At 71.5% G+C, this 57,671-nt stretch carries 52 protein-coding genes and 1 tRNA gene; 24 read left to right on the top strand and 29 right to left on the bottom strand.

Going from position 1 to position 57,671, the window contains the following annotated elements; translation table 11 throughout:
- Positions 1–59 precede the first annotated feature (59 nt).
- Positions 60–416, bottom strand: coding sequence for an SsgA family sporulation/cell division regulator (locus OG440_RS21710; protein WP_406008455.1), 357 nt, complete (start codon positions 414–416; stop codon positions 60–62).
- A 243-nt stretch (positions 417–659) separates the two neighbouring features.
- Between OG440_RS21710 and OG440_RS21705 the strand changes: the two genes are divergently transcribed.
- From OG440_RS21705 to OG440_RS21680, 6 genes are all read left to right on the top strand, one after another.
- Positions 660–1,733, top strand: a complete 1,074-nt coding sequence (locus tag OG440_RS21705; protein WP_406008454.1) for an energy-coupling factor ABC transporter permease — start codon at positions 660–662, stop codon at positions 1,731–1,733.
- A 4-nt stretch (positions 1,734–1,737) separates the two neighbouring features.
- Positions 1,738–2,499, top strand: coding sequence for a cobalt ECF transporter T component CbiQ (gene cbiQ, locus OG440_RS21700; RefSeq protein ID WP_406008453.1), 762 nt, complete (start codon positions 1,738–1,740; stop codon positions 2,497–2,499).
- Positions 2,487–3,275 (top strand): energy-coupling factor ABC transporter ATP-binding protein, encoded by a 789-nt coding sequence (locus tag OG440_RS21695; protein ID WP_406008452.1) that lies wholly within the window; start codon positions 2,487–2,489, stop codon positions 3,273–3,275. The genes cbiQ and OG440_RS21695 overlap by 13 nt, the downstream gene beginning before the upstream one ends.
- Positions 3,272–3,739: a MarR family winged helix-turn-helix transcriptional regulator gene (locus tag OG440_RS21690; RefSeq protein WP_406008451.1), complete on the top strand. Its 468-nt coding sequence runs from the start codon at positions 3,272–3,274 to the stop codon at positions 3,737–3,739. Before OG440_RS21695 ends, OG440_RS21690 begins: the two co-directional genes overlap by 4 nt.
- A 160-nt stretch (positions 3,740–3,899) precedes the next feature.
- On the top strand, positions 3,900–4,373 hold the full coding sequence (locus tag OG440_RS21685; protein WP_406008450.1) for an organic hydroperoxide resistance protein: 474 nt from the start codon (positions 3,900–3,902) through the stop codon (positions 4,371–4,373).
- A 75-nt stretch (positions 4,374–4,448) separates the two neighbouring features.
- Positions 4,449–5,630, top strand: coding sequence for a serine hydrolase domain-containing protein (locus OG440_RS21680; RefSeq protein WP_406008449.1), 1,182 nt, complete (start codon positions 4,449–4,451; stop codon positions 5,628–5,630).
- Between the two features lie 3 nt (positions 5,631–5,633).
- On the opposite strand, the gene OG440_RS21675 is transcribed toward OG440_RS21680, so the two are convergent.
- The 5 genes from OG440_RS21675 to OG440_RS21655 form a co-directional block, all read right to left on the bottom strand.
- Positions 5,634–5,906, bottom strand: coding sequence for a DUF1876 domain-containing protein (locus OG440_RS21675; protein WP_406011421.1), 273 nt, complete (start codon positions 5,904–5,906; stop codon positions 5,634–5,636).
- A 124-nt stretch (positions 5,907–6,030) separates the two neighbouring features.
- Entirely contained in the window at positions 6,031–6,876 is an 846-nt protein-coding gene (locus OG440_RS21670) for an EamA family transporter (RefSeq protein ID WP_406008448.1), read from the bottom strand.
- Entirely contained in the window at positions 6,873–7,364 is a 492-nt protein-coding gene (locus OG440_RS21665; protein WP_406008447.1) for a YbaK/EbsC family protein, read from the bottom strand. Before OG440_RS21665 ends, OG440_RS21670 begins: the two co-directional genes overlap by 4 nt.
- 201 nt (positions 7,365–7,565) lie before the next feature.
- A complete protein-coding gene (locus OG440_RS21660; protein WP_406008446.1) occupies positions 7,566–9,839 on the bottom strand; it encodes an MMPL family transporter in 2,274 nt (757 codons plus the stop codon).
- 151 nt (positions 9,840–9,990) lie between these two features.
- Complete coding sequence (locus tag OG440_RS21655; protein ID WP_406008445.1) at positions 9,991–10,599, bottom strand: TetR/AcrR family transcriptional regulator; 609 nt, start codon at positions 10,597–10,599, stop codon at positions 9,991–9,993.
- A 169-nt stretch (positions 10,600–10,768) separates the two neighbouring features.
- On the opposite strand from OG440_RS21655, the gene OG440_RS21650 reads away from it, so the two are divergent.
- On the top strand, positions 10,769–14,137 hold the full coding sequence (locus OG440_RS21650; protein ID WP_406008444.1) for a S41 family peptidase: 3,369 nt from the start codon (positions 10,769–10,771) through the stop codon (positions 14,135–14,137).
- A 143-nt stretch (positions 14,138–14,280) separates the two neighbouring features.
- On the opposite strand, the gene OG440_RS21645 is transcribed toward OG440_RS21650, so the two are convergent.
- From OG440_RS21645 to OG440_RS21630, 4 genes are all read right to left on the bottom strand, one after another.
- A complete protein-coding gene (locus OG440_RS21645; RefSeq protein ID WP_406008443.1) occupies positions 14,281–14,523 on the bottom strand; it encodes a hypothetical protein in 243 nt (80 codons plus the stop codon).
- 93 nt (positions 14,524–14,616) lie between these two features.
- Positions 14,617–15,501: an SDR family oxidoreductase gene (locus OG440_RS21640; protein WP_406008442.1), complete on the bottom strand. Its 885-nt coding sequence runs from the start codon at positions 15,499–15,501 to the stop codon at positions 14,617–14,619.
- Positions 15,498–16,370 carry an alpha/beta fold hydrolase gene (locus OG440_RS21635; protein ID WP_406011420.1) on the bottom strand — a complete coding sequence of 291 codons (873 nt, stop codon included), beginning with the start codon at positions 16,368–16,370 and terminating at the stop codon, positions 15,498–15,500. The genes OG440_RS21640 and OG440_RS21635 overlap by 4 nt, the downstream gene beginning before the upstream one ends.
- A 95-nt stretch (positions 16,371–16,465) precedes the next feature.
- A complete protein-coding gene (locus OG440_RS21630; protein ID WP_406008441.1) occupies positions 16,466–17,995 on the bottom strand; it encodes a flavin-containing monooxygenase in 1,530 nt (509 codons plus the stop codon).
- Between the two features lie 140 nt (positions 17,996–18,135).
- On the opposite strand from OG440_RS21630, the gene OG440_RS21625 reads away from it, so the two are divergent.
- Positions 18,136–18,780, top strand: coding sequence for a MerR family transcriptional regulator (locus OG440_RS21625; protein WP_406008440.1), 645 nt, complete (start codon positions 18,136–18,138; stop codon positions 18,778–18,780).
- Positions 18,781–18,881: 101 nt separating this feature from the next.
- Here OG440_RS21625 and OG440_RS21620 read toward each other — a convergent pair whose 3' ends face one another.
- A complete protein-coding gene (locus tag OG440_RS21620) occupies positions 18,882–19,685 on the bottom strand; it encodes an exodeoxyribonuclease III (protein WP_406008439.1) in 804 nt (267 codons plus the stop codon).
- Between the two features lie 151 nt (positions 19,686–19,836).
- On the opposite strand from OG440_RS21620, the gene OG440_RS21615 reads away from it, so the two are divergent.
- Positions 19,837–20,319, top strand: coding sequence for a GNAT family N-acetyltransferase (locus OG440_RS21615; RefSeq protein WP_406008438.1), 483 nt, complete (start codon positions 19,837–19,839; stop codon positions 20,317–20,319).
- A 12-nt stretch (positions 20,320–20,331) separates the two neighbouring features.
- On the opposite strand, the gene OG440_RS21610 is transcribed toward OG440_RS21615, so the two are convergent.
- On the bottom strand, positions 20,332–20,943 hold the full coding sequence (locus OG440_RS21610) for a LuxR C-terminal-related transcriptional regulator (RefSeq protein ID WP_406011419.1): 612 nt from the start codon (positions 20,941–20,943) through the stop codon (positions 20,332–20,334).
- 20 nt (positions 20,944–20,963) lie between these two features.
- A complete protein-coding gene (locus OG440_RS21605; protein WP_406008437.1) occupies positions 20,964–22,355 on the bottom strand; it encodes a sensor histidine kinase in 1,392 nt (463 codons plus the stop codon).
- Positions 22,356–22,488: 133 nt separating this feature from the next.
- On the opposite strand from OG440_RS21605, the gene OG440_RS21600 reads away from it, so the two are divergent.
- The 3 genes from OG440_RS21600 to OG440_RS21590 all read left to right on the top strand — a co-directional run bounded on the left by OG440_RS21600 (position 22,489) and on the right by OG440_RS21590 (position 26,256).
- Entirely contained in the window at positions 22,489–23,301 is an 813-nt protein-coding gene (locus OG440_RS21600) for an ABC transporter ATP-binding protein (protein WP_406008436.1), read from the top strand.
- Complete coding sequence (locus OG440_RS21595; protein ID WP_406008435.1) at positions 23,295–25,823, top strand: FtsX-like permease family protein; 2,529 nt, start codon at positions 23,295–23,297, stop codon at positions 25,821–25,823. The genes OG440_RS21600 and OG440_RS21595 overlap by 7 nt, the downstream gene beginning before the upstream one ends.
- A gap of 265 nt (positions 25,824–26,088) precedes the next feature.
- Positions 26,089–26,256: a hypothetical protein gene (locus OG440_RS21590; RefSeq protein ID WP_406008434.1), complete on the top strand. Its 168-nt coding sequence runs from the start codon at positions 26,089–26,091 to the stop codon at positions 26,254–26,256.
- A gap of 182 nt (positions 26,257–26,438) precedes the next feature.
- Here OG440_RS21590 and OG440_RS21585 read toward each other — a convergent pair.
- The 7 genes from OG440_RS21585 to galU all read right to left on the bottom strand — a co-directional run bounded on the left by OG440_RS21585 (position 26,439) and on the right by galU (position 32,007).
- Positions 26,439–26,512 (bottom strand) — tRNA-Ala (locus tag OG440_RS21585).
- A gap of 82 nt (positions 26,513–26,594) precedes the next feature.
- Positions 26,595–27,935, bottom strand: coding sequence for a gephyrin-like molybdotransferase receptor GlpR (gene glpR / locus OG440_RS21580; protein WP_406008433.1), 1,341 nt, complete (start codon positions 27,933–27,935; stop codon positions 26,595–26,597).
- 137 nt (positions 27,936–28,072) lie between these two features.
- The gene (locus tag OG440_RS21575) at positions 28,073–28,669 is read right to left on the bottom strand and encodes a GNAT family N-acetyltransferase (protein ID WP_020128382.1); all 597 of its coding nucleotides are present in this window, start codon (positions 28,667–28,669) and stop codon (positions 28,073–28,075) included.
- A gap of 26 nt (positions 28,670–28,695) precedes the next feature.
- Complete coding sequence (locus tag OG440_RS21570; RefSeq protein WP_406008432.1) at positions 28,696–29,232, bottom strand: molybdenum cofactor biosynthesis protein B; 537 nt, start codon at positions 29,230–29,232, stop codon at positions 28,696–28,698.
- Positions 29,229–29,708, bottom strand: a complete 480-nt coding sequence (gene moaC, locus OG440_RS21565; protein ID WP_406008431.1) for a cyclic pyranopterin monophosphate synthase MoaC — start codon at positions 29,706–29,708, stop codon at positions 29,229–29,231. The genes OG440_RS21570 and moaC overlap by 4 nt, the downstream gene beginning before the upstream one ends.
- A 62-nt stretch (positions 29,709–29,770) precedes the next feature.
- Positions 29,771–31,099, bottom strand: a complete 1,329-nt coding sequence (glp, locus tag OG440_RS21560; protein WP_406008430.1) for a gephyrin-like molybdotransferase Glp — start codon at positions 31,097–31,099, stop codon at positions 29,771–29,773.
- 5 nt (positions 31,100–31,104) lie between these two features.
- Positions 31,105–32,007 (bottom strand): UTP--glucose-1-phosphate uridylyltransferase GalU, encoded by a 903-nt coding sequence (gene galU / locus OG440_RS21555; RefSeq protein ID WP_406008429.1) that lies wholly within the window; start codon positions 32,005–32,007, stop codon positions 31,105–31,107.
- Between the two features lie 104 nt (positions 32,008–32,111).
- Between galU and OG440_RS21550 the strand changes: the two genes are divergently transcribed.
- The gene (locus tag OG440_RS21550; RefSeq protein WP_406008428.1) at positions 32,112–32,726 is read left to right on the top strand and encodes a 5-formyltetrahydrofolate cyclo-ligase; all 615 of its coding nucleotides are present in this window, start codon (positions 32,112–32,114) and stop codon (positions 32,724–32,726) included.
- Positions 32,727–32,795: 69 nt separating this feature from the next.
- On the opposite strand, the gene OG440_RS21545 is transcribed toward OG440_RS21550, so the two are convergent.
- Entirely contained in the window at positions 32,796–35,588 is a 2,793-nt protein-coding gene (locus OG440_RS21545; RefSeq protein WP_406008427.1) for a penicillin acylase family protein, read from the bottom strand.
- A 222-nt stretch (positions 35,589–35,810) separates the two neighbouring features.
- Between OG440_RS21545 and OG440_RS21540 the strand changes: the two genes are divergently transcribed.
- The 6 genes from OG440_RS21540 (at position 35,811) to mscL (ending at position 41,660) form a co-directional block, all read left to right on the top strand.
- The gene (locus tag OG440_RS21540; protein WP_406008426.1) at positions 35,811–37,355 is read left to right on the top strand and encodes a potassium/proton antiporter; all 1,545 of its coding nucleotides are present in this window, start codon (positions 35,811–35,813) and stop codon (positions 37,353–37,355) included.
- 277 nt (positions 37,356–37,632) lie between these two features.
- On the top strand, positions 37,633–38,925 hold the full coding sequence (locus tag OG440_RS21535) for an MFS transporter (protein ID WP_406008425.1): 1,293 nt from the start codon (positions 37,633–37,635) through the stop codon (positions 38,923–38,925).
- 67 nt (positions 38,926–38,992) lie between these two features.
- Entirely contained in the window at positions 38,993–39,307 is a 315-nt protein-coding gene (locus tag OG440_RS21530) for an FmdB family zinc ribbon protein (protein ID WP_406008424.1), read from the top strand.
- Positions 39,308–39,382: 75 nt separating this feature from the next.
- Positions 39,383–40,225: an S-methyl-5'-thioadenosine phosphorylase gene (locus OG440_RS21525; protein WP_406008423.1), complete on the top strand. Its 843-nt coding sequence runs from the start codon at positions 39,383–39,385 to the stop codon at positions 40,223–40,225.
- Positions 40,226–40,388: 163 nt separating this feature from the next.
- Positions 40,389–41,087, top strand: coding sequence for a hypothetical protein (locus OG440_RS21520; protein ID WP_406008422.1), 699 nt, complete (start codon positions 40,389–40,391; stop codon positions 41,085–41,087).
- Between the two features lie 108 nt (positions 41,088–41,195).
- Positions 41,196–41,660 carry a large conductance mechanosensitive channel protein MscL gene (gene mscL, locus OG440_RS21515; RefSeq protein ID WP_406008421.1) on the top strand — a complete coding sequence of 155 codons (465 nt, stop codon included), beginning with the start codon at positions 41,196–41,198 and terminating at the stop codon, positions 41,658–41,660.
- A 160-nt stretch (positions 41,661–41,820) separates the two neighbouring features.
- On the opposite strand, the gene OG440_RS21510 is transcribed toward mscL, so the two are convergent.
- Entirely contained in the window at positions 41,821–42,003 is a 183-nt protein-coding gene (locus OG440_RS21510) for a hypothetical protein (protein WP_406008420.1), read from the bottom strand.
- Positions 42,004–42,149: 146 nt separating this feature from the next.
- On the opposite strand from OG440_RS21510, the gene OG440_RS21505 reads away from it, so the two are divergent.
- The 4 genes from OG440_RS21505 (at position 42,150) to OG440_RS21490 (ending at position 46,793) form a co-directional block, all read left to right on the top strand.
- Positions 42,150–43,418 carry a low temperature requirement protein A gene (locus tag OG440_RS21505; protein WP_406008419.1) on the top strand — a complete coding sequence of 423 codons (1,269 nt, stop codon included), beginning with the start codon at positions 42,150–42,152 and terminating at the stop codon, positions 43,416–43,418.
- 50 nt (positions 43,419–43,468) lie between these two features.
- The gene (locus OG440_RS21500) at positions 43,469–44,497 is read left to right on the top strand and encodes a P1 family peptidase (protein WP_406008418.1); all 1,029 of its coding nucleotides are present in this window, start codon (positions 43,469–43,471) and stop codon (positions 44,495–44,497) included.
- A gap of 145 nt (positions 44,498–44,642) precedes the next feature.
- A complete protein-coding gene (locus OG440_RS21495) occupies positions 44,643–45,869 on the top strand; it encodes an Ig-like domain-containing protein (RefSeq protein ID WP_406008417.1) in 1,227 nt (408 codons plus the stop codon).
- A gap of 177 nt (positions 45,870–46,046) precedes the next feature.
- The gene (locus tag OG440_RS21490; protein WP_406008416.1) at positions 46,047–46,793 is read left to right on the top strand and encodes a DUF6227 family protein; all 747 of its coding nucleotides are present in this window, start codon (positions 46,047–46,049) and stop codon (positions 46,791–46,793) included.
- Positions 46,794–46,827: 34 nt separating this feature from the next.
- Here the strand turns inward: OG440_RS21490 and OG440_RS21485 are convergent, their stop codons facing one another.
- The 5 genes from OG440_RS21485 to OG440_RS21465 form a co-directional block, all read right to left on the bottom strand.
- Positions 46,828–47,127 (bottom strand): hypothetical protein, encoded by a 300-nt coding sequence (locus tag OG440_RS21485; RefSeq protein ID WP_406008415.1) that lies wholly within the window; start codon positions 47,125–47,127, stop codon positions 46,828–46,830.
- Positions 47,128–47,362: 235 nt separating this feature from the next.
- Positions 47,363–49,483, bottom strand: a complete 2,121-nt coding sequence (locus tag OG440_RS21480; RefSeq protein ID WP_406008414.1) for a fructose-specific PTS transporter subunit EIIC — start codon at positions 49,481–49,483, stop codon at positions 47,363–47,365.
- Positions 49,484–49,937: 454 nt separating this feature from the next.
- Complete coding sequence (pfkB, locus tag OG440_RS21475; RefSeq protein WP_406008413.1) at positions 49,938–50,885, bottom strand: 1-phosphofructokinase; 948 nt, start codon at positions 50,883–50,885, stop codon at positions 49,938–49,940.
- Positions 50,882–51,643 carry a DeoR/GlpR family DNA-binding transcription regulator gene (locus OG440_RS21470; RefSeq protein WP_406008412.1) on the bottom strand — a complete coding sequence of 254 codons (762 nt, stop codon included), beginning with the start codon at positions 51,641–51,643 and terminating at the stop codon, positions 50,882–50,884. Before OG440_RS21470 ends, pfkB begins: the two co-directional genes overlap by 4 nt.
- Positions 51,644–51,906: 263 nt before the next feature.
- The gene (locus OG440_RS21465) at positions 51,907–53,490 is read right to left on the bottom strand and encodes an MFS transporter (RefSeq protein ID WP_406008411.1); all 1,584 of its coding nucleotides are present in this window, start codon (positions 53,488–53,490) and stop codon (positions 51,907–51,909) included.
- Between the two features lie 62 nt (positions 53,491–53,552).
- On the opposite strand from OG440_RS21465, the gene OG440_RS21460 reads away from it, so the two are divergent.
- On the top strand, positions 53,553–54,641 hold the full coding sequence (locus OG440_RS21460; protein WP_406008410.1) for a helix-turn-helix transcriptional regulator: 1,089 nt from the start codon (positions 53,553–53,555) through the stop codon (positions 54,639–54,641).
- A 169-nt stretch (positions 54,642–54,810) separates the two neighbouring features.
- On the opposite strand, the gene OG440_RS21455 is transcribed toward OG440_RS21460, so the two are convergent.
- Positions 54,811–55,611, bottom strand: a complete 801-nt coding sequence (locus tag OG440_RS21455; RefSeq protein ID WP_406011418.1) for a TetR/AcrR family transcriptional regulator — start codon at positions 55,609–55,611, stop codon at positions 54,811–54,813.
- Between the two features lie 882 nt (positions 55,612–56,493).
- Complete coding sequence (locus OG440_RS21450; RefSeq protein WP_406008409.1) at positions 56,494–57,492, bottom strand: RNA polymerase sigma factor RpoD/SigA; 999 nt, start codon at positions 57,490–57,492, stop codon at positions 56,494–56,496.
- Positions 57,493–57,671 lie beyond the last annotated feature (179 nt).

The raw sequence follows: 57,671 nt of genomic DNA, 5'->3' as shown, positions 1-57,671 counted from the left end.
ACCGGCCGCGACACCGCGCGCCATCGGACGGAACGCCGACCTGGCCGGTCCGTCCCCGGCTAGTGCGGGACGGGCTGTTGCGCCGTGGCCATGTAGGTGCGGCGCAGGAACCGCAGCAGCGTCTTCGACTCGAACTGCACGACGGAGACGCCGTGCGGTGAGTGGAACTCGACGACGGCCTGGACGCGCCCGCACGGCCACACCCGTACCTCGCCGGTACCGGTCGGGGCACGCAGGCCCTGTTCGAGGAGAGTGCGGGAGAACGTCCACTCGCGCCGGTCGGGCAGCCCGACACGGACCGACCGGGGGTCCTCGGGGTCGTACCGCAGGACGACGGGCACGGCGGTGCGTTCTTCCTCGGCCTGGTCGGCGTCGGTGACGATGTGGGCTCGCGCGTACTGTTCGACTACGGACATCGGCCGACCCTCTCACGCAGCGTGACCTGTGCGGAAGCTGTGCGTCCACTCCCCTTCCAATGTCGCATATTTTGCGGATTGCGCTCCTCCGCGAAGGCGTATCTCACATGTGCGATACACGGGTCCGGGCGCGAAGTCGCCGAGAATCCCCGGCCGGGTTCGCCGTCCGGGTCTGCCGCGAGCCCGGAGAGACAAGCTTCTCGCTCTTGCGAATCGTTCGCATTAAGCCACTATCATCGTCGGGTGCACGTACCCGACGGATTCATCAACGCCCCGACGTCCGCGGTGACCGGAGTCGTCGCCGCCGGCGCCATCGCCGTGAGCCTGCGCGGCGCGCGCCGCGAGCTCGACGACCGGACCGCGCCGCTGGCCGGCCTGGTGGCGGCGTTCATCTTCGCCGTGCAGATGCTGAACTTCCCCGTCGCGGCGGGGACCAGCGGCCATCTGCTCGGCGGCGCGCTCGCCGCGATACTCGTGGGCCCCTACACCGGGGTCCTGTGCGTGTCCGTGGTCCTGCTGATGCAGGGCATCCTCTTCGCCGACGGCGGTCTGACCGCGCTCGGCGTGAACATCACCGACATGGCGATCGTGACGACCGTCGTGGCGTACGCCGTCTTCCGCGGCCTGGTGAAGGTGCTGCCCCGCGGCCGCCGGTCCATCACCGCCGCGTCCTTCGTCGCCGCCGTGCTGTCCGTGCCCGCCGCCGCCGTCGCCTTCACGCTCATCTACTGGATCGGCGGCACCACCGACGTGTCGATCGGCAAGGTGGCGACCGCGATGATCGGCGTGCATGTGCTGATCGGCATCGGCGAGGCGGTGATCACCGCGCTGACCGTGGGCGCCGTGGTCGCCGTACGGCCGGATCTGGTCTACGGCGCGCGGGATCTGCGGCAGAGGCTCCGGCTGCGCGTGCACGGCGAACTGGTCGACGCTCCGGTGACCGAGGAGACGCCGGCCGGCACGCGCCCGGCGCCCGTGGCGGCGCGCACCTCGCGGCGCACGCTGTGGGTGACGGGCCTGGTCACCTCACTCGTGCTGGCCGGCTTCGTCAGCTTCTACGCCTCCGCGAACCCCGACGGTCTGGAGAAGGTCGCCACCGACAAGGGGATCGACAAGAACGTGGAGAAGCACGCGTCCGCCGACTCCCCGCTCGCCGACTACGGCGTCAAGGACGTGACGAACGCCCGTCTTTCGGGCGGCCTCGCGGGCGTGATCGGCGTCGGTACGACCGTCGTCGCCGGCAGCACGGTGTTCTGGGCGGTGCGCAGGCGCCGGTCGGCCGACGACGTGTCGCCGACGGCCGTAGAGAGCGCCTGACGTCGTGGGCGTGGGACACGCGCACCGGCTCTACCGGCACGGCCACTCGCCCGTGCACGGCCTGCCGCCGCACACCAAGCTCGCCGCCGTCTTCGCCTTCGTGGTGGTCGTGGTGTCGACGCCGCGCGAGGCGATGTGGGCGTTCGGCCTGTACGCGCTCCTGCTGGCCGTCGTCGCACGGCACGCGCGCGTGCCCACCGGTTTCCTGCTCAAACGGCTGCTGATCGAGGTGCCGTTCGTCGCGTTCGCGGTCCTCATGCCGTTCGTGGCGGAGGGCGAGCGGGTGGACGTCCTCGGCCTGTCGCTCAGCGTCAACGGACTGTGGGGCGCCTGGAACGTCCTCGCCAAGGGCACCCTGGGCGTCGCCGCCTCCGTCCTGCTGGCGTCCACCACGGAACTGCGGGAACTCCTCCTCGGCCTCCAGCGCCTGCGGCTGCCCCCGCTGCTCGTGCAGATCGCGTCCTTCATGATCCGCTACGGCGACGTCATCACGGACGAGATGCGGCGCATGCGGATCGCCCGGGAGTCGCGCGGCTTCGAGGCGCAAGGCGTACGGCACTGGGGGGTGCTCGCGAAGTCGGCGGGCGCGCTCTTCATCCGCTCCTACGAGCGCGGCGAGCGCGTGCATCTGGCCATGGTCAGCCGGGGGTACGCCGGTTCGATGCCGGTGATCGACGAGGTGACCGCGTCCCGGGCGCAGTGGTCGCACGCGCTGGCCCTCCCGTTCGCCGGTCTCGTGGTCTGCGTGTTGGGATGGTCCCTGTGACCGACGCCGTGACACCTTCCCCGACGCCCCAGCCCTCCCTGGAAGTGGCCGGTCTGGCCTTCGCCTACCCCGACGGCCACCAGGCCCTGTTCGGCGTCGACTTCGCCGTCGCGCGAGGCGAGCGGGTCGCGCTGCTCGGCCCCAACGGCGCCGGCAAGACGACCCTGGTGCTGCACCTGAACGGCATCCTGACCGGCGGCGCGGGCACCGTGCGGGTGGCCGGGCTGCCCGTCGGCAAGCAGCACATGGCCGAGATCCGCCGCAAGGTCGGCATCGTCTTCCAGGACCCCGACGACCAGTTGTTCATGCCGACGGTCCGCGAGGACGTGGCGTTCGGGCCGGCGGCGGCCGGGCTGAAAGGGGCCGCCCTGGAGGCCCGCGTCGATCACGCCCTCGAGCAGGTCGGCATGGCGGAGTTCAAGAACCGTCCGCCGCACCACCTGTCCTTCGGCCAGCGCCGCAGGGTGGCCGTCGCGACGGTGCTCGCGATGGAGCCGGAGATCCTCGTCCTGGACGAGCCGTCGTCCAACCTCGACCCCGCCTCACGCCGTGAACTGGCCGACATCCTGCGGTCCTTGGACGTCACCGTGCTCATGGTCACGCACGACCTGCCGTACGCCCTGGAACTGTGCCCGCGTGCCCTGATCCTGAGCGAGGGCGTGATCGCGGCGGACGGCCCCACCGGAGAACTGCTCGCCGACGAAGCCCTCATGCGCGCGCATCGCCTGGAGTTGCCCTTCGGGTTCGACCCGCGCTCCGCGACAATGGGCGCGTGACGAACGAGGCACCCACCGCCCACGGCACGCCGCTCCTAGACGAGCAGCTGTGCTTCGCGCTGTACGCGGCCCAGCGGGCGGTGACGGCCGCGTACCGGCCGCTCCTGGACGAACTGGGGCTCACCTACCCCCAGTACCTCGTGCTGCTGGTCCTGTGGGAGCGCGGTGAGACGACCGTCAAGGAACTGGCGGCGGCCCTGCGCCTCGACTACGGCACGATGTCGCCGCTGCTGAAGCGACTGGAGGCGGCGGGGCTGGTGCGCCGGGAGCGCTCGGCGCGGGACGAGCGCTCGGTGCTCGTCGCGTGCACCGGGCGCGGCGAGGAGCTGAAGGGGCGGGCGGAGCGCGTACCCGCCACACTGCTCGCGACGACGGGGCTCGGGACGGCGGACGTCGCGCGGCTGCGCGAGGAGCTGTGGGGGCTCGCGGAACGGGCGCAGAACGCGGCGGACCACACCCGCTGAGTCACCCCGGCCGTGCGGTTGCCCGGCCGCCCGGCCACGACCGCTGAAGTTACCCCCGGTTACCACCCCTGGCAGACCCGCACCTACCTACCGGCCGGTACCTTGTGCACGATGTAATTGGGCAAAAGCAAGTGGGCAAGTTCCCGGGGGAGGTCCCGCCGTGACCGAAGGCAGCGCCGTAGACACCGTCGACACCGCAGACAGTGTCGACACCCGTCCGACGAAGATCACATACGTCGCCGAGGCCACCGCGCACGGCGGTCGCGACGGATATGTGACCAGCCAGGACGGTCAGATCGCGCTGAAGGTGGCGATGCCGCCGGAGCTGGGCGGCGACGGCAACGGCACCAACCCTGAGCAGCTCTTCGCGGCCGGTTACAGCTCCTGCTTCCACAACGCGCTGATCCTCGTCGGCAACCGCGCGGGCTTCGATCTCACCGGGTCCACGGTGGCGGCGAAGGTCGGGATCGGCCCCAACAGGACCAAGGGCTACGGGCTCGCCGTCGCGCTCAGCGTGTCGCTCCCCGTCCTCGACCCGGACCTCGCCGGGAAGCTGGTGGACGCGGCGCACCAGGTCTGTCCGTACTCGAACGCCACCCGCGGCAACATCGATGTAACGATCATTCTCGGCTGACGAAACGCAGGAATCGCAGGCTCTACGGGGATGTTCCCCCAGGAGTCGAAGGCGAGCTGTCGAGAGGGTGCGGGCGTGGACGTGAGCGGTGCGGTGGCCGAGGGCTTCGAGCCGGTCCGGGAGGCGTTCGCGGCGAACTTCGAGTCGCTCGGCGACCGGGGCGCGGCGGTGGCCGTCTACCGGGACGGGCACAAGGTCGTCGACCTGTGGGGCGGCACACGCGACGTGGACGGCGAGGCCGGCGAGGCCGCCCCCTGGGAACAGGGCACCGCGCAGATCGTACGGTCGGCCACCAAGGGCGTCGCCGCCGCCGCGCTCCTGCTGCTGCACCAGCGCGGAGAGCTGGACCTGGACGCGCCCGTGGGGGCGTACTGGCCGCAGTACAAGGCCGCGGGCAAGGAGCGGACGCTCGTGCGGCACCTCCTCGCGCACCGCGCGGGCGTACCCGTGCTGGACCGTCCGCTGACGCCCGCCGAGGCGGCCGACCCCGACCTCGGCGCGGCCGCGGTGGCGGCGCAGGCACCGGCCTGGCAGCCCGGAACGGACCACGGGTACCACGCGCAGACGTACAGCTGGCTGACCGGCGAGCTGGTGCGGCGCATCACCGGGCGGCCCATCGGCGAGTGGATCGCCGACGAGATCGCCGGCCCGGTCGGGGCCGACCTCTGGCTCGGACTGCCGCAGGCCCGCCACGCGCGCGTGGGACGCGTGGGGCAGGTGGACGCGCCCGCGCGGAACGGTGTGCTGAAGACCCGGCCCAAGCCGGCCGTGACCGCCGCCTACGCCGACCCCGCCTCCCTCACCCGCCGTGCCTTCGCCGCGATCACCCCGCTGCCCGACGAGAACGACCCGGCCTACCGGGCCGCGGCACTCCCCGCCTCCAACGGCATCGCCACCGCCGACGGCCTGGCCCGCTTCTACGCGTCGCTCATCGGCGAGGTGACGGGCGGGGCGCGGCTGCTGCGTCCGGAGACGGTGGACCTGGCGCGCGGCGAGCAGTCCTCCGGCCCGGACCGGGTGCTCGTGGTGAACACCCGGTTCGGCCTCGGCTACATGCTGCACGGAGCGGCGTCGCCGCTGCTGTCCCCGACCTCGTTCGGTCACCCGGGCCGCGGCGGCGCGCTCGGCCTCGCCGACCCGGAGTCGGGGACCGCCTTCGGCTATGTCACCAACGGCTTCCGGACGAGCGTGACGGCGGACCCGCGCGCGCAGGCGCTGCTGCGGGCGCTGCGGACAGCCCTGGCGGCGGGGGCCTGACGCTCACACGTTGATCGAGTGCGACCTGCGGCCCGAGTCGTCGTCGATCTCCACATGAGCCTTCGTCAGCAGCTGCATGGCGATCTCGTTGAGCGCGCGGGCGCCGGCGATCTCCTCGCCGACCCGTGGCTGGTTGATGTCCACGTTGTGCCGGGTGGCATGCCCGTGGGTCCTGATCTCGGTCCCGTCGGGCAGCCGTACCATCGCGACCGCGCGGGTGTGCCGGTCGTCCTCCTCGAACTCCAGCTCGACATGCCATCCGACAGTGGTGTGCATGGTGGTCATGGGGTCACCTCCGGGAAGTCCTCCTTCCAGAGTGCTCCCACGAGCGGACGCACGCACCCAGTCGGCCGGCCTCCCTCCTCCCCGCAACTCCTCCGCAGGGAGGACATGAGCGGGGTCAACCGGCGTGCAGCATCAGCCCTATGCCGACGACGAGCAGCCCGGCGGCCAGCAGACGGGGCACCCCGAACCGCTCGTGGAAGAACAACGCGCCGATGGCCGCGCCGACGATGACCGACGACTCCCGCAACGCGGCGATCGGGGCCAGTTCGGCGCGGGTCTGGGCCCAGAGGACGAGGGCGTACGCGAGGACGGACAGGGCGGCGCCGAGGAGACCCGGGGCGGCGAAGGGGCGGAGCACGGCGAGGGTCCGCCCGCGCCAGCGGTGGACGGCGTACGCCGGGAGGACGACTCCCTGCACGGCCATCAGCCAGGCGATGTACCCCAGGGACGACCCGGAGGCGCGGACGCCGAGCCCGTCGACGACGGTGTACGCGGCGATCGTCAGCCCCGTCGCCAGCGCGGCGCCGATCGCCGCCCAGTTCGGCCGCCGGCCGCGCAACCCCCACAGGGCGACGCCGGTCAGCCCCGCGCAGGACAGCACGACACCGGCGGCCGCCCAGCCGTCCGGCACCTCGTGCGCGAAGACGGCGGCGAGGACGGTCACGACGAGCGGCGCGGAGCCGCGCGCGAGGGGATAGGTCTGCCCGAAGTCGCCGAGCCGGAACGACCGCATCAGCAGCACGTAGTAGGCGATGTGGATCACGGCGGAACCCAGCAGGTACGGCCACGCGCGGGCCGCCGGGAACGCGGTGAAGGGCACGAGCGCGAGCCCGATGAGCATGCCGCCGCCCGCGATCAGCACGAACCCGACGAGTTTGTCGGTGATCCGGTGGGCGATGGCGTTCCAGCCGGCGTGGGTGAACGCGGCGAACAGGACGGCCGCGGTGACCAGCGGGGTCACGCGCTGTGCTCACGCACGTCCACGAGGGCCGCGTCGGCGTGCTCGACGAGGTCCTCGGGCGCCATCGGGAACACGACGTGCGGGTTCCCCGCGGCGGCCCACACGACGTCGTGCGCGAGCAGGTTCCGGTCGGCCAGCACCCGCGTCCGCGTCCGGTGCCCGAAGGGCGGAACGCCCCCGATCGCGTACCCGGTGGTCTCGCGTACGACGTCGGCGGCGGCCCGGGTCACCTTGGCCGCGCCGAGTTCCCTGCGCACCAGCTCCACGTCGACGCGCGAGGCGCCGTCCATCAGCACCAGCACCGGCACGCCGTCCGCCGCGAAGATCAGCGACTTGCAGATCTGGCTCAGCTCGCACCCGATCGCGGCGGCGGCCTCGGCGGCGGTCCGGGTCGCCTCGGGGAAGCTGCGGACCCGGTCGTGCAGCTCGTCCAGGCCCAGGTCGTGCAGCGCGTCGGCGAATCGGGGATGCGCGGCTGTCGTCGTCATGCACGGCACGCTAGCGGTCGGCGCACAGGGCGGGCGAGCGAGTTGTCCCGCCCTCGGGGGACTGACCGATCCCGTGCGGAGCCGCCCGGAGCGGGCCGGTCCCGCGCGAGCGCGGAGCCGACGCGGCGAGAAAGAAGAAGCCGGTGAGGGCGCCCCGTCCCCACGGAGCCCTCACCGGCGGTCTTCAGGTGGACCGGTACGTCAGGCGCGTACCAGTTCCCGGTCCTCGTCGCCGTCCCTGGACGAGGCGGCGTCGGCCTGGGTCCTCAGGCCCTCGCCCTCGACGTCCACGTTGGGCAGGGCGCGGTCCAGCCACTTCGGCAGCCACCAGGCCTTCTTGCCGAGCAGGGCCAGCACCGCCGGCACGATCGCCATGCGCACGATGAACGCGTCGAAGAAGACGGCGATCGCGAGGCCGAAGCCGATCATCTTGATCATCGACTCGGTGGAGCTGATGAAGCCGCCGAAGACGGCCATCATGATGATCGCGGCGGCGGCCACCACCTTGGCGCTGTGCCGGAAGCCGGTGACGATGGCCTGGCTCGGGCTCTCGCCGTGGACGTACGCCTCCCGCATCCGGGTCACGAGGAACACCTCGTAGTCCATCGCGAGGCCGAAGACCACGCCCACCATGAAGATCGGCATCATCGACATGATCGGGCCGGTCTCCTCGACGCCGATCAGACCGCTGAGCCAGCCCCACTGGAAGACCGCGACCACGGCGCCGAGCGCGGCGAGCACGCTGAGCAGGAAGCCGAGCGCCGCCTTCAGCGGGACCAGGATGGAGCGGAAGACCACGATCAGCAGCAGGAAGGCCAGGCCGACGACCAGGCCCAGGTACGGGATCAGCGCGTCGTTGAGCTTCTGCGAGAAGTCGATGTTCATCGCCGTGGTGCCGGTGACCAGCACCTGCGCGCCCGTGTCGGCCTTGACGTCGACGCCCTGGTCACGGATGGCGTGCACCAGGTCCTCGGTCTGGGTCGAGGACGGCTTGGAGCCCGGGATCACGGTGATCGTGGCGGTGTCGCCGGCCTTGTTGAACATGGCCGGGGTGACCGTCGCGACGTCCGCGAGGTCCTTGATCCCGTCGGTCACCGCGGTGGCGGCCGCCTTGGGGTCGTCGCTGTTCTTGGCGTCGACCACGATCATCAGGGGGCCGTTGAACCCGGGGCCGAAGCCCTCCGACAGCAGGTCGTAGGCCCGCCGCTGGGTCGTGGACGTCGGCTGCGAGCCGTCGTCGGGCAGGCCCAGCTCCAGCTGGGTGGCGGGGACGGCGATCGTGCCGAGACCGACCACGCCGAGCAGCAGCACGGCGGCCGGACGACGGATGACGAAGCTCGCCCAGCGCACACCGAGGCCGGGCTTGCCCGGCTTGCCCGGCCGATCCTGGACACCGGTCTTCCCGCCGGCCTTGGCACCGGCCGTCTCGCCGGCCTTCCCGCGGGCCGGCCTGCGCTTCTCGCCGGTGGCCTTGACCCTCTTGCCGGCGTAGCCGAGCAGCGCCGGGATCATGGTCAGCGCGATGAGGACGGCCACCACGACCGTGCCCGCCGCCGCGAGACCCATCTTGGTCAGCATCGGCACGTTGACGACCGCGAGGCCCGCCAGGGCGATCACGACCGTGAGGCCGGCGAAGACCACCGCCGAGCCGGCGGTGCCGGCGGCGCGGCCGACCGCCTCCTCGCGGTCGCGGCCCTCCGCCAGCTCGCTCCGATAGCGGGAGACGATGAACAGCGCGTAGTCGATGCCGACCGCGAGGCCGATCATCAGCGCGAGGGTGGAGGTGGTGTCGCCGAGGTCGAGCGCGTTGGCGAGGGCGGTGATGGTGGACACGCCGATGCCGACACCGATGATCGCCGTCAGCAGCGGCAGTCCGGCGGCGACCAGTGAGCCCAGGGTGATGACGAGGACGACGGCGGCGATCGCCAGACCGATGACCTCGCCGACCGCACCCGGCTCGGCACCCGCCTGGAGGGCGTCACCTCCGACGTCGACGGTCAGTCCGGTCGCCCGGGCCTCGTCGCCGGCCTTCTCGAGGGCGTCCCTGGTCGTGTCCGCCAGCTCCATGCCGGGCGCGTCGTACCGCACCGAGGTGTAGGCGACCGTGCCGTCCTTGCTCACGGCGTGGGTCGTGAACGGGTCGGTGACGGAGACGACCTCGGAGCCGTCGCCGAGCTCCTTGACGGTCTTGTCGACGGTCGCCTTGTTGGCGGCGTCCGTCATCTTCTGGCCCTCGGGCGCCTTGAAGACGATGCGTCCGGTCGCGCCGTCGGCGCTGGCTCCGGGGAAGCGCTGTTCCAGCAGGTCGAAGGCCTTCTGGGCCTCGACGCCGGGAATGGAGAAGGAGGTCGTGCCGGCGGCGGGCGCGGAGGCGGCGCCGACGCCGGCCAGGGTCAGCAGGGCCACCCATATCAGGGCGACGAAGTGGCGTCGCCTGAAGGCGAACCGGCCGAGTTTGTAGAGGAACGTGGCCACGGAGGCGTACTCCCGGTCAGGTCGTGTGCGTGCAGGGCAGGGTTGACCAACCCGGCGGGGAGGGCAGGGGTGATCGGCCCGACGACGTGAGCGGTGACGTCAGGGTGGGCGGACCGCGGGGACGGCCGGATGGTGGGGGTGGAGACGATGGTCAGGCGGTGCGGGTGGTGACGCCGAGGGCAGGAAGGACCACGGCGTCGATGTACGAGAGGAGGAAGGCCTGCGTCGGCGGTTGCTCGTCGAGCATGGTGCGGGCGGCGAACGCGCCGATCATCATGTGCGGCACGAAGTCGATCGCCGGGTTGTCCGCACGGACCTCGCCCCGGTCGGTCGCCCGCTGGAGCACCCGACGGAACTCCGCCATCTCCGGCTCGACGAGGTGTTCCCTGAACGCCCTCAGAAGGTCCGGATTGCCGTGGATCGCCATGGCCAGACCCCGCATCAGCGCGGAGTTCTGCTCCATCTCGCAGTCGTCCGAACGCATGGTGAGGGCGTGCAGGTCGCCCCTGAGCGATCCGGTGTCGACGCCGCCGGCGGAGACGCCCGGCTTGTCGTGCCGGACCGCCTTCGCCACCAGTTCGGCCTTGCCGCCCCACTGTCGGTAGAGCGTCGCCTTGCTGGATCGGGTGCGGGTGGCGACGGCGTCCATGGTGAGGGCGTCGTAGCCGACCTCGCGGAGCAGGTCGAGCACGGCCCGGTACAGCTCGGCCTCGCGCTCGGGCGTGATGCGACTGCGACGCGCCGTTGCGATCTCAGTCATGCCACTCACCTTCCGCTCCGTCGTCACCGACTCGTCTCGTACTCCATGAAGATACCCCGAGGCACAGCGAAACGAAACCGTTTCGTACGTGTGCTGGCTCACGAACGTGAAGAGGACATAAAGCGGGCACCGAGTTGCCCGGCCCCATTTGCCGGAAAAGCATGGAGAGGTGAGCTATCTGCGTCTGCCCCACCTCAGTGGTGACCTGCTGTGCTTCGTGGCCGAGGACGACCTCTGGCTGGCCCCCCTCGCCGACCCCGGCCGCGCCTGGCGGCTCACCGTCGACCGCACCAAGGCCGGACACCCCCGGTTCTCCCCCGACGGAAGCCGGATCGCGTACACGAGCTGGCGCAGTCTCGTCCCGGAGATCCATCTGGTGGCCGTCGACGGCGGACCGGGACGGCGGCTGACGTACTGGGGCAGCTCCGACACCCAGGTCTGCGGCTGGACGCCCCCCGACCAGGACGGGAACTGCGACATCCTCGCCGTCGCCTCCCACGGCGAGCCCTTCTCCTACTTCACCTGGGCCTACAAGGTCCCCACCGACGGCGCCCCCGGCCGCAAGCTCCCCTGGGGCCCGGTCTCCGACCTCCAGGCCGCCGACATCGACGGCGAACGCCGCACCCTCCTGCTCACCGGTACGCCACCGCACGAACCCGCCGCCTGGAAGCGCTACCGGGGAGGAGCGACCGGCCGCCTGTGGCTGCACGGACAGCGGCTCCTGCCGGACCTCGAAGGGCATCTGCACTCCCCCCTCTTCGCCGGCGGACGGATCGCCTTCCTCTCCGACCACGAAGGCGTCGGCAACCTCTACTCCTGCGCCTACGACGGCTCCGACCTGCGCCGGCACACCGACCACGACACCTTCTACGCCCGGCACGCCGCCGGCGACGGCACCCGGGTGGTGTACCAGTGCGCCGGGGACCTGTGGATCGTCGACGACCTCGCCGCCGGCTCCGAGCCGCGCCGCATCGACGTACGCCTCGGCGGGCCGCGCGCGGGACGGCGGCCGTACCAGATCCCGGCCGCCCAGCACGTGGACGGCGTCTCCGTCGACGAGACGGGACGGGCGAGCGCCGTCGTCGTACGCGGCAGCCTGTACTGGCTGACACACCGGGACGGCCCCGCCCGCACGATCACCGACACCCCCGGCGTACGGGTACGGCTGCCCGAGATGCTCGGCTCCGGCGGCCAGATCGCCTATGTGACGGACGCGGAGGGCGAGGACGCCGTCGAGATCGCCTACCTCCCCCGGGCCACCGGCGACCGCGCACCCCGGAGACTGGCCTCCGGACGGCTCGGGCGGGTCCTGGAGATGGTGTCCGACCCCGACGGGGAACGGCTCGCCGTCGCCGCGCACGACGGACGACTGCTCCTCGTCACCGTGGCCGACGACATGTCCGAACCCGACGACACCACCACCGTGAGCGACGTGAGCGACGAGAGCACCGGGGACGACGGCATCACCGGCGTCGCCTCCGACTCCGACGGCAGCGACTCCGACCGCAGCGACTCCGACGGCGTGGTCACCGAGCTGATCTCGTCGGTCAACGGACCCGTGCGCGACCTGGCCTTCTCCCCCGACGGAAGCTGGCTGACCTGGTCGCATCCCGGGATCGGCCGGTCGCTGCGGCAGATCAAGATGGCCCGCATGAAGGACCGGCTCATCGTGGACGTCACCAACGGCCGCTTCGAGGACGAGAACCCGGTCTTCACCAGGGACGGCCGCTACCTGGCCTTCCTCTCCTGGCGCGGCTTCGACCCCGTCTACGACGTGCACACCGGGGACCTGTCCTTCCCCCTGGGCTGCCGCCCCTACCTGGTGCCGCTGTCGTCGGCGACCCCCTCCCCCTTCGCCCTGACCCCGGAGGGCCGGCCCGCCGCCGGGGGTTTGGACCCGATGGAGGACGACGAGGGCGGCGACGGAGCCGTGACCGTCGAGATCGAAGGCCTGGAGAGCCGCGTCACGCCCTTTCCGGTACCGGCGTCCAAGTACTCGGCGCTGTACCCGGTGGCGGGCGGCGGGCTGGTGTGGCTGCGCTGGCCGATCTCGGGAGCGCTGGGCGAGACCTTCGCCAACCCGGACGACACCAGCGGACGGCCGACGCTGGAGCACTTCACCATCAGCAAGGCGAAGAAGTCCGAACTCGTCGACCACCTCGACTGGTTCGCGCTCAGCGGGGACGGCTCCCGGCTGGTCGTGGTCGACGAGGGCGAGCTGCGCGCGGTGCCGTCGACCGAGTCCGGCGACCTGGACTCCACCGTCTGGATCGACCTGCGGCGCATCCTGCACGAGGTGGACCCGGGTGCCGAGTGGCGTCAGTCGTACGAGGAGGCCGGGCGGCTGATCCGCGCCTACTTCTGGGACCCGGGGATGTGCGGCATCGACTGGGACGCCGTCCTCGACCAGTACCGGCCGCTGGTCGAACGGGTCGCGTCACCCGACGAGTTCGCGGACCTGCTGCGCGAGGTGCTGGGCGAGCTCGGCACGTCCCACGCGTACGTCACCGCCGCCCGCCGCAACGAGGGCCCGCCCCACCACCAGCGCCTCCAAGGCCTGCTGGGCGCCAACTTCGTGCACCGGGACGCCGGTTGGACGGTCCGGCGGATCCTGCCCGGCGACTCCTCCGACTCCAGGGCGCGTTCCCCGCTGGCCGGGACCGGGATCCGGGACGGGGCGGTCCTCACCCACGTGGACGGACGGCGCGTCGACCCGGTCACGGGCCCGTATCCGCTCCTCGCCGGCGGGGGCGGCACCACGGTGGAACTCACCTTCGCCCCGGCCCAGGGCGAGACGGGCCGTCCGCGCCGGGTGGCCGTCGTCCCGCTCATCGACGAACGCCCCCTGCGCTACCAGGACTGGGTGGCCAAACGGCGGGCCGTCGTGCACGAGTTGAGCGGCGGCCGGTGCGGCTATCTGCACATCCCCGACATGGGCGGCTCGGGCTGGGCCCAGTTCAACCGCGACCTGCGGATGGAGGTGTCCAGGCCCGCCCTGCTCGTGGACGTGCGCGGCAACGCCGGCGGCCACATCAGCGAGCTGGTGGTGGAGAAGCTGACGCGCACCATCCTGGGCTGGGACCTCACCCGCGACGCCCAGCCGGTGTCGTACGCCTCGAACGCGCCGAGGGGCCCGGTGGTGGCCCTGGCCGACGAGGCGACGTCCTCGGACGGCGACATGATCACGGCCGCCTTCAAGCTGCTGAAGCTCGGGCCGGTGGTCGGCCAGCGCACCTGGGGCGGCGTGGTCGGCATGACCGGCCGCCACCGCCTCGGCGACGGCACCGTCATCACCGTCCCGATGAACGCGGCCTGGTTCGACGCGTACGGCTGGTCCGTGGAGAACCGGGGCGTGACGCCCGACCTCGAGGTGCTGCGCACGCCGCTCGACTGGGCCGAGGGCCGGCACGCCCAACTCGACGACGCCGTACGGCTGGCCCTGGACCTCCTCACCAGCCGCCCCCCGGCGACCCCACCGACCTACGACGACGTCCCCGACCGCTCCCGGCCCAAGCTGCCGCCGCGCCACCGGCTTTAGGGGTCTTCACCTCAAGGTTCAGCAAGGAAGGTGCACCAAGGCAGGGCTCGACAAGGCAGGTTCGACGAGGCGGGTCCGAACGAGGCAGGGCGCCCTCCCGGTGAAGGAAGGGCGCCCCGCGTCATCGCGCAGACCGGGTTCGGCTAGAAGTCCTGGCCGATACGGTCGTCGTCCTCGCGCCGCATACGCTCCGTGTCCTGGCCGGGGCGCTGGCCGGAACGCTCACCGGGACGCTCACCGGAGCGCTCGCCGGGCCGCTCACCGGGACGCTCGCCCGGACGCTGCTTGCCACGCTGCTGAGCCTGCTCCTTGGCCTGCTCGACCTTCTGCTTGGCCTGCTGCTTGAACTGCTCGGACTGGTCCTGGAACTTGTCCTTCATACCCATGTGGGTTCACTCCTGTTGGGAGATGAGGGGGGTTGGAGCCCCTTGGTGGGGCCTCGACCAGATTCACACGGGCGCTCACGGCGCGCATCTCGATCAACTACGCTGCGTAGCCCTCGCCTGTTCGTCGGCGGAGCCGCCCGCGCCCACCAGCCCGGTCCGCATCCCCTGCAGCCGAGGCGCGAACCGCTTCATCTCACGCTGGCCCACCGTCCCGATGAGCGCGGGCAGATAGCCACGCACACCCTGCATCCCCCGCAGCCACCACTGCCCGTACACGTGCGACGAGCGCCGTTCGATCCCGGCCACGATCCGGTCGACGGCCGGCCCCAGCGGATACGTCTTGTTCGCCGGCCACGGCAGCCGCTGCCTCAACTCCCGCATCACCTCGTCCTGATCGGCACCCCGCACCATGTCGGTGTCGGTCCAGGACAGGTAGCCGACGCCGACACCGACACCCTGGTGACCGACCTCGGCGCGCAGGCTGTGCGCGTACGCCTCCACACCCGACTTGGACGCGCAGTACGCGGTCATCATCGGCGCCGGGGTGATCGCGGCGAGCGAGGCGATCTGGAGCAGATAGCCGCGGCTCTCCCGCAGCAGGGGCAGGAAGGCGCGGGCCGTCACCGCCGAGCCGATCAGGTTGACCTCGATGACCCGCCGCCAGGCCTCCGGGTCGGAGTCGGCGAACGGACCGCCGTTGGCGACACCGGCGTTGGCGACCACGATGTCCACCTTGCCGAAGCGCTCCTTCACCTCCGCCGCGACCCGGGCCATCGCCTCGTGGTCGGTGACATCGGCGTACCAGTGGTCGCTGTCGCTGTGCAGCCGCTCGGAGACCTGCTTGAGCGCGTCCGGCTCCAGACCGACCAGCGCCACCTTCACACCGCGCGCGGAGAGTTTGCGGGCGAGCAGCTCCCCGACGCCCCGCGCGGCCCCGGTCACGACGGCGACCCGTCCCTCGAGACTGACCCTGCTCATGCGCCCTCCTTCGACTGTGCGTATGTGGTGACGAGTTCCCGGATCCGGCCGGTGACCAGGTCGGGTGCCTCGACCGGCGTCATATGGCCGAGGCCGGGCAGTTCGGTGAGGCCCACGCAGTTCGGCAGCGCGGCGGCGATGCGGCGGGCGTGCACCGGCGGGGTGAGCCGGTCGCCGCTGCCGACGATCACCGCCGTCGGTACCCGCAACTCCCGTACGCCGTGGTCGAGGTCGAGCAGGTTCAGCACGTGCGACCAGGTGTGCCGCACCTTGCGCGGGCAGGCGTGCACGATGCGGGCGCACGCGTCCACCATGTGCGGGGCGGAGCCGGCGCCCATGGTGGCGTACCTGAGGATCCGCTTCGCGACCGGCGTGACCGGTCCGAGGGGCGCCCTGGAGCCGAGGATGTGCCGGGTCAGCCAGGTCCGCAACGGACCGGGCCGCAGGGGCAGGACGGTGGACTCGGCGACCAGTCCCGAGGCGCCGGTGCTGCACAGCAGGACGGCCGCCGCGTGCTCCTGGAAGACGACCCGGCCGGCCGCCGCCAGCACCGTCATGCCGCCCATGGAGTGCCCGGCGATCACCGCCTTCTCGCCGGGCGCGAGCGTCGCGGCGAGAACCGCTTCCAGGTCGTCGGCGAGCGTGTCCGTGCTGCACGCCTGACTCGGCAGGGTGCGTCCGTGGCCGCGCTGGTCGTAGGCGATGACCCGGTGGTCGACAGCCAGGTCCCGGATCTGCGCCGCCCAGAACGCGGTCGAGCAGGTCCAGCCGTGGGCGAGTACGACGGCGGGCGCGACCTCGTGGCCGTGCACCTCGACGTGCAGGACCGTACCGTCGGCCGACACGGCGGTGAGCTCCCGCGAAGGCACAGGGGAGTGCCCGACCGAGGGGCTGGTGGAGGGGCCGGGGGCGGACGCGGCGGTGGACTCGCCCGAGGGGCTCGTGGAGGGCTTGCCGGCTGTCGTCACGCCGTCACCTCGTCGGCGGCCTTGCGCACGGCGGACGCGCGCAGCACCTCGTACTCCGCGAGGTCCACGCGCCGGGTGGCCCGCCGGAACTCGGCCGTGGTGCCCGGCCAGACGGTCGTGTTGCGGCCGCTCGCGTCCAGGTACCAGCTGGTGCAGCCCCCCGTGTTCCACACCGTCCGCTTCATCCGGTCCTGCACCCTGCGGTTCCACGCGTGTACGGCGCTCGGCCGGGCGTCCAGCGCCGCGCGCCCTCCCCCGGTGCCCTGAGGGCCCGGGGATCCCCCCAGGACGTCGAGCTGGCGCAGATAGTCGGCCATGTAGTTCAGCTGGGACTCGATCATCAGGATCATGGAGGAGTTCCCGAGCCCGGTGTTGGGGCCGATGATCGTCATCCAGTTGGGGAACCCGGCGGCGGAGGCACCGCGCAGGGCCTCCATGCCGCCCTTCCAGCTCTCCGCGAGCGTCCGCCCGTCGGCGCCCACCACCCGGTCGGCGATCGGCATGTCGGTGACGTGGAAGCCGGTGCCGAAGACGATCGCGTCGGCCTCGGCCTCGCTGCCGTCGGCGGCGACCAGCGTGGACCCGCGGATCTCGCTCAGCCCGCTCGCGACGACGTCCACGTTGGGCTGCGCGAGGGCCGGATAGTAGGTGCTGGACAGCAGGATCCGCTTGCAGCCGATGCGGTAGTCCGGGGTGAGCCTGGCGCGCAGGGCAGGGTCCTTGATGGCGCGGGCCATGTTCTGCTTGGCGAGCTGCTCGACGAGACCGAGTTGGTTCGGGTGCTTGGTGAACGCCTGGACCTGGAGTTCGCGGATGCCCCACAGCAGCCCGCGGCGCATCTTGGCGGTCACGGGCAGGGCCCGGTGCAGGGTGCGCTCCGCGCCGCTGATCGCCCGGTCGACGCGCGGCATCACCCAGGGCGGGGTGCGCTGGAAGACCGTCAGCCGGGAGACGTCGGGCTGGAGGGCGGGCACGATCTGGATGGCGGACGCGCCGGTGCCGACCATGGCGACGCGCTGGCCGGTGAGGTCGTGGTCGTGGTCCCAGCGCGCCGAGTGGAAGACCTTGCCGGGGAAGGTGTCGAGGCCGGGGATCTCCGGGATCTTCGGGTCGGACAGCGGCCCGGTGGCCGACACGACGACGTCGGCGAAGTACCGCCCGCGGCCGGTCTCGATGTCCCAGCGCAGCTCCTGCGCGTCCCACGTCATCCGCAGCACCTCGGAGTCCAGCCGCAGATGCGGGCGGAGCCCGAAGACGTCCGCGACGTGTTCCAGATAGGCGCGGATGTGCTCCTGGCCGGAGAAGGTGCGCGGCCAGTCGGGGTTGGGCGCGAAGGAGAAGGAGTACAGGTGGGAGGGCACGTCACAGGCGCACCCCGGGTAGCTGTTGTCCCGCCAGGTCCCTCCGACGCTGCCCGCCCGCTCCAGGACGACGAAGTCGGTGATCCCCTCGCGGCGCAACCGCACGGCCGCGCCCAGCCCACCGAAACCGGACCCGATCACCGCCACCCGTACGTGTTCGGTCATCCCGACACCTCCTAGACCTGCGTGCGACTCCACGGACTCTGCCAGTGAACACTGGCGCAATGGGAGCGTAGAGCAGCTCCGTACCGATGGGTAGGGCCGGGAGAGGGAAAGTTACCGGCGGTACAACATAGGCTTCGCCCGTGACGGACAAGCGGGAGTACCGAACGGAGGAGCTGGCCAGGGAGGCCGGCATCACGGTGCGCACCCTGCGCTTCTACCGCGAGCGCAAACTCCTCGCGCCACCCCGCCGCGAGGGCCGTATCGCCTGGTACGACGACCATCACCTGGCCCGCCTGCGCACGATCGCGGCGCTGCTGGAGCGCGGCCACACCCTCACCGGCATCGCGGAACTCGCGGACGCCCTCGACCACGGGCGCGATGTGGCCGACCTGCTGGGCGTCGGCGGCCCCACCGAGGAGGAGCCGGTCCACCTGACCCCCGAGGAACTGGCCGCGCGCTTCGAGGGCCAGGTCACCACCGAGAACCTCGCCGCCGCCCTGGACCTCGGCTACCTGGGCACCGACGGCGACGAGATCGTCCACATCAGCCGCCGCCTGCTGGACGTCTCCTCCGCCCTGGTCCGCGAGGGCATCCCGCTCGCCGAGGTCCTGGCGGCCGGCGTCCGGGTCCGCGAACACGCCGACGCCCTCGCCACCCTCTTCACCGATTTGATCCTGCGCCACGCGACGCGGGACGACCTGCCCCGCCTACGCCCCCTGGCCCGCAGCGTGGTCGAGGCGGAACTGTCCCTCGCCCTGGACCGACGACTGCACAAGACACCCTGAAGGCGCCACGCGAGCGCCCTTGCGGGTCATCCCCAGGCCGTACGCGCCGTTCCCCTTGAGGGGCCCTTGCCGGTCGTACCCAGGTCGTAGGCGCGGTCGCCCTAGAGGTCGTAGACCACCGTCACCGGAGCGTGGTCCGACCAGCGCTCACCATGCGTGGCCGCCCGCTCCACGAACCCCTTGACGGCCTTGTCCGCGAGCGTGGGCGTCGCGACGTGAAGGTCGATACGCCATCCCGAGTCGTTGTCGAAGGCCCGCCCCCGGTACGACCACCACGTGTACGGCCCCGCCACGTCCGGATGCAGCGACCGCATGACGTCGACGTACCCGCCGTCCGTCGGGGCGAAGACCCGGGTCAGCCAGTCGCGCTCTTCCGGCAGGAAGCCGGAGTTCTTGGTGTTGGAGCGCCAGTTCTTCAGGTCGGCCTGCTGGTGGGCGATGTTCCAGTCGCCCACCACGAGCACCTCGCGGCCGTCGGCGGCGGCACGGGCGCGCAGCTCCTGGAGGTGGGTCAGGAACTCGTCCATGAAGCGGACCTTCTCGTCCTGCCGCTCGGTACCGACCTCGCCCGAGGGCAGGTAGAGGGAGGCGATCGTCACACCGGGCAGGTCGGCCTCGACGTAACGGCCGCTGCCGTCGAACTCGGCCGAACCGAAGCCGACCCGGACGGCGTCCGGTTCACGGCGGCTGTAGAGCGAGACACCGGCCCGGCCCTTCGCGGCCGCCGGAGCGTGGGTGACGAACCAGCCCTCGGGAGCCCGTACGGCCTCCGGCAGTTGCCCCGGTTCGGCACGCACCTCCTGGAGGCACAGCACGTCGGCGGAGGTGTCCGCGAGCCACTCCACGAAGCCCTTCTTCGCGGCGGCACGCAGTCCATTCACGTTCACGGAGGTCACGGTCAGCACCCGGGCACGATACAGGCCCGGCTCGGCGCTCCCCGCAGAGCACCGACCGCCGACCGCCGACCACCGACCACGGTCACAGGCGCGTACCGGCACACTGGACCAGGTTCGAATTCCCTTTTCCAGGATTGTGCATACAACTACTGTGGACAGCATGAATATACGTCCGGTCGCCTTCGACCACCCTGACGCCGTCAAGCTCAACGACGAGGTCCAGGCCGAGTACCACGAGCGCTACGGCGACGGCGGTGACGCCACGGTCCTGGAGCCGGCCGACTTCGAGCGGCCGCGCGGGGTCTACCTCATCGCGTACGACGAGCTGGACCGGCCCGTGGCCACGGGCGGCTGGCGCAGCCAGGACGACGACGGCGCGGGACACGAGGACGGCGACGCCGAACTCAAGCGGATGTTCGTGATCCGGGAGATGCGGGGCAGAGGACTGGCCCGGCGGATGCTCACCGCGCTGGAGGACGACGCGCGGGCGGCCGGCCGCGTCCGGATGGTCCTGGAGACCGGCACCGAGCAGCCCGAGGCCATCGCCCTGTACACCTCCAGCGGATACGCGCCGTGCACGAAGTTCGGCTACTACCGCGAGTACGAGAACAGCCGCTGCTACGCCAAGCCGCTCGGCTCCTGAAGAAGCCCGACGTCAGCTTCTGAGGTAGGCGAGCACCGCGAGGACGCGGCGGTGGGTGTCGTCCGCCGGGGGCAGGTCCAGCTTGGTGAGGATGCCGCCGATGTGCTTGCCGACGGCCGCCTCCGACACCACCAGCTGACGGGCTATCGCACCGTTGGACCGCCCCTCCGCCACCAGCGCCAGCACCTCCCGCTCGCGCGGGGTGAGCCGGGTCAGCGGGTCGCGGCGCCGGCGCAGCAGTTGCCGTACGACCTCCGGGTCGACGACCGTGCCGCCGGCCGCGACCTCGCGCAGCGCGTCGACGAACTCCTCCACCTGGCCGACCCGGTCCTTGAGCAGATAGCCGACTCCGGTGCCGTCGCCGGTGTCGAGGAGTTCGGCCGCGTAGGCGCGTTGCACGTACTGACTGAGGACGAGCACCGGCAGTCCGGGCCGCTCCGCCCGCAGGAGGACCGCCGCCCTCAGTCCCTCGTCCTGGAAGGCGGGCGGCATGCGGACGTCCGTCACGACGATGTCGGGCGCGTGGTCGGCGACCGCCGCCAGCAGACCCGGCGCGTCGCCCACCGCCGCCACGACCTCGTGCCCGAAGCGGGTGAGCAGTGTCGTCAGGCCGTCGCGCAGCAGGACGCCGTCCTCGGCGAGGACTACGCGGAGGCCTCGGTGACCGTCCCCGCCCGTTCGTCCCGCGGACTCGCCTCGCTCGGCAGGCTCGGCCCGCTCGGCGCGCTCGACTGGCTCGGCCCGCTCAACTGGATCGACTGGCAAGGGATCTCCACACGCAGCAGGGTCGGTCCGCCCGGCGGGCTGGTCACGGTCAGTCTTCCATCGAGCACCGACACCCGGTCCGCGAGTCCGGTGAGGCCGGTGCCGCGGGCGCTGTCGGCGCCACCGCGGCCGTCGTCGGTCACCTCCAGGACGAGCAGCCGCCCGTCCCGGTGTTCCGCACGCACGCGTGCGCGTCGCGCGCCGCTGTGCCGGGCCACGTTGGCCAGCGCCTCGCGGACGACGAAGTAGGCGGCGGCCTCGACGGCGCGCGGGAGCCTCGGCGCCGGGCGGGCGAACTCGACGTCCACGGGGACGGGCGAGCGGTCGGCCGCGTCCGCGACGGCCGCCTCCAGGCCGTAGTCGGCGAGCACCTGGGGATGGATGCCGTGGATCAGCTCGCGCAGTTCCGCGAGGGCCGCGCCCGCCTCCTCGTGGGCACGGGCGAGCTGCTCGGCGAGGGGGCCGCCGGGCGGGGCGTCGAGACGGGCCAGACCGAGGCTCATGGTCAGCGCGACCAGCCGTTGCTGGGCGCCGTCGTGCAGATCACGTTCGATCCGCCGGCGCTCTCCCTCGAACGCGTCGACCAACCGCGCGCGTGAGCGCGTCAGTTCCACCACCCTGGCCTGCGGGTCGCCCCCGCGCGGGGCGACGAGCAACCGGGTCAGCGCGGCCCGAGCACCCGCCGCCGCCCCCAGGGCGTACCCGCCCGCGGCCAGCAGCAGCACGCCGAGCACGGCGACGCCGAAGGCGGCCGGCCAGCCGGTCACCGTCCACACCTTGAGCACCTTCGTCTCACAGCCCCCGCCGACCGTCGCCAGCAGCAGAGGGGCCGCGACCGTCGCCAGGGGGACGAACAGGGCGACGGTCAGCAGGAGCGCCTCGGCCGGCCAGAGAAGGCAGGCGACGAGGAAGGTGTGGCCGAGTTCCCGCCAGGTGGCCCGTTCCCGGAGCCGGGTGGTGAGCCAGCTGCGCAGGCCCGGCGCGGCGGGCTCGACGTGCGCGCCGGGCGCGTCGTCCGCGTCCACGAGCCGCAGCCGACGCCGCTCCAGGGCGGCCACGGGCAACCCCGCGAAGGCGACGGCCGCGAGCAGCGGCAGCCCGACGAGGACGACCGCGAGGACTCCGCCCACCGCCACCACCCCGACCAGCCCGACGAGGACGGCGGCCCCGGTGACCGCCCCCGTCAGCAGATAGGCGACGGCCCGCCAGGGCCACGGCGACAGCAGGTATCCCGGACGGAACAAGGCCTGCCACACGTTTCGGGGTTGCATACGCATCACCGTAGAAGGGGCGCCGCGCCGGGACCATCGCCCTGACCGGAGGCTCGGGGGTATGCCTGGCCCTACCCCAGGTCTCGCCCCTGCCCGACAGACCGGACCGGGGTGCGCACGGTTTCGTGGGGTCATGACCACACACGCCGTCCAACTGACCTCGGTGAGCAGGCGATACGGTGCCGCGGGCACCGGGGTGACCGCGCTCGACGACGTCACCCTCACCCTCCCCGGGGGCTCCTTCACCGCCGTCATGGGGCCGTCCGGCTCGGGCAAGTCGACGCTGCTGCAGTGCGCCGCCGGGCTGGACCGGCCGACTTCGGGATCCGTGCGCATCGGCCGGACCGAACTGACCGGGCTGAGCGAGCGGCGGCTGACGCTGCTGCGCAGGGAGCGGATCGGCTTCGTCTTCCAGTCGTTCAACCTGCTGCCCGCCCTCACGGCCGAGCAGAACGTCGCCCTCCCGCTCCGGCTCGCCGGCCGCCGCCCGCCCAGGGCGCAGGTCCGCGACGCCCTGCGGCAGGTCGGACTCGCCGACCGCGCCGGCCACCGCCCGGACCGGCTCTCCGGCGGCCAGCAGCAACGCGTCGCCCTGGCCCGTGCCGTGATCACCCGCCCGGAGGTCCTGTTCGGCGACGAACCGACCGGCGCGCTCGACTCCCGTACCGGCCGCGAGGTGCTTTCCCTGCTGCGCTCCCTGGTCGACGAGGCCGGCCGGACGGTCGTCATGGTCACCCACGACCCGCTCGCCGCCTCCTACGCGGACCGGGTGGTCTTCCTGGTCGACGGCCGCGTCCACGGCGAACTCCACGGCACCGAAACGTCCGTGGAGACGATCGCGTCCCGGATGGCGGCCCTGGAGACCGCAGCCGACAGCGCCGCGCTCTCCCCGGCCGCGCCCTCCCCTGTGGGTCCCGCGCCCTCTCCGGCGGGTGCCGCGTGCTGAGCGTCGCGTGGCATACCCTGCGCGCCCGCTGGGTCGCCTTCGTCGGCAGTTTCGTCGCCCTCGCGCTCGGCGTCGCGCTGCTCACCGTGATGGGACAGGCGCTGGCCGCGTCACTGGACGCGCCGGCGCGCACGCCGGAGCGATTCGCGGCGGCGCCGGTGGTGGTCAGGGGCCAGGACACCCTGCGGGTCGCGACCCCGGCAGCCGAGCGGACGAAGGAGCTGGCCCGCCCGCGTCCGGTGCCCGCCGGGACCGTCGCCGCGCTCCGCGCGCTCGGACCGGTCACCGAGGACCGCTCCTTCCCGGTGCGGACGTACGGCACCCCCGCCACGCCGGACGACCTGGTCGGCCACCCGTGGTCGACGGCCCGCTTCGCCCCCTACCGGCTCACCGCGGGCCGGCCCCCGGCAGCCACCGACGAGGTGGTGACCAGCGGCGACTGGGCGACCGTGGGCACCCGACTGCGCACCGCCGACGGCCCGTTGCACGTGGTCGGGACGGTCGAGACCGTCGAGACGGTCGGGACAGCGACCGGAACCGTACGCGGGCACGGATCCGACGCCGCACCCGGACCCGGGGTCGGCCCCGAACCCGGCTTCGAGCACGCCGTGTTCTACGCGGACGCCCAAGCCGCGCGTCTCGCCCCGGAGTCGACCCAGCTGGTCGTGGAGGCGGACGCGGCGGCCGTACGGGCAGTTGTCACGGACAGGGACGTGCGGATCCTCACCGGCGACGCCCGCCGGCTGGCCGACGCCGATCCGGGCCGGGACGCCGAGGCCCTGACGGCGCTGAACGCCCTGTTCGGCACGGCGGGCGGCGTGACCGCCTTCGTGTCCGTCTTCGTCGTGGCGTCCACCTTCGCCTTTGCGGTCGACCGGCGGCGCCGCGAGTTCGGGCTGCTGCGCACCGCCGGGGCGACCCCGGGTCAGATCCGGCGGACGGTCATGGCGGAGGCCTTGCTGGTCGGCACGCTCGCCTCGGCTGCGGGCTGCGTGCTGGGCACCTACGGCGCGCCGCTCCTGACCGAGTCGGTGGTCGACGCCGGCCTCGCGCCCGAGTGGTACGTGATCGGCGGCCCTTCGGCCGGGGTCTGGCCGTACCACCTGGCCTTCTGGACGGGCCTGCTGGTCGCCCTGTGCGGTGCGCTCGCCGCGTCCTGGCGGGCGGGACGCACCGCCCCGTCCCAGGCGCTGCGCGAGGCCTCGGTGGATGGACGCGCGCTGACCCGGGGACGGCGCGTGTGCGGTGCGGCGCTGCTGCTCGTGGCGGTCGCGACCCTGGCGTACACGCTGGTGACCGACCCGGGCGAGCTGCTGCACCGCAAGTCGTACATCAGCCGTCCGATGCTGCTCATCACGGCGGTGGCGCTGCTCTCGCCCCTGGCGGTGCGTCCGCTGGTGCCCCGGCTGCCGGGTCCGGTGGGCCTGTTGGCGCGGGCCGGCGCGGTCGCCGCGGTCCGTCGGACCGCCGCCGTGGCCGCGCCCGTCCTGGTCACGGTGGCACTCGCGGGCTCGCTGCCGGGCGCGACGGCGACGCTCGGCGCGGCGCGCGCGGCGGAGGTAGGGCAGCAGACGGCCGCCGACTTCGTGGTGACCCCCCGGGACGGAACAACCCTGCGGACAGGGGCAGTCGCCCGGCTCCGGCAGGTGCCCGGCACGATCGTGTCGGCCAGTTCCCCCACCGCCGTGTTCACGCTGGAGGACGGCGTGGCGCTGGTGAAGTCCGAGGCGCGGGCGGCCGATCCGGCGCTGCTCGCCGCCACCGTACGGCTGCCGGTGACCGCCGGGCGGCTCGCCGACCTCGACGACGGGTCGATCGTCGTCACCGAGGAGTGGGCGCGGCACCGGGTGGGCCAGCGGGTGCGGGTGTGGCTCGGGGACGGGACGCCGAAGACCCTCCGGATCGCCGCCGTACTGTCCACCGGCACCGGGGACAACGGCGCTTACATCACTCCGGCCAACGCGGGCGGTGGCGGCGCGGACGGCGCGCATCCCGACGGCCGCGTGGACCGCGTGGACATACGAGTACGTCCGGGCGCCGACCCGACGGCGGTCGCGGCGCGGCTGAGGGCCGTCGACGGGGTGCGGGTGGTGGACAGGGCACAGTGGGTGCGAGCCGCCCTCCCGCGGACCAACCGGACGACCCGGCTCGGCATGCTGCTCGTCCTGGGCATCGCGCTGGTGTACACCGGCATCTCGCTGGCCAACACCCTGGCCATGGCGGCCGCCGAACGCCGACGCGACCTGACGGCCCTACGGCTGGCCGGCGCCACGGGCGGCCAGCTGTTGCGACTGGCGACCACGGAAGCACTGATCTCCGTGGCGGTGGGCACCCTGTTGGGCCTCCTGGTGACGGCCGTCAACCTGACCGTCCTGAGTACCGCCCTGCACCTGCTCGCGGCTCCGGCGACGGTCGTCCCTCCCTGGCAGGCACTCACCTGGACGACCGCGGCGTGCGCCCTGCTGGCCACCACCACGGCACTGACATCGGCGACACCGGCCCTGCGCCGGACCCGGACATGAACCACCGAAAGGGCCACCGAACCTGCCACCGGACTGGCTTGCGGGGGGGGCAACGACAACCCCACCGCGCTCACTGGCATCAACGACACCCCCGATAGCGCCGATCCGCTTACCGTGTTCTGTCGACCCTCGCCTTGCCGACCTTGACCGCCGGTGCCGTCACGGCCCGGACCGACGACGACTCCACCCCCGAGCACGCCGGTTCGTCCGCCGCGTCCGCGCCCGCCTCACCGGACGCCGGCCGGCCAGTGCCTCGAAGCTGCACATGATCACCCACGAAGGTCACCGTCTGGCCTTTTTGTCGCACAAGGAAACGGCCACACGATCGCACCGGACGCTCGGCACCGCCACGGGCGGTTCCCACGAGGTGCCCACCAACCGTCCCGACCTGGTGCTCAAGGAGACCGAGGAGATGGTCGCCACACCGCACTGACCCTCACCGCGGGCGCGCGTCCACCACCCGCCGTACGCGGCCTGTCGGAACGGGAGTTGGCGAAGGGAGCGGCCGACGGGCGGGACCTACGGAAGCAAGATCCGAAGTGGTCGCTGTACGTAGCTGCCGTACGGCATGTCAAAGCCCCGGTCAGGAGAACCCGACCGGGGCTTCGAGCTGCGTGGACCTGTGGGGATTTGAACCCCAGACCCCCTCGATGCGAACGAGGTGCGCTACCAGACTGCGCCACAGGCCCTTGCAACGAGTGAAACTCTAGCATCCCGGTCGGCCTGCTTGGAAATCCGTTCTCCGAGGCCGGGCGCGGGGTGCCGGGGGTCTCATTCGTTGGCGGCCAGCGGCCGCTTGCCGTCCTCGTACTGGTCGAACAGCGGGGTACGGCCGCGTTCGCGCGAGCGCCGGGCCGAGGCCGCGCGCCGGGCGTCGCTGCGCTCGTCGCCGTCCACTCCCCGGTCCTCCGCACGGTCGGCCTCGTCGGACTCCCCGGCCGGCGCGTCCCCGGCGTCCGCCGCCTCGTGCTCCGGCGCCACCGAGCTCGAACGGGCCGAGCTCCAGGCGTCCGGCGCCCCGAGGTCCACGTCGGAGGTCGCACGGGGCGCGACCGGCGCGGTCACGTACGTCGGCAGCGGTACCGGTACCGGGTCCCAGCTCTCGCCGTGTCCGGGCCGGCGCTGCCGCTCGCGCTGCTGGTCGACCCACTCGGCGTGGTCGGTCTGCTCGACGAGTGCCCTGCGGTCGGCGGCGAGCGCCAGCAGGCCCGGGTCGGTCTCCGGCTCGGGGGCCGCGTGCGGCTCCTCTGCGCCGGCGTCGAGGCCGGTGTCGACGGTCGTGGCGTTCGCGGACGCGGGCGCACGCCGGCGCGGCTGACGTTCCCGCAACCGCTGCGCGGCCACCTCGGCGCGCCTGCGGTCCATCTGGAAGGCGAAGCGGCGGCGCTCCTGGGAGCGCAGGTACCCGATGTACCCGCTGAGCAGGACGGCGGGCACGCCGGGCGCCCAGAGGAACGCGAGGCCGCCGACCGCCGCGACGATCGCGCCGAGCGTGAACGCGACGAAGAGCATCACCGTGGTGCGACGACGGCGCGCGAGTGCCTTCGAGCGCTGGGCGCGCGCGGCGGACGCCTGCTCGGCGGGCGTACGCCGGGCGACCGGCGCCCGTCGGCCGGCCGGAGCGGAGCCCCCGTCGCGCGAGGGCTTGACGCCCTGGTCGCGGTGGTCGTGCGCGGGCTTGGCCGCCGGATCGCGCGCCGGTTCACGCGCCGCCTCCGGGCGCCCCGGCTCACGTTCCTGGGTGCGCTCCCGCATTCGCTCCTGAGCGCGTTCCTGAGCCCGGTCCTGGCCGCGTTCCTGAGCTCGCTCCTGCACCGGCGCCTTCACCTGCGGGCGGGTCGGAGGCATGGCGAAGGACCGGACGTCCACCGATGCGGTGACGGCGTCCGGAACCACGGCGTCGGACTCCCCCTCGTCGGTGGAGCGCGCCCGCAGGTCCTTGGCGTACCGGCGCTCCATTCCCGCCCGTCCGGACAGCAGCCGGATGGCGGTGCTGAAGCGTTCCGTCGGACGGGCCTCGTTCAGCTCGTCCTGCCTACGGAGCCACATAGGCACCAAGTAGGCGGCCCAGGCCCCGACAATGACTGCGTAGATGAGGCCGCTGCTGCTCACGCCTCACACGGTAGAGGGGTTTCCGTGGGGCCATCCGCCAATTGGGCCGGTGTGTCGCACGATCTGGCTGATATTTCGAACTTTTTTTGCGACCGGTGCGATCAACCGATCATTTTCGAACGTTTATTCGGACTAATTCAATTGGACGCCTTCTGCGAGCGTGTGCGCCGCCACCGGTTCAGCAGGCCCTCCGGGACCTCCTCCGCCGTAAGCGCGAAGACCAGGTGGTCACGCCAGGCGCCGTCGATGTGGAGATAGCGCGGCCGCAGCCCTTCCTCACGGAATCCGAGTTTCTCCACGACCCGGCGGCTCGGCCCGTTCTCGGGCCGAATGCAGACCTCGATGCGGTGCAGTCCGACGGTGCGGAAACAGTGGTCCACGATGAGCGCCACGGCCGTCGGCATCACACCGCGGCCGGCCACCGACTCGTCCACCCAGTAGCCGACGTGCCCGGAACACATCGACCCCCAGGTGATCCCCGCGACCGTCAACTGCCCGACGAGCCGCCCCTGGTACTCGATCACGAACGGCAGCATCCGGCCCGCGTTCGCCTCGGACCGCAGATGCCGCACCATCTGGCGGTAGGTCGGCCGGTGCGCGATCGGACCGCTGGGCGCGGGCGGCGGGATGGTCGCCTCCCAGGGGCGCAGCCAGTCACGGTTGCGCCGGTTGACCTCGCGCCAGGCCCGCTGGTCACGCAGCTTTATGGGCCGCAGGACGATGTCGCCCTCCACCAGATCGACGGGCCACGCTGCGCCGTTCAGCTCGCACCCCCGTGGCTCGGTCTGGGGTGGTCGCCGCCACGGATCTGGTCGACGGCGTGGACCAGCAAAGGCTCCAGAACGGCAAGGCCGTCCTTCACCCCGCCGGTGGAACCCGGCAGGTTGACGATCAACGTGCCGCCCGCCACTCCGGCCAGGCCCCGGGACAGCGCCGCGGTGGGCACCTTCTCCCGGCCGTACGCCCGGATGGCCTCGGCGATGCCCGGCACCTCGTGGTCGATCACCGCGCGGGTGGCCTCGGGGGTGCCGTCGGTGGGCGAGATGCCGGTGCCGCCGGTGGTGACGACGGCGTCGTAGCCGGCCTCGACGGCGGCCCGCAGCGCCGCCTCCACCGGGTCCCCGTCCGGGACGACCTGCGGCCCGTCGACGGCGAAGCCGAAGCCGCGCAGCCCCTCGGCGACCAGCGGGCCGCCCTTGTCCTCGTAGACGCCCGCGGCGGCCCGGTTGGAGGCGGTCACGACCAGCGCGCTGTACGGAGCCGGGAGGGCACCGCCGGCCGACACGTCGGCTGTCATGCCCGGCTCCAGTCGCCCGACTTGCCGCCCGTCTTCTCCTCCACGCGCACGTCCGTGATGACCGCTCCCTTGTCGACCGCCTTCACCATGTCGATCACGGTGAGCGCTGCCACGGTGACCGCGGTGAGCGCCTCCATCTCGACACCCGTGCGGTCCGTCGTCTTCACCGTGGCGGTGATCTCCACGGCGTCGTCCGCGACCGACACATCCAGTTTCACACCGGAGACGGCCAGGGGGTGGCACAGCGGGATCAGGTCCGGGGTGCGTTTGGCGCCCATGATGCCCGCGATCCGCGCGGTGGCCAGCGCGTCCCCCTTGGGTACCCCCTCGCCGCGCAGCAGCTCGATCACCCGGGGCGAGACGAGGACCCGCCCGCTGGCACGCGCGGTGCGCGCGGTGACGTCCTTGCCGGATACGTCGACCATGCGGGCGGCGCCCACGTCGTCGATGTGCGTCAGTCGGTCCTGCGTACTCATCTGGTGCGGCGCTCCCGGTCCGGGCCTGTTGTGCGCGACACGGTACCCCCAACCAGGAGGACTCAGCCGAGGAGGACCACCTCGACGTCGGCACCGGGCTCGACGGACTCGACGTCCTCGGGGACGACGATCAGCGAGTCGGCGTGCGCGAGGGCCGCGACCAGGTGGGAGCCGGCGCCCCCGACGGGCCGGACGGTGCCGTCGCCGCCATGGGTGGCGCGCAGGAACTGCCTGCGGCCCTTCGGCGAGGTCAGTGCCTTGTCGGCGACCAGCTTCGCGCGCGTGGTGGGCCGGTGGACGTCCTCGAGGCCCATGAGGGTGCGGATGGCGGGGCGCACGAACAGCTCGAACGAGACGTACGACGACACCGGATTGCCCGGCAGAGCAAGCAAGGGGGTGTGGTCGGGGCCGATGGAGCCGAAGCCCTGGGGTTTGCCGGGCTGCATGGCGAGCTTGCGGAAGTCGACGCCGCTGCCCGCCTCGTCCTCGTCGCCGACGTGTTCCAGGGCCTCCTTGACGACGTCGTACGCCCCGACGCTCACCCCGCCGGTGGTGACGACGAGGTCGGCGCGGACGAGCTGGTCCTCGATGGTGGAGCGGAGCGTGTCGGCGTCGTCGGCGACCGCGCCGACCCGGTAGGCGATGGCGCCGGCGTCCCGGGCGGCCGCGGTGAGGGCGAAGCTGTTGGAGTCGTAGATCTGGCCGCTGCCCAGCTCCTCGCCGGGCTGGACGAGTTCGCTGCCGGTGGACATCACGACCACGCGCGGGCGCGGGCGCACGCGTACGGCGCCCCTGCCGATCGCGGCGAGGAGGGCGATCTGGGGCGGTCCGAGGACGGTCCCGGCGTCGAGGGCGCGGTCCCCCGCCTTCACGTCGCTGCCCTTAGCGCGTACGTGCGCGCGTGCCTCGGCGGGCCGGTACACGCGTACGTGCCCCGAGGCCTGCTCGGGGGCGAGACTGCGGGCGCGCATCCCGCTGACCGGGCCCTCGCCGAGTCCGCCGTCGGTCCACTCCACGGGGACGACCGCCTCGGCGCCGGCCGGGAGCGGTGCGCCGGTCATGATCCGGGCGGCCTGGCCGGGTCCGACGTACAGCAGGTCGGCCGCGTGTCCGGCCGCGACGTCCCCCACGACGTCCAGAGCCGCCGGGAACTCCTCGCTCGCGCCCGCGACATCGGCGACCCGCACCGCGTACCCGTCCATGGAGCTGTTGTCGAAGGGCGGCAGCGAGACCGGCACCATGACGTCCTCGACCAGGACGCACCCCTGGGCGTCGGGCAGTTGCAGCTCGATGGGTTCCAGGGGGCGGACGGTGGCGAGGATGTCCTCCAGGTGCTCGTCCACCGACCAGAGCTGGTCCTGGCCGGCGGGGCGGGGCGCGGCGGTGCTCAAAGTGGCTACATCTCCTCGGTGACGTAACTGCGAAGCCAGGACCGGAAGTCCGGACCCAGATCTTCACGTTCGCACGCGAGTCTGACAATGGCACGCAGGTAGTCGCCGCGGTCGCCGGTGTCATAGCGGCGGCCCTTGAAGACGACGCCGTGGACGGGGCCGCCGATCTTCTCGTCCTGTGCGAGCTGCTGGAGGGCGTCGGTGAGCTGGATCTCGCCGCCGCGGCCGGGCTCGGTCTGCCGCAGTATGCCGAACACGCTCGGGTCGAGGACGTAGCGTCCGATGATCGCGTACGTCGACGGGGCGTCCGCCGGGTCGGGCTTCTCGACGAGGCCGGTCACCTTGACCACGTCACTGTCCACGGTGGCCTCCACGGCCGCGCAGCCGTAGAGGTGGATCTGCTCGGGGGCGACCTCCATGAGCGCGACGACACTGCCGCCGTGCCGCTCCTGGACCTCGATCATCCGCTGGAGCAGCGGGTCACGGGGGTCGATCAGGTCATCCCCCAGCAGGACGGCGAAGGGCTCCTGCCCGACGTGCGGGGCCGCACACAGGACGGCGTGCCCGAGGCCCTTGGGGTCGCCTTGGCGCACGTAGTGCATGGTCGCGAGGTCGCTGGACTGCTGGACCTTGGCGAGCCGCGCGGCGTCGCCCTTCTTCTGGAGCGCCGACTCCAGTTCGTAGTTGCGGTCGAAGTGGTCCTCGAGGGGGCGCTTGTTGCGGCCCGTGACCATGAGGACGTCGTCGAGGCCGGCGGAGACGGCCTCCTCGACCACGTACTGGATCGCCGGCTTGTCGACGACCGGCAGCATCTCCTTGGGAGTGGCCTTGGTCGCCGGCAGGAACCGGGTGCCGAGGCCGGCTGCGGGGATGACAGCCTTGCTGATCCTGGGGTGCGACTGCGTCATGTCGGCAACCTTATCCGGTGACTTTGAGAGGGATCTGTGGCTCCGGTTAATTAATGATCATATGAACGCATTGGAGCGGTGTGAAAGAAGTGCGGGAGCGACATATGAGCCACCTCGAAGGCGGACCAGAGTCTGACAAACGTATGTTGCGGAGAGGGTTCCTCGCCGTGAGAAGCAGATTGACGCCCGATGACGTGCGCGCGGCGGCCGCAGGCCTGGCCGAGCGGGCCCTGGAACTGCCCGAGTTGGCACACGCGCGCACGGTGGCGGCGTACGTCTCCGTGGGTACCGAGCCCGGCACCCTGGCGCTGCTGGACACGCTGCGCGCGCGGGGCGTGCGCGTACTGCTCCCCGCGCTGCTGCCCGACAACGACCTGGACTGGGGCACCTACACCGGCGAAGGCTCTCTCACGCGGGTCCTGCACGACGGCAAAATGGCCCTTCTGGAGCCGGCCGGCGAGCGCCTCGGCCCGGACGCCGTGACGGCGGCCGACGTGGTGCTGCTACCGGGCCTGGCGGTCGACGCGCGCGGGATGCGCCTGGGGCGCGGCGGAGGATCGTACGACCGCGTGCTGGCCCGGCTGGCGGACTCCGGGGCCCGCCCCTCGCTGGTGGTGCTCCTGTACGACGCCGAGGTCGTCGAGCACGTCCCCGGCGAGGCGCACGACCGGCCGGTACACGCGGTGATCACGCCCTCGGGGACACACCGCTTCGCCTGACACCCGGGTCCCGAGACGGAAGGGGCCCTCCACGCGCGCGTGGAGGGCCCCTTCCGGGTGGTCGGCAGCTCAGGGTTTGAGCACCAGGGTGTCGCTGGTGCTGTCGTCGACCGCCTTCTTGGAGAAGGACCAGTCGAGCAGCTCACCGTTGGCCCACTTGCTCGTCTGGTCGGTGTAGTGAGCGCTGAAGGCATGACCCGAGGCACCGGTGAGGTTGATCCACTTCGACTTGTCGAGGTCGTCGAGGTTGACCACCATCCGCATCGACGGCACCCACACGACGCCGTAGCCGCCGGCCGCGTTCCAGCCGGTCGCGTTGACCGTCGCCTCGCCGCCGCCGAGCTTCCACGGGCCGCGGTTGAGGATGTACTGGAGGAAGCCGGGGCCGCTGGTGCCCAGAGTCTGGTTCTTCAGGAACAGGCGGTGCAGCCGGCCCCAGCTCCAGGTGTCGATGTCCTTGCCGAGCTTGGCGGTCAGCTCCCAGCGAGCGTCGATCATGGCGCGCGCGAACAGCTTGTCGCGGTCGTGGACGGCGCCCGGACGGGTGCCCGAAGCCGGCGTCGTCCACCAGTCGCTGTCCGTCTTCGTCATGAGGTTGCGCACGACCTCGAACCAGCGGTCGCCGCCGTCCGGCTGCGCCTGGTCGGCGTCGCGCCGGCCGCACTCGATGACCTTCTGGGTGTCGTCGACCGGACCCGTGGTGTTGACCGGGTCGACCCACAGGCACTGGTCCTCGACGCGCAGCTCCTTGGGCAGCTTGTTGCCGAAGGCCAGCTTGAGGATGTTGCGCCAGACCGCGTTGAAGTAGGCGGCCGCCGCCGAGTCGGCGTCCTGGGTGAAGTCCCAGTTCTCCAGGAGCTTCTGTGCGTCGCGGACGTCCGCGTCGTCGAGGTTGATCTTCTTCAGCACGGGCACGAGCAGCTTCGCGATCTCACTGTCGTCATCCAGCTGCATCTGGCGCATGTCGTCGGTGGAGATCTTGCCGCCGCCCTTGATCTTGCTCTTGATCAGGTCCGTGATCCGCTGGCTGCGCGCGCCGTAGCCCCAGTCCGTGGTGAGCGTATACGGGTACTTGTCCTTGTCGACCACGGCCTGGTTGGCGGTGACGATGTAGCCACGGGCCGGGTTGTACTCGTAGGGCAGCTCGTCGAAGGCGATGTAGCCCTTCCACTTGTACTTGGAGAGCCAGCCCGGCGCCGGGATGGAGCCGTCGACGCTCTTCGCGCGCGTGGGGATCTTTCCGGGCAGCTGGTAGCCGATGTTGTTCGAGGTGTCGGCGTAGACGAGGTTCTGCGAGGGCACGTCGAACTTCTCGGCCGCCTTGCGGAAGCTGTCCCAGTCCTTTGCCTTGTCGATGTCGAAGACGGCGTCCATCGAGTTCCCGGCCTGCAGCGCGGTCCACTTCAGGGCGACACCGTAACCGTCGCCGCGGTCGGGCGCCGCGGTGTCGACAGTGGCCTTCTTGCCGACGTCGACGAGTTCGTCGTCACGGTCGGACAGCAGGGGCATCCCGTCCTCGGTCTCCCGGACGACGATCTTCTTGGACTCGCCGCCGGCGACCTTGATGGTCTCCTCGCGCGTGACGAACGGCTTCACCTTGCCGTCGTACTGGTAGCCGTCCTCCCCGGAGAGCTTCTCCAGGTAGAGGTCGGTCACGTCGACGCCCGAGTTGGTCATGCCCCAGGAGATGGTCTGGTTGTGCCCGATGATCACACCGGGCATGCCCGCGAAGGTGTAGCCGGAGACGTCGTACTGGCACTTGCTGGAGAGGGCTCGGCAGTGCAGGCCCATCTGGTACCAGACGGACGGCAGCGAGGCCGACAGGTGCGGGTCGTTGGCCAGCAGCGGCTTGCCGGTGATCGTGTTCTTGCCGGCGACGACCCAGGAGTTCGACCCGATGCCGTTGCCGTTCACGCCGACGGCCGTGGGCAGGTCGTCCAGGACGTTGTAGAGGCCCGAGAGCTGGCTCTGGAGGGCCGAGCCGTCCGTACCCGACGACGAGTCCGAGGACGTACCCGTGCCGCTCCCGGTGCCGTCGCCCGTGGAGCTGTCGTCGGAGTCGCTCTGGCTGTCGCTCTGCTCGAACGTCTTGGTCAGCTCGTCGTACTGACCGTCCTGGACGATCGCCTGGTTGCGGTCGTACGGATACTGCGGGTAAAGCTCGGCGATCTGGGCCGGGCCGAGGCGGCTGGTCATCAGGGCGCGGTCGATCTCGTCCTGCATGTTGCCGCGCAGGTCCCAGGCCATCGCCTTCAGCCAGGAGACCGAGTCGACCGGGGTCCACTCGGTGGGCTTGTAGTCGTTGGTGAACCCCAGAGCCGCGTACTCCAGGGAGATGTCTGCGCCGTCCTTGCCCTTGAGGTAGGCGTTGACCCCCTTGGCGTAGGCCTGGAGGTACTTCTTGGTGTCGGCCGACAGCTCGCTGTCGTACTCCTTCTTGGCGACGCGGTCCCAGCCCAGGGTGCGCAGGAACTCGTCGTTGTCGACCTGGCTCTTGCCGAACATCTCCGACAGCCGCCCGGACGTCATGTGCCGACGTACGTCCATCTCGTAGAACCGGTCCTGGGCCTGGACGTAGCCCTGGGCCATGAACAGGTCCTCGTCGGAATCCGCGTAGATCTGCGGGATGCCGTAGCCGTCCCGCTTCACGTCGACGGGCCCGGTCAGGCCTTCGAGCGTGATCGAACCCTTGGTCTGCGGGAAGGACGCGCGGACGGTGCTGACGGACCAGTAGGCGCCGTACGCGATGCCTCCGATGATGGCCAGCACCAGCACAAGCACGATCAAACGGGCTTTGCGCCCCTTTTTCCTGCCGGACTTGCCGGGCTTGTCACCCGATGTGGCGGTGGTGTTGGGGGGCATCGCTGTCCTTGCTGTCCTAACGCGAGCGGCAGGCGGTCCTGGAGTGCTGGAGCAACCATAGGCGCAGGGCCCTGAGCCACTTGACGCGGAGTCGGGTACCGGCACGGAGGGATGTTCGATCTTCCCTCGCCGAACGTCAAGAAATCGTCAAGAGTTAGGTAAGGTAACGAAGTAGTTGGGTGCGAGGCTGACGGCTTCGTGTCCGATGTACCGGAAGCACATGTGCGCCCGCGTGCAAGCCGCGCGCGCCGGCGAAGGGAACCGCCGCTGACTGTCCACCACCTCAACCAGCTCCTGCTCGTCTGCTCGCTCGTCCTGCTCGTCGCCGTCGCAGCGGTCCGGATCTCCTCGCGCAGCGGGCTCCCCAGCCTGCTCGTCTACGTGGGCATCGGCGTCCTCATGGGCCAGGACGGCGTCGGCAACATCCACTTCGACAACGCCGAGATGACCCAGGTCATCGGCTACGCCGCCCTGGTCGTGATCCTCGCCGAGGGCGGCCTGGGCACGAAGTGGAAGGAGATCGAACCGGCCCTGCCGTCCGCCACGGCGCTGGCACTGGCCGGCGTCGCGGTCAGCGTCGGCGTCACCGCCACGGCCGCGCACTTCGTGACGGGCCTGGAGTGGAGACAGGCGCTGATCATCGGCGCGGTGGTGTCCTCGACCGACGCGGCGGCGGTCTTCTCCGTTCTGCGCAAGATCCCGCTCCCCTCGCGCGTGACGGGCACGCTGGAGGCCGAGTCCGGCTTCAACGACGCCCCGGTGGTCATCCTGGTGGTCGCCTTCTCCACCGCCGGCCCCGTGGAGCACTGGTACGTGCTGCTGGGCGAGATAGCGCTGGAGCTGGCCATCGGCGCGGCCATCGGCCTCGCGGTCGGCTGGCTGGGCTCCTGGGGCCTCAGGCACGTCGCCCTGCCCGCCTCCGGCCTCTACCCGATCGCCGTCATGGCGATCGCGGTCACCGCGTACGCGGCGGGCTCCCTGGCGCACGGCAGCGGCTTCCTGGGCGTCTATCTCGCCTCGATGGTCATGGGCAACGCGAAACTGCCGCACTGGCCCGCCACCCGCGGGTTCGCCGACGGCCTCGGCTGGATCGCCCAGATCGGCATGTTCGTGCTGCTCGGCCTCCTGGTGACCCCGCACGAGCTGGGCGACGACGTACTGCCGGCGCTCCTCATCGGCCTGGTGCTGACCATGGTGGCCCGCCCGCTCAGCGTCGCGCTGTGCCTGACGCCGTTCCGGGTGCCCTGGCAGGAGCAGACGCTGATGTCCTGGGCCGGGCTGCGCGGCGCCGTCCCCATCATCCTGGCGACGATCCCCATGGTGAACGGCGTCGACGGCAGCCGCCGCATCTTCAACATCGTCTTCGTCCTGGTCGTCGTCTACACCCTGATCCAGGGGCCGACGCTGCCCTGGCTGGCGCGCAAGCTGCGCCTGGGCGGCGATCCCGAGGCCGCCGACCTCGGCGTCGAGTCGGCGCCCCTGGAGCGGCTGCGCGGGCACCTGCTGTCCGTGGCCATCCCGGAGGGGTCGAAGATGCACGGCGTCGAGGTCAACGAGCTACGGCTGCCGGCCGGGGCGGCCGTCACCCTCGTCGTACGCGACGGGACGTCGTTCGTACCGCTGCCGACGACCGTGCTGCGACACGGCGACGAACTCCTCGTCGTCGCGACCGACCCGGTCCGCGACGCGGCCGAACGGCGGCTGCGCGCCGTCGGACACGGCGGCAAGCTCGCCGGATGGCTGGGCACGGGCGACAGTGCGCGTTAAGAGCACGTTTCGCACCTTTCACACCCCCCTTCATTCGGAGGCGACCAGCCCTGAGGTGCTCATTTTCACAGGGATGCAGCCCTTTGATCCCTGTACGATGAAGGCACACCTTGATCGAACCAACTCTGCCTGACGCAGAGCTGGCGCGACCGTATGGCGGCCGGGCACCTCGTGCGGCGAGCACCGGCATCTACCGCAGCACGCGCAAGAGGACAGCTCTCGGCGCCCCCGCCCACCGGATGGGGTCGCGCTACCAGGCGGCAGAAAGGCACGGGCCGTGGCATCCACGGTCACCACCGAGCCGTCGAAGGACTCGTCGGCCGCCTCCCGCCCGGGATACGGGCAACTGCTGCGCACCCGCGGCGCCTGGACGTTCCTGCTGCCCGGCTTCGCGGCCCGCCAGCCGTTCGCGATGCTCACCATCTCCATCGTGCTGCTCGTGCAGCACACCACCGGCTCGTACGGCGCGGCCGGTGCCGCCGCGGCCGTCACCGGCGTCTCCATGGCCCTGTGCGCGCCCTACAGCGGGCGTCTGGCCGACCGCTACGGGCAGCGCGCGGTACTGATCCCGGGCGTCCTCCTGCACACGCTGTCGGGCCTGACCCTCACCGTGCTCGCCCTGACCCACGCACCCCTGTGGACGGTGTTCGCGGCGGCCGTCCCCACGGGCGCCTCGGTACCGCAGATCGGACCCATGGTGCGGGCGCGCTGGGGTGTGCGGCTGAAGGGCTCGCCCCTGATGACCACCGCGGCGGCCTTCGAGTCCGTCACCGACGAGCTCACCTTCGTCTTCGGCCCGCTGCTGGCGACCGCCCTGTGCACCGCCGTGAACCCGGCCGCGGGCCTGGTCACCGAGGCCGCGCTGACCCTGCTCGGCGGTCTGCTGTTCGCCGCGAGCAAGAGCACACAGCCCCAGGTGGCCGCCGCCGGCCACGCGCGGGTGGAGCACGCCTCGGCTCTGCGCGTCCCCGGTATACGCGTGCTGATCGTGGCCTTCCTGGGCATCGGCACCGTCTTCGGCGGCATGCAGGTCTCGCTGGCCGCGTTCACCGAGTCCATCGGCGAGCCCGGCCTGAACGGCGTCCTGTACGGCACTTTCGCGGCCGGCAACATGCTCTCCGGCCTGGTCTGCGGCGCCGTCGCCTGGAAAGTCGCCCCGCGACGGCGTCTGGTCGTCGCCTACGCCGCGCTGGCACTGGTCGCCTCCGGCCTGTGGGCGGCGCACTCGGTCCTCGTACTGGCCGGCCTGGGCCTCCTGGTCGGCATGTGCATCGCGCCCGCGCTGATCACCGGCTACACGCTCGTCGAGGACCTGGTCCCGGCCGGTGCCCGCACCGAAGCGTTCACCTGGCTGACGGGCGCGGTCGCGCTCGGGCAGGCGGCGGCCGTCACGATCGCCGGACAGTTGGAGGACCGCCTCTGGGGCGGCGCCGGATTCCTGGTCCCCATGGGGGGCACCGTGCTGGCCCTGGTGACCCTGTTGGCGCTGCGTTCACGGCTGGAATCGCGCTCCCGCGCGCGTACCGTCGCACGTGGCGTCGGTCACCGCGTACCGGTGACAGTGGACTGATCCTCCGGAATACGTCAAGATAGACCGTCGTTAGCACTCACTGAGTGAGAGTGCCAGGAGGAAGACAGTGCCGACCTACCAGTACCAGTGCACCGAGTGCGGCGAGGGCCTCGAGGCGGTGCAGAAGTTCACTGACGATGCCCTGACCGAGTGCCCCAACTGCGGTGGCCGCCTCAAGAAGGTGTTCTCCGCCGTCGGCATCGTCTTCAAGGGATCCGGCTTCTACCGCAACGACAGCCGTGGCTCCTCGTCGAGCAGCTCGCCGGCGTCGTCCGCGAAGTCTTCGACGTCCGGCTCGGAGTCGAAGCCGTCGACGTCCTCGTCCTCGGACTCGAAGTCGTCGAGCACCGGCACGTCGACCGGCAGCAGCTCAGCCGCGTAAGGCTCGCTCGAAGGACCCTGTCGTCGAACGACGACGGGGTCTTCGGCGTTTCCCGGGGTGATTAGGGTGCGACGCATGGCGAACAAGGCGAACGCAGAGATCGGTGTGATCGGCGGCTCCGGCCTCTACTCGTTCCTCGACAACGTGACCGAGCTCCAGGTCGACACCCCCTACGGACCTCCCAGTGACTCGCTCTTCCTCGGCGAGATCAACGGGCGACAGGTCGCCTTCCTGCCCCGGCACGGACGCGCGCACCATCTGCCACCCCACCGGATCAACTACCGGGCCAACCTGTGGGCGCTGCGCTCGGTCGGGGCGCGCCAGATACTCGGGCCGTGCGCGGTGGGCGGGCTGCGCCCGGAACACGGGCCCGGCACGTTGCTCGTGCCCGACCAGCTGGTCGACCGCACGAAGTCGCGGATCGGGACGTACTTCGACGGGCTTCCCCTGCCCGACGGCACGGTGCCCCACGTAGTGCACGTGTCCCTGGCCGACCCCTACTGCCCCGCCGGACGCTCGGCGGCGCTGAAGGCGGCGCGCGGTCAGAAGTGGGAGCCGGTGGACGGCGGGACGCTGGTCGTGATCGAGGGGCCGCGGTTCTCGACCCGTGCCGAATCGTTGTGGCACCAGGCGCAGGGGTGGGCGGTGGTGGGCATGACGGGCCACCCGGAGGCCGCGCTCGCCCGTGAACTCGAGCTCTGTTACACGTCGTTGAACCTGGTGACCGACCTGGACGCGGGCGCCGAGACCGGTGAGGGCGTGTCGCACGAGGAGGTGCTGCGGGTGTTCGCGGCGAACGTGGACCGGCTGCGGGGTGTGCTGTTCGACGCGGTGGCCGCGTTGCCTTCCAACGGCGAGCGGGACTGCCTGTGCGCGAACGCGTTGGGCGGCCTGGATCCGGGGTTCGAGCTGCCGTAGCGGGTGTGGGGAGAAGGCGGGAAAGGGCGCGCTGGTGCGGAAGTCCCCCTTCGGGTGAGGGAGTTGTCCACAACCCGGCGGTCGTCCACCGGCTCGAGCGAGCGGCGGCGCGAAGGCTCATCGTGACTTCGCAAACCCGTTCCTCCTCGCAGGTGGTGATCACGTGTCCGACTCGCCCGTTCCCCGCTCTCCGCTCTCTCCCCTTCCTCCCCTTTCTCCTCTTCCACCGCTCCCCTCCCGCTCCCCGTCACCTCTCTCCTATGCGGCGCACCCGGTCGGCACGGACACTCCGGCCACCTGCGAGGTGCCGGCCTTCGATCCCGTGCGGGTGCACGGCGGGAGGTACCGGCTCGGACGGCTCGTACGGAGCCGGCGGCGGGCCCTCGCCTTGGGGCTTGCCATCACGGCCGCCGCACTCGTGGCGTCCGGCCCTTGGGAGGGCGATCCGGTTCGCGGACGTCCCGGAGGGACCGCGCGGACGGACGCGCGCGGGAGCGCCCACCCCCGCGCGCATGCTTCACTACGCGCCCCTGCGACTGGACTTCGCGCCGGGGAGAAGGTGACGGCGCCGGTGCGGATCGCCGACGCGGCCACGGTCCGGCTGTTGCGCCCGGGTGACCGGGTCGATGTCATCGCCGCCGAGCCGACGCCGCTGGGCGGCATGGACGGCACGGGCGGCACGGGCGGGGACGCCCATGTGGTCGCGCGCGGGGCGCTGGTGACGAAGGTGCCGGAGCCGCTGGACACCGTTGCCGGCGCGGCCGACGACGGGGCGCTGGTCGTCCTGTCGGTGCCCCGGGCCACCGCCGCGCGTCTGGCGGGGGCGAGTGCGACGGCTCGGCTGGCGGTGACCCTGTGGTGACGTCAAGTCCCTCGTCCGAGGGACCGCAGTGGACACGCCCGCCTGGCGTTGACGTAGGTTGCGGAGCTGTTTGTTCCACAACCTGTACATGCGAGGAGTGTCCCCGAGGTGAGCGAAAAGGCAAGCGTCCTGCAGGGCTTCAAGGCCTTCCTGATGCGAGGCAACGTCGTCGATCTGGCAGTAGCGGTGGTGATCGGCGCGGCCTTCACGAACATCGTCAACTCGGTGGTGAAGGGAATCATCAACCCGCTCATCGGAGCGGTCGGGACCAAAAACCTGGACAGCTACAGTTCCTGCCTCAAGGGCCCCTGCGCCGGCACGGGGGACAGCGCGACGGGAGTCCGGATCCTGTGGGGGTCCGTCCTCGGCGCGACCCTCACCTTCGTGATCACCGCTGCGGTCGTGTACTTCCTGATGGTCCTGCCCATGTCGAAGTACCTGGCGAGGGCAGAAGCCCGCAGGAAGGCCAAGGAGGGCACGCGGGAGATCATCGAGGTGACCGAGCTGGAGGTGCTCAAGGAGATCCGCGACGCGCTGGTCGCCCAGCGAGGGCCGGGGCACAGCGGGCGGTAGCGGCGCTCGACGGGGCCCTGCGGGCGGTACTCCGCCAGGGCTCCCGGGCCTGCCGGACCGGAGCGGACCGGCTCGCCCATAAGTCGCGCCGACTGGTTCAAAGGTCCAGCCGGCTGGCTCAGAAGTCGGGCCGGCTGGTTCAGAAGTCGGGCCGGCTGGTTCAGACGTGGTGGGGCGGCTTCTCGTCGAGAAAACGCTTCAGGTCGGCGACGCTGTCGCCGTCGGAGGACGGCCGCTCGCCCCAACCGCGGTCGGTGTCGTCCGACGACGGCCGGTCCAGCGGGTCGTCGAAGATCAGCGCGGCCTTCGGGTCGCGCGGCTCGGAGGCGGAAGGGGTGCTCATCACTCCAGAGTACGGCCCCGGCACCCGCTCGGGTCAGGGCCCGGCCGTCGGCCGGGCCCTGACCCGGCCGGCCGCCGGCCGCGCACTCCGTGGGCCTGCGGAATCCGCACAAGATTTTCCGCCGGTTGTCTGCTGTGCTGGTACCCATGACGTCCAGTACGCCCCCGTCGGCCTCTCCCCCTCCCCCCGGGATCCCCGCCTCCCCGGCGCCCGTCCGCTTGAAGCCGCTGCGCAGTCTGACGGCGCGCGGGCGGGGCGAGACGCACCGGGTCGCCTCCCCGCTCGAGCTCTTCTTCGACCTGTGCTTCGTCGTGGCCATCGCCCAGGCGGGCATCCAACTGGTGCACGCCGTGGCCGAGTCCCACGCGGGCGAGGGCATCCTCAACTACGCGATGGTCTTCTTCGCCATCTGGTGGGCCTGGATGAACTTCACCTGGTTCGCGTCGGCGTACGACAACGACGACGTCCTGTACCGGATCGTCACACTGGTGCAGATCGCCGGAGTCCTGGTGCTGGCGGCGGGCGTCTCACAGGCGTTCGAGGACCACGAGTTCGTGGCCGTCTGGTTGGGCTACGCGATCATGAGGTGCGCGTTGAGCTCGCAGTGGCTGCGGGTCGCGTGGTCCGCCGAGGGCGCGGAGCGGACGACGGCGCTGCGGTACGCGGCGGGTGTGCTGATCTGCCAGATCGGCTGGCTGGGGCTGCTGACCCTGCCGGAGGGCGGCAGGGCGTGGCTGTTCGTGGTGATGGCGCCGCTGGAGATGTGCGTGCCGATCTACGCGGAGAGGGGACATCCGACCTCCTGGCATCCGCATCACATCGCCGAGCGCTACGGACTGTTCACGATCATCGTGCTGGGGGAGACGATCGCGGCGGCGACGGTCGCCGTGAAGTCCGGTATCGAGGAGAACGACGCGCTGGGCGAGCTGCTGCCGATCGCGGTGGGTGGGCTGCTGATCGTCTTCGCCGCTTGGTGGATCTACTTCGTCGTCCCCATCCATGGGCATCTGCGCTCCAACAGGCAGGCGTTTCTGTGGGGCTACGGGCACTACGTCGTGTTCGCCTCGGCCGCCGCGATCGGGGCGGGACTGGAGGTGGCGGTCGAGCAGGCGGTCGGCGAGGCCCACATCTCCACGCTCGCCGCGTCTGCCGCGGTCACCCTGCCGACGGCGCTCTACCTGCTGACGGTCTGGGTCCTGCACGCACGCCACTTCAAGGTGGGCCTGGCCCAGCAACTGGTGCTGCCTGTCGCCGCGCTGCTGGTGATCTGCGGCACCTTCCTCGGCGAGTGGGCGGTCCTCGCGGCCGGCCTGGTGGCGGCGCTGGCGGTGGCGACCGGGACGACCCTGACGGCGCGCCTGGTCGCGCGGGAGTCACGGGAGAGTGCCGCGCGAGCTTCGAGCGCGGTGATGTGACGGGGCATGACACTGCCGCGCACGACGTGAGCCGGGCGAGACTGGCCTCCATGACAGTTGACGCTCTGACGGACGTCGCCGGCGTACGCGTGGGACACGCCACGCTGGCCGGCGACGGTTGGCTCACCGGCACCACGGTCGTCCTCGCGCCGGAGGGAGGTGCCGTGGCCGCGGTGGATGTGCGTGGCGGTGGTCCCGGCACGAAGGAGACCGACGCCCTCGATCCACGCAATGTGGTGCAGCGGGTCGAGGCGATCGTGCTGACCGGCGGCAGTGCTTACGGGCTCGACGCGGCGTCCGGTGTGATGGCCTGGCTGGAGGAGCAGGGGCGGGGAGTCCGCGTCGGCGTGGACCCGACGCACGTCGTGCCGGTGGTGCCTGCCGCGTGCGTCTTCGACCTGGCGCGGGGCGGTGACTTCCGGGCCCGACCTGACGCTGCCACCGGTCGGGCGGCCGTGGAAGCGGCCGCGGCCGGCCCTGCGGGCGCCCCGGTGCGGGAGGGATGCGTGGGTGCGGGGACGGGCGCCGCCGTCGGGCCGATGAAGGGCGGGATCGGCAGCGCGAGCGTGCTGCTCGACTCGGGGATCACGGTGGCCGCGCTCGTGGTGGCCAACGCGGCGGGCTCGGCGTCGGATCCGGAGACGGGTGTGCTGTACGGGGAGTTGTTCCAGGGGCGGGTGGAGTATCCGGACGCTCGCGTGCACGAGACCGCGCTCCGGCGTCTCGCCGAGATCGCGGCGAAGAACGCGCCTCCCCTGCTCAACACCACGCTCGCGGTGGTCGCCACCGACGCGGACCTGACGAAGGCGCAAGCGCAGAAGCTGGCGGGCACGGCGCACGACGGGATCGCCCGGGCCGTGCGTCCGGTGCATCTGCTCAACGACGGGGACACCGTCTTCACGCTGGCGACAGGCGCGCGCCCGCTCGACCCGGACCACCCGCTCGCCCTGAACGACGTCCTCGCCGCGGGCGCGGACGTGGTGACGCGCGCGATCGTACGGGCCGTACGCGCCGCCGAGTCGGTGGCCGGACCGGGCGGGACGTGGCCGTCGTACGAGGACTTGTACGGGGGCCGGTGACACCGCGGGCCGGGGACGGTGATTGTCCCGGTTCCGTCACGTGATGGTGCCAACGGCGGCCGGAGGGAACCCCACCGGCCGCCGGATCCCTCCTTCTCCACGTACCTGAGCGGATCACTCACCTCACACGAAGTTGGAGCAGCCCGTGACAACGGCGGACAAAGCAGTACGGCGCACGGTCGGAGCCTGTGCCGTCCTGGTGGTCGGTGCCCTGACCCTGACCGCCTGCGGGGGCAGCGCCAATGCCAAGGACAAGGACGGGGACGCCAAGGGCGGCAAGAGCAGCGTCAAGACGTCCACGGCGAAGATCGCCATCTCGGCGAAGGACGGTTCGACGAGCGCGTCGATCAACGCGACCGGAGTGAAGGTGAGCGACGGCCGGCTCACCGAGGTGAAGATGACGGTGGCCGGCTCGGGGCAGGCCGTCGAGGGCTCCCTGTCGGCCGACGGCAGCACCTGGAAGCCGAAGGAGCAGCTGGAGCGCGGGACGAAGTACCAGATATCGGCGACCGCGAAGGACGAGAACGGCAAGACCGCCGCCGCCAATTCCATCTTCACGACCGTCTCTTCGTCCAACAGTTTCATAGGCACCTACACGCCGGACAACGGCACCACGGTCGGCGTCGGCATGCCGGTGTCATTCACCTTCGACAAGGCCATCAGCGACACGAAGGCCGTGCAGTCGCACATCACGGTCACCTCCAGCAGTGGCCAGCAGGTGGTCGGGCACTGGTTCGGGGAGCAGCGGCTCGACTTCCGTCCCGACGAGTACTGGAAGGCCGGCTCCAAGGTGACGATGAAGATCGACCTGGACGGGGTCGAGGGCGCCAACGGGGTCTTCGGGGTGCAGAAGAAGACGGTCACCTTCACCATCGGGCGGTCGCAGGTGTCCACCGTCGACGTCAACACACAGACCATGACGGTGGTGCGGGACGGGCAGACCCTGAAGACGGTCCCGATCTCGTCGGGCAGCCCGGAGCACACCACGTACAACGGGCAGATGGTGATCTCCGAGAAGTTCACGCAGACCCGCATGAACAGCCAGACGGTGGGCCTGGGCGGCGAGTACGACATCCCGGACGTGCCGCACGCGATGCGCCTGACGCAGTCCGGCACCTTCATCCACGGCAACTACTGGTACAACCAGGGCAATCCGCCCTTCGGTCGTACCGGCACCAGCCACGGCTGCGTGGGGCTCGCCGACGCTCAGGGCGCGCAGGGCGACACGCCGGCCAAGTGGTTCTACGACAACTCGCTGATCGGCGATGTGGTGATCGTCAAGAACTCCCCCGACAAGACGGTGTCGCCGGACAACGGGCTCAACGGGTGGAACATGTCCTGGGCCGAGTGGACCGCGGGGAGCGCCGCCTGATCGCCGGAGACGCCCTCTGACCGGCGTTTTCTGACGAACCGTCGGGCCGTGCGGGAATTTTTCGCGCGGCCCTGACGTTTTCACGGCGTACGTTTTCTCGGTTCCAGGACATGATGTCCGACCGAGGGGCTACGGTATGCACCCACAAGGTGACATGCAGCAACGCCGGGAGAAACCTTGAGCGTTCCGTACGAGACAACAGCGTACGAACCAGCCGAGTCGCCCGAGTCTCCGGAGGAGCACCTCGCGCGACTGCTCGGTCGCGCCCTGAACTCGTTCGAGCTGCCCGACGAAGCCCTACGGCGGCTCGACTGCGCACTCGCGCACGACAGCTCCCTGCACTCCGCGCACCACAGCGCGGGTCTGCATCGGGAAACGTACCGGCACACGTGGCTGCTGGCCGACGGGTGCGCGCTCACGCTGTGGGAGCTCGTGCACAACACCGCGCCGGGCAGCGAGCCGCAGCACGAGGTGTACGTCGACGAGGAGGAGCTGCGCGCCGCCACGGCCCGGCTGCCCCTGCCGTCGGACACCCCGGACTTCGAACTGCCGGTGCTGGTGCAGCTGTCGCCGATCCCCGGCCCCCGGCACGTGTACGTGCCGGACGATTCGGCGGACCACGCGCGCAGACTGCTGCGTCGCGCGGAGAATCCCGACCGGCCGGACGCGGACACGGTCGCGCTGCTGAAGTCGGCGTTCGCGCACCAGATCACCCAGGCCTTCGGACGGCCCTGCCGCGCCGGCCGGATCGGGCTGGGCTACTCGCTCTACGAGCACGCGTTCCTGCTGCGGGACGGCCGGGAGATCTCCCTGTGGGAGATCGAGCACACGGCGACGCCCGACGGGCGGCACATGTGCGAGGTGTACGTGTCCGAGGCCGCGGCCCGTGACGCGATGGAGCGCCGGGCGGCGCAGGTCTCCTGAGCCCCGCGCATCCGCGGCCCCACCGCGCCGTCGGTCAGCGACTGCCGCCGAGCTGTCGCACGAGGCCGGCGAAGGCGTCTCGCTCCGCGGGGGTCAGTTCGACGCTCTCGCGGCCCGGCCCGGACTGTCGTTGGCGCGGGAGGGCGGGCAGCACCGGCGAACCAGGCGGCACAGGCGGGTCGAGCAGCACCGGCGGGGTGGGCAGCACGATGCGGGCCTGGCCGCCTGAGCGGCTGCGCCGCAGGATGCGGGTCACGAAGATCAGCCAGGCGATGGACGCCACGGCGAGGACCGTCAGGGTCGCCAGCTGAGGGAACGTTAGATGCACGGGCATACCGCCCAGTAGACACCACGGTCCGGGACCTATGTCCCGGACCGTGACGTATATCGCATGCCACCCAGATCACGCAGATCACCCGGACCGCGCGATGAGCCTGTTCGGTGCGGAGATCAACGAACCACCGCAGATGGCCACAAGGCGCTCAGCCACCCTCTGAGGCGGGCGGCCGCGGCCCGAGCCGACCGTGGCCCGAGCCGACCGTGGCCCGAGTCGGCGCGGCCGTCGCGGGCTAGGCGGCCACCGGCTGCTTCGCCTGCGCCGCCGTGGCGGACGCGGAGTCGTCCGTCGCCTCGGGCTCGACGGCGCCGGGGACCGGCTTGCGCAGGCCCTTGAGGAGGATCACGACAGCCGTCGTCACGCACACGCCCGCCGCGATGGCGATCAGGTACAGGAACGCGTTGCCGATCAGCGGGACCACGAAGATGCCGCCGTGCGGGGCGCGCAGCGTGGCGCCGAATGCCATCGACAGGGCGCCGGTGACCGCGCCGCCCGCCATCGAGGCCGGGATGACGCGCAGCGGGTCGGCCGCGGCGAACGGGATCGCACCCTCGGAGATGAAGGAGGCGCCCAGGACCCAGGCGGCCTTGCCGTTCTCGCGCTCGGTCGGGGTGAAGAGCTTCTTGCGGACGGTGGTCGCGAGCGCCATGCCCAGCGGCGGGACCATGCCCGCGGCCATCACGGCGGCCATGATCTTCATCGCGGAGTCGCTGGGTTCCTGGACGGCGATACCGGCCGTGGCGAAGGCGTACGCGACCTTGTTGACCGGGCCGCCGAGGTCGAAGCACATCATCAGGCCGAGCAGGATGCCGAGCAGGACGGCGTTGGTGCCGGAGAGGCCGGAGAGCCAGTCCGTCATGCCCTTCTGGGCCTCGGCGATGGGCTTGCCGATCACGACGAACATCAGGAAGCCGACGACGATCGAGGAGATCAGCGGGATCACCACCACCGGCATGATGCCGCGCAGCACCGGCGGGATCTTGATCCGCTGGATCGCGAGGACGATGCCACCCGCCAGCAGACCGGCGACCAGGCCGCCGAGGAAGCCGGCGGCGATGTTGGAGGCGATCATGCCGCCGACGAAGCCGGGCACGAGACCGGGCCGGTCCGCCATGCCGTACGCGATGTAGCCGGCGAGGACGGGGATGAGGAAGCCGAAGGCGACCTGGCCGATCTGGAGCAGCAGGGCACCCCAGCTGTCGACCTGGGTCCAGGAGAAGTGCTCCATGACCGAGGGCGCCTTGGTGATCTCCCAGCCGCCGATCGCGAATCCCAGGGCGATCAGCAGACCGCCCGCGGCGACGAACGGGACCATGTAGCTGACGCCCGTCATCAGCCACTTGCGCAGCTTGGTGCCGTAGCCGTCGCCGGACTCGCCGGTCCGTTCGACCGGCGTCCCGCCCTTGGCGGACGCGCTCACCTCACCGCGTGCCGCCTTCCCGCGGACCTCGGTGATGAGTGCGGCGGGACGGTTGATGCCGGCCTTCACGCCGACGTCCACGGTGGGCTTGCCGGCGAAGCGGTCCTTGTCGCGTACGGGGACGTCGTGGGCGAAGATCACGCCGTCCGCCGCGGCGATGACGGCCGGGTCGAGCCGGGTGAATCCGGCCGAGCCCTGCGTCTCGACGACGAGCTCGACGCCCGCCTCGCGGCCCGCCTTCTCCAGGGACTCGGCCGCCATGTAGGTGTGGGCGATGCCGGTCGGGCAGGAGGTGACGGCGACGATCCGGAAGGGGCGCGTGGCCTCGGCGCCCGTGTCCTCGCCGTCCTCGCCGGTGGCCGTGTCGGCGTCGGCGGAGGCCGCCGCCGACGCCGACACGGAGTCTGCGGTAGTGCCCTCGGTCCCGGCGGCCGAGGTTTCGGCGACCGGCGCCGCAACGGCCGAGGGGGCCGGGGCGTCGGCTCCCGGAGCCGTGTCGCCGCGGATCAGCGCCGCCGCGGCCGTCGCGTCGCCGGCCGAGCGCAGCGCGTCGGTGAACTCGGCGTTCATCAGCTGACGGGCAAGCGACGACAGGATCGTCAGATGGGCGTCGTCCGCGCCGGCGGGCGCGGCGATCAGGAAGATCAGGTCGGCGGGACCGTCGGCGGCGCCGAAGTCGATGCCGTCGGCGCTGCGTCCGAACGCGAGCGTCGGCTCGGTGACGTGCGCGCTGCGGCAGTGCGGGATGCCGATGCCGCCGTCGAGGCCGGTGGGCATCTGGGCCTCACGGGCGGCCACGTCGGCGAGGAAGCCCTCCAGGTCGGTCACCCGGCCCAGGGCCACCATGCGCTCGGCGAGGGATCGCGCCGCCGCTTCCTTTGTTTCGACGGACAGGTCGAGATCGACCAGGTCCGCGGTGATCATGTCGCTCATCGCGGGCTCCTTCGCACGCGTGTCGCCCGGGACGTGGGGTGGTGGGCGAGGGTGGGGACGGGGACAGGGGTTGTGGCGGCGGTGCAGTGGGGGAAGGTGAGGACGGCGGAGGCCGGGCCGGGGAAACCCCGCCTCCGCGGGATGGCAGGCGGGTTCGGACCATGCCTCCCCTGATCGGCGGGGCGGCCGAGGCGACCCTGCCGACCATGCCGGCGGGCGGCGAGTAACGAGGAGCTTCGCCGCTCGATGAACGGTTCGCCGCGCGGCGCGGGGCACACGGAAGTGGACGTCGGCACGGACCGCGCGGGAAGCGTCGTACGTACCGACGCCGTGGGGCGCGTCGTCGGCACGGACGGCGTGGGGCTCGTCGTCAGTACAGGCGACGCCGTGGGGCGCGTCGTCAGTACAAACGGCCGGGGGGTCGTCAGTACAGGCGGCGGCGTGGGGAGGGTCGTCATGACACCGGCTCCGTCAGCTCACGGTCCAGTGGCACCTGCGCCGTGACCGTCACCGCCGCCGGGTCCAGGTCGTCCGGGGTCGGCATCACGCTGCCGGGCAGCTGGACGGCGGCCGCTCCGTGCGCGACGGCGGAGGCGAGTGCCGCCGGGCCGCTGCCGCCGGCGACGAGGAAGCCGGCGAGGGAGGAGTCACCCGCTCCCACGTTGCTGCGTACGACGTCGACGCGGGCGCTCGCGAACCAGGTGCCCGTGTCCTCCACGAGCAGCTGCCCGTCCGCGCCCAGGCTGGCGAGCACGGCGCGGGCGCCCATCTCCCGCAGCTCCTCGGCCGCCTTCACCGCGTCGCCCACGGTGGCCAGGGGGCGCCCGACCGCTTCCGCGAGCTCCTCGGCGTTCGGCTTCACCACGTCGGGCCGTTCCCGCAGCGCGTCCAGGAGCGCACGCCCGGAGGTGTCCAGGGCGATGCGAGCGCCCACGGCGTGCGCCCGCGCCACCACCTCGGCGTACCAGGAGGGCGCGAGCCCCCGGGGCAGGCTGCCGCAGCAGGCGATCCAGTCGGCGTCACGGGACTGCTCGCGGATCGTCTCCAGAAGCAGTTCCTGCTCCTGCGGGGACAACTCGGGTCCGGGCGCGTTGATCTTCGTCAGGACGCCGTCCGCCTCCGCGAGGGCGATGTTCGAACGGGTGGCTCCGGCGACCGGGACCGGTGCGACCTCGATGCCCTGGGCGTCGAGGAGGTCGGCGACGAGTGCGCCCGGCGCACCACCCAAGGGCAGGACGGCGACCGTACGCCGCCCGGCGGCCGCGACGGCGCGCGAGACGTTGACGCCCTTGCCGCCCGGGTCCATCCGTTCGCCGCTGGCGCGGATGACCTCGCCGCGGTCCAGGGACGGGACCTCGTAGGTGCGGTCCAGGGACGGGTTGGGGGTGACGGTGAGGATCATGCGCGTACTACTTCCGTACCGCCGCGCTCGATGGCGGCCGCGTCGTCGGGGCTCAGGCCGCTGTCGGTGATCAGCAGGTCCACGTCGCTCAGGTCGCCGAAGCGGGCGAAGTGCTCCTGGCCGTGCTTGGCCGAGTCGGCGAGCAGCACCACGCGGCGCGCGGCGGCGACGGCCGCCCGCTTCACCGCGGCCTCGGCGAGGTCGGGGGTGGTCAGACCGTGCTCGGCGGAGAACCCGTTGGCGGCGACGAACAGGACGTCGGCGCGGATCTCGCCGTACGCGCGCAGCGCCCACGCGTCCACGGCGGCGCGCGTACGGTGCCGTACGCGCCCCCCGACGAGGTGCAGCTGCATGCCCGGATGGTCCGCGAGGCGGGCGGCGATGGGCAGGCTGTGCGTGACGACGGTGAGCTCGGCCTCCAGCGGGAGGGCGGCGGCCAGGCGGGCGATCGTGGTGCCGGCGTCGAGGATCACCGTGCCCTCGGTGGGCAGTTCCGTGAGGGCCGCCTTGGCGATGCGGTCCTTCTCGTCGGCGGAGGTGCCTTCACGTTCGGCGAGGTCCGGTTCGAAGTCGAGGCGTCCGGCCGGTATGGCACCGCCGTGCACCCGGCGCACCAGGCCGGCCCGGTCGAGGGCCTTCAGATCGCGGCGGATCGTCTCCGCCGTGACCTGGAACTCCTCGGCCAGCGACAGGACGTCCACCCGGCCGCCGTCACGGGCGAGCCGCAGGATCTCCTGCTGCCGCTCCGGTGCGTACATGTCCGTTCTCCTCCGACCGATGCCAGTTTCATGCCCGAACCTGTGGTTTCGCCTCGGAGGCTACGCCCGCATTTCCTGAAAGTAAACAGGTTCGGACGCGATTCGGGCATGAACGGACTTTCACTCTTCGCGCCGGAGCACCCGTGAGGGGCCGTGACCGATCAGCCGGCGGACCCGTCACCGATCAAGTGGCGGACCCGTCGGACCGACGTGAGGGGCCCGTCACCGGTCAGGTGACGGGCCCCTCACACGGGAGCGTCGGCTCAGCCGACGAGCTCGCGCTCCCGGTCCCCGGAGGGGGCCGCCTCCGGGGCGTCCTCGGCGCCGCCCTCCAGGTGCTGGGCCGGCCGCTTCGGCAGGGCGAACATCAGCAGGAAGATCGCGAACATCACCAAGGCCACCCAGCCCAGAGCGTGCTCGAAGGCGTTCACGAAGGCGGGACCCACCTCGACCGGGGTCAGCCGGTCGCCGATCCGACCGAAGAAGACGACCGCGACCAGACCCAGTCCGAGCGCGTTGCCCATCTGCTGGACGGTGTTGATCAGCCCGGACGCCGAGCCGGCGTGCTCGCGCGGCACGTCCGACAGCACCGCGTCCGTGAGCGGGGCGACGATCAGCCCCATGCCGACGCCCATCACGACCAGCGGAAGCGCCATCTGCCACGAGGCGATCCCGAGGCCGTACCGCTCGGACTCCCAGATGTAGAGGAGTACACCGATGGCCATGGTCAGGGCGCCCGTCTGCAGCACCTTGCGCCCGAAGCGCGGGACCAGCGTCTGTACGGACAGCCCCGCGGCCGTCGACACCGCGAGCGAGAACGGCACCCCGGTCAGACCCGCCCGCAACGGGCTCCAGCCCAGGCCGGTCTGCATGTACAGCGTCCAGACCAGGAAGAACACGCCCAGTCCGATGCCGAAGACGGTCTGCACGGCGACGCCCGCCGCGAAGCTGCGCACCCGGAAGAGGGAGAGCTCGATCAGCGGCGAGCCGTCCCGCGCGCCCTTGCGCCGCTCGTACGCGACCAGCGCCCCGAAGACACCGAGCGAGCCGGCCATCGACACGTACCCCCACACCGGCCAGTCCAGCTCGCGGCCGCGGGTGAGCGGGTAGAGCAGCATGAGCAGACCGAGGGTGACCAGGACGACACCGACGAGGTCCAGCTTCAGCGCCTTGGGCGCCTTGGACTCCGTGATGAAGCGGCTGCCGAGGATCAGTCCCACGATGCCGACCGGCAGGTTGATGAGGAAGATCGGCCGCCATTCCAGGCCGAACAGGTTCCACTCCGTCAGCAGCGCGCCGAGCAGCGGCCCGGAAACGGCGCCCAGCCCCACGATCGCGCCGAAGAGCCCGAAGACCTTCCCCCGCTCGTGCGCGGGGAAGGTGGCGTGCACGATCGACAGCACCTGCGGCACCATCATCGCCGCCATCGCGCCCTGGAGGATGCGGGAGGCGACCAGCATCTCCGGGTTCGCGGCGAAGCCGCACAGCGCGGAGGCGAGGGTGAAACCGCCGATGCCGAGGAGGAACAGCCGCTTGCGGCCGTGGATGTCGCCGAGCCGACCGCCGGTGATGAGCCCGGCGGCGAAGGCGAGCGCGTAGCCGGCGGTGATCCACTGGATCTGGCTCCAGGAGGCACCCGCGTCCTCCTGGATGGAGGGGATGGCGATGTTGACGATCGTGACGTCGACGAGGTCCATGAAGGCCGCGGTCATCACGATGGCGAGCGCGAACCAGCGACGACGGTCACCCGGCGCCGCCCCGGGCGTTCGAGGATCGGACGAGGTCTTCGGCGAAGCTTGGTTCGAAGGTTGGGGCGGGGTCTCGGGTGAGGTCTCCGTGGAGGTCATGGTGTGACAGTAGGACCGGACTAGGTCAGATCGTGTCCTAGTTCTGCGGCATCCTCGGATGCATGACGACGGACACCCCGGCTCGGCTGCTCCAGCTCCTCTCCCTCCTCCAGACGCCCCGCGAATGGCCCGGCGGCGAGCTCGCCGGCCGGCTCGGGGTCTCCCGCCGCACGGTCCGACGGGACATCGACCGGCTGCGTGAACTCGGATATCCCGTGCAGGCGAGCCTGGGCTCGGACGGCGGCTACCGGCTGGTGGCCGGCAAGGCGATGCCGCCGCTCGTCCTCGACGACGAGGAGGCGGTGGCGATCGCGGTCGGGCTGCGGGCCGGGGCGGGACACGCGCTGGAGGGCGTCGACGAGGCGTCCGTACGCGCCCTGGCCAAGCTGGAGCAGGTGCTGCCGGCCCGGCTGCGTCACCGCGTCTCCACCCTCCAGGCCGCGACCACCCCCCTGACCAGCGGCGACGGCGCGAGCATCGCACCCGAGACGCTGACCGTCATCGCCTCGACGGTGGCCGGACAGGAACGGCTGCGGTTCGCCTACCGCGCGAAGGACGGCACGGAGTCGCGCCGCCTGACCGAGCCCTACCGGCTCGTGTCCACCGGACGGCGGTGGTACCTCGTGGCGTACGACCTCGACCGCGAGGACTGGCGGACCTTCCGGGTGGACCGGGTCGAGGACCCGTTCGCGACCGGGGCCCGCTTCACCCCGCGCGAGCTGCCGACGGGGAGCGCGGCGGAATACCTCCGGCGGTCCATCCACCGGCGCCCGGACGCCTACGACTACGAACTCGACGTCACGTTCGAGGCACCGACGGAATTCGTGACGACCCGTCTGCCGACCTGGCTGGGAACACCGGTCGCGAACCCGACGGCGGGCACCGACGGCGAGGCCGGTTGCCGGCTCCGGGGCACCACCGGTAACCCGGTGGAGTGGGTGGCGATGCGGCTGGCGACCCTGGGCTGCGAGTTCTCGGTCCAGGGCCCCCCGGAACTGATCGCGTGCGTAACGGAACTGGGCGGGCGCTTGAGCCGGGCGGCAGTGGGTGGGGGCGGTACGGACGGTACGGGCGGTGGGGAGGGTACGGCGGGTCTGGAGAGTGCGTCCGGGAATGGCGGGCGCGGAGAGGGCGGGCGCAGGGCCGGGTAACGCAAAGGCCGGATAGCACCATGCCGGGCAGCGGGAGAGTCCGGTGACCCGACGTCAGCGGGCGCGAGGCCGGCGGGAGCGTTGCCGACTGACGCGAGGTTGGCTGACGCGAGGTCAGCGAGCGCAAGGCTGAATGACGCGAAGTCAGTGGGACTGGCGCGGGCGCGGGTTAGGCCTTCTCCTCCGGGCTCTCTTCCCATGCGAATCCATCCAGGGACCGCAGATTGCGCAACGCCAGCTCTGCCGGGCCTTGTCGCCCTGTCGGAGGGGAGTCGGTCGCCGCCCAGCTCTCGACCGCCACCCGAACCGCGGCCCCGGCCACCGCCGCGGTGAAGCGCAGATAGGGGGAGGCAACGTTGTCGGGAGCGGGCGTGGGCCCGGCAGCGGGAGCGGGAGCCGACTTGGGGGCGGGAGCCGACTCGGCCGTGGAAGCCGAGGTCGGGGTGGGCTCCTGGGCAGAGAAGGCACCGGCGGCGGTGTCGGAAGGTACATCAGACGCTGTGTCGGACATGGCGTCGGCGCCGGCGGCGGCACCGAGAGCGGCATCGGCGGACGACGTACGGGACAGCGCCGCCGTTCGTTCCGCCAGTACCTGTGCGAGTGTCGCCTCCGAGGTGTGGCAGACCTCCGCCCAGACCTTGCCGAGGGCCGGACTGGTTCCGGCCAGTCGGATCAGGGTGCGAACCCATTCCCAGGACGCCGCCGACACTCCGCGGCCGGGTACGAGGGTGTGCCGTACCGCGTGTTCCAGGGCTTCAGGCACGGTCAGTTCGGCCGGGGCCACGCGTAGCGCCTCCGCCCAGCGCTGCGCGCCCGCCTCGTAGAGTGGGGCGACGGCTTCTTCCTTGGTCGCGAAGTACCGGTAGAAGGTGCGCGGGGCGATGCCCGCCGCCTGGGCGATGTCCTCGGCGCGGGTGGCTTTGAGGCCCCGGCTGACGAAGAGGCCTGCCGCCGAGCGGGCGATCTCCATACGGGTCGCCGCTTTGCGCCGCTCGGTCAGCGAAGCCGAGGCGGAGGGAGAGGTCGAGCTGATCACGTCGGCAGGCTATGCCCATGTGGCACAATCTGCCATTCGGGCGGGCCACCCCGTGGTTCAGGTACGGGGTGCCCCGCCCTCCTGGCGTGCTCGTCCGTGTGTCATATGCCCGGGCGGGGCATGTGCGCCCGCAATCCCGCCCGAAGCGGAAGCGATGCGGGCCTGGTGGAGCGGAAGTGATGCGGGCCCGGCGAGAGGAATGCGGGTCTGGCCGTCACGAAGGGGAGCCGGGCCCCGGCGCCTGGGGGGAGAGGCACCGAAGCCCGGCTCGGGGAAAGTCCCGGCGCCGGGGGGATGTGCGTCGGGACTTGGCTGATGCGCGGCAGAGATCTCGGAAAGGGCTGCGAGGTCGGATCGGCCCGGACTCCTGTGCCGACTCGGACTCCCGTGCCCAGAAGTCTTGTTCCCGCGCCTCTTCGCATTGAAGCGGCGTTCCTGCGCCATGTTTGCGCGGCTCTCCACCACCCGGCGCACGCGGGCGGGAACCCGGCACCAACAGGCCCGAGGCCCGGTCGCCGCAGCTCCGGTCCGTGACACGGACGCTCACGCGGGCAGCCGACCTCACGGTGACTCCGGCCCGTGGCCCCGCGTCGGCGCGGCGAAAAAGCCGACTCCGGCCGCCAGGGGTCGAGGGGACCCGATGCGCTCCAGACACTCGATGCGCTCCAGACGCTCGAGACATGTCACCCGTACCCCTCGAGCTCACCTCTTCGCCAGGGCTCGGCCGCCTTGCCAGGCCTCGCCGCAGGCCCCTCAGCCAGACCGACGCCGCGGCGGAGCGTCATGCCCCGGCCGGCCGACGGAGGTTCGACCTTCTTACGCGGCTGCCTCGAAGCCCGTGTCGCGGGCCAGCTTCTTCAGTTCCAGCAGGGCGTGCTTCTCGATCTGACGGATGCGTTCCCTCGTCAGGCCGTGTTCCTTGCCGACCTCGGTGAGGGTGCGCTCACGGCCGTCGTCGATGCCGTACCGCATCTTGATGATGGAGGCGGTGCGCGGCTCGAGGCGGTCGATCAGGCCGTCCAGTTCCTCGCTGCGCAGCAGGGTCATGACGGACTGCTCCGGCGAGACCGCGGAGGTGTCCTCCAGCAGGTCGCCGAACTGGGTCTCGCCCTGGTCGTCGACCGCCATGTTCAGCGAGACCGGGTCGCGGGCCCAGTCCAGAACGTCCGTGACGCGCTCCGGCGTCGAACCGAGCTCGGTCGCGATCTCGGCGGGCTCCGGGTCACGGCCGTTCTCGCGGTTGAACTCGCGCTGCACACGACGGATCCGGCCGAGCTCCTCCACCAGGTGGACGGGCAGGCGGATCGTGCGCGACTGGTCCGCTATCGAGCGGGTGATGGCCTGACGGATCCACCAGGTCGCGTACGTCGAGAACTTGAAGCCCTTGCGGTAGTCGAACTTCTCGACCGCGCGGACCAGACCGGCGTTGCCCTCCTGGATGAGGTCGAGGAGCGGGAGACCGCTACGGGGGTAGCGGCGGGCCACCGCGACGACCAGCCGGAGGTTGGACCGGATGAAGACGTCCTTGGCCCGCTCGCTCTCGACGACCAGGGCCTCAAGCTCATCGCGCGAGGCGTCCGCCCGGGACTCCTCGTCGCCGTCGAGGACCTGTTGTGCGAATACACCCGCCTCGATGATCTGTGACAACTCGACTTCCTTGGCGGCGTCGAGCAGAGGTGTACGCGCGATTTCGTCGAGGTACATGCCGACCAGGTCGCGGTCGGCGATCTCGCCGCCATGGGCGCGAACACTGCGGGCCGCGTCGGTCGTCTCGCCGTTGGCGGACTTGCGACGGGCGACGGCACGGGTTGCCATGCGTGCTCCCTTGCGATGGAGGTTCGACGGGTGGCCCTTCAGACACCAGGCACTCTCTCGGACTCGGACTCTCCTCGGGTGCCCTGCATCTGATGGAAACAACGACTGGAATCAGGACAGAATTCCCAACCCGCACCCCGATTTTGATGATCTTGCAGTACCCTGTCCGACCACGCGAG

Source organism: Streptomyces sp. NBC_00637 (assembly GCF_045161545.1).
In the GTDB taxonomy this organism is placed as follows: Bacteria; Actinomycetota; Actinomycetes; order Streptomycetales; family Streptomycetaceae; genus Streptomyces.
This window is presented reverse-complemented; position numbering and strand designations above follow the sequence as displayed.

Coding starts and splice junctions, on each gene's coding strand:
- OG440_RS21710 (WP_406008455.1), bottom strand. CDS start 416: ATGTCCGTAGTCGAACAGTACGCGCGAGCCCACATCGTCACCGACGCC.
- OG440_RS21695 (WP_406008452.1), top strand. CDS start 2,487: ATGGTCCCTGTGACCGACGCCGTGACACCTTCCCCGACGCCCCAGCCC.
- OG440_RS21675 (WP_406011421.1), bottom strand. CDS start 5,906: ATGCACACCACTGTCGGATGGCATGTCGAGCTGGAGTTCGAGGAGGAC.
- OG440_RS21665 (WP_406008447.1), bottom strand. CDS start 7,364: ATGACGACGACAGCCGCGCATCCCCGATTCGCCGACGCGCTGCACGAC.
- OG440_RS21655 (WP_406008445.1), bottom strand. CDS start 10,599: ATGACTGAGATCGCAACGGCGCGTCGCAGTCGCATCACGCCCGAGCGC.
- OG440_RS21645 (WP_406008443.1), bottom strand. CDS start 14,523: ATGGGTATGAAGGACAAGTTCCAGGACCAGTCCGAGCAGTTCAAGCAG.
- OG440_RS21640 (WP_406008442.1), bottom strand. CDS start 15,501: ATGAGCAGGGTCAGTCTCGAGGGACGGGTCGCCGTCGTGACCGGGGCC.
- OG440_RS21630 (WP_406008441.1), bottom strand. CDS start 17,995: ATGACCGAACACGTACGGGTGGCGGTGATCGGGTCCGGTTTCGGTGGG.
- OG440_RS21615 (WP_406008438.1), top strand. CDS start 19,837: ATGAATATACGTCCGGTCGCCTTCGACCACCCTGACGCCGTCAAGCTC.
- OG440_RS21605 (WP_406008437.1), bottom strand. CDS start 22,355: ATGCAACCCCGAAACGTGTGGCAGGCCTTGTTCCGTCCGGGATACCTG.
- OG440_RS21600 (WP_406008436.1), top strand. CDS start 22,489: ATGACCACACACGCCGTCCAACTGACCTCGGTGAGCAGGCGATACGGT.
- OG440_RS21590 (WP_406008434.1), top strand. CDS start 26,089: ATGATCACCCACGAAGGTCACCGTCTGGCCTTTTTGTCGCACAAGGAA.
- OG440_RS21570 (WP_406008432.1), bottom strand. CDS start 29,232: ATGACAGCCGACGTGTCGGCCGGCGGTGCCCTCCCGGCTCCGTACAGC.
- moaC (WP_406008431.1), bottom strand. CDS start 29,708: ATGAGTACGCAGGACCGACTGACGCACATCGACGACGTGGGCGCCGCC.
- galU (WP_406008429.1), bottom strand. CDS start 32,007: ATGACGCAGTCGCACCCCAGGATCAGCAAGGCTGTCATCCCCGCAGCC.
- OG440_RS21550 (WP_406008428.1), top strand. CDS start 32,112: ATGAGCCACCTCGAAGGCGGACCAGAGTCTGACAAACGTATGTTGCGG.
- OG440_RS21545 (WP_406008427.1), bottom strand. CDS start 35,588: ATGCCCCCCAACACCACCGCCACATCGGGTGACAAGCCCGGCAAGTCC.
- OG440_RS21525 (WP_406008423.1), top strand. CDS start 39,383: ATGGCGAACAAGGCGAACGCAGAGATCGGTGTGATCGGCGGCTCCGGC.
- OG440_RS21510 (WP_406008420.1), bottom strand. CDS start 42,003: ATGAGCACCCCTTCCGCCTCCGAGCCGCGCGACCCGAAGGCCGCGCTG.
- OG440_RS21505 (WP_406008419.1), top strand. CDS start 42,150: ATGACGTCCAGTACGCCCCCGTCGGCCTCTCCCCCTCCCCCCGGGATC.
- OG440_RS21500 (WP_406008418.1), top strand. CDS start 43,469: ATGACAGTTGACGCTCTGACGGACGTCGCCGGCGTACGCGTGGGACAC.
- OG440_RS21485 (WP_406008415.1), bottom strand. CDS start 47,127: ATGCCCGTGCATCTAACGTTCCCTCAGCTGGCGACCCTGACGGTCCTC.
- OG440_RS21480 (WP_406008414.1), bottom strand. CDS start 49,483: ATGAGCGACATGATCACCGCGGACCTGGTCGATCTCGACCTGTCCGTC.
- pfkB (WP_406008413.1), bottom strand. CDS start 50,885: ATGATCCTCACCGTCACCCCCAACCCGTCCCTGGACCGCACCTACGAG.
- OG440_RS21470 (WP_406008412.1), bottom strand. CDS start 51,643: ATGTACGCACCGGAGCGGCAGCAGGAGATCCTGCGGCTCGCCCGTGAC.
- OG440_RS21465 (WP_406008411.1), bottom strand. CDS start 53,490: ATGACCTCCACGGAGACCTCACCCGAGACCCCGCCCCAACCTTCGAAC.
- OG440_RS21460 (WP_406008410.1), top strand. CDS start 53,553: ATGACGACGGACACCCCGGCTCGGCTGCTCCAGCTCCTCTCCCTCCTC.
- OG440_RS21455 (WP_406011418.1), bottom strand. CDS start 55,611: ATGGAGATCGCCCGCTCGGCGGCAGGCCTCTTCGTCAGCCGGGGCCTC.
- OG440_RS21450 (WP_406008409.1), bottom strand. CDS start 57,492: ATGGCAACCCGTGCCGTCGCCCGTCGCAAGTCCGCCAACGGCGAGACG.